Here is a 57671-nt window from a genome sequence, read left to right on the forward strand (position 1 = left end):
CTTCAAAGCCGAAACTTAATTGTTTCGGCTTTTTTTATTTGATATAACTGATGTCGGTTCCAGTTTCAAGTTCTTCAGCTGAATGATTTTGTTTGAAAAGTCTGGCAGATAACTCTCCTTTTAGTATTATTGTATCACCGTCTACTTTCAGCCAGCTTCCTTCGCGTAAACCTAAAACAGGAATAGTATTATAGGCGTGAAACTCTTTTATTCTGGTTTCGCGTGTTTCGCCCATGTGTTTTGATTGCAAGTCTGCATCTAAATAATGTGCATTTAAATCGAAGGGAATTAATCCTAAGGTTTTAAAGCTTGGAGGATACACAATAGGCATGTCATTAGTCGTTTGCATACTTAGACCGCAAATAACACTTCCTGCACTAGTTCCTAGATATGGTGTTCCTTTTTTTACCGCTTCTGCAAGAGCAATTATAATGTTGTTTTTGTATAATTGGGTCACTAATACAAAGGTATTTCCTCCTCCAGTAAAAATCCCTTCTGCCTTTTCGACGGCGGATACAGCGTCATCAAATTCATGAATTCCTTTTATCGCTATATTTATTTTGGCGAAAGCCAAAGCGGCCTTTGCCGTGTATTCTTCATGCGAAATACCACTAGGCCTTGCGTAAGGAATAAAAAGTACCGTTTTACAATGTTTAAAATGGATTTTTAACTCAGGTAAGAGGTATTCTAAGTAGTCGGTTCCGTGTACTGTGGATGTGCTTGCAATGATAATGTTTTTCATTTTTCGTATTGTTTTAGTAGCCCTAAAGGTATAAAATCGGGTTTCTTATTTCTGTATTTTTGATTTTTTATTAACTTTTATTTACCAAGTTCTTAGTAATTAATTTGGAACAGATTAGGATACATTTACAACTTGACATTAATTTGGTGATATAAATAAGTATGATGGTTGAGTTTAGGCTTCTTTTTGTAATGTTTCTAACTACGGCGGCTTTTGCACAGGGACCCGTTTCTGCTGTAGTAAAAGGAAGAGTGAATGATGATGGGTTTAACGTTGACGGAGTATATGTTATTAATTTAACCACCGAAAAAGCGGTGATAACTGATGGAGAAGGCTATTTTGAGATAGATGGAGTAGTGGGGGATACTTTGTTGTTTTCGTCAGTGCAGTATAAAAGTAGAAGAATTGTTTTAACTTTAAACAATTTTGAAAAAGGATTGGTTTTTGTAAAAATGGAACCAATCATGAATCAGTTAAATGAGGTTGTGATTCGGCGTTATAATAATATTAATGCAGTTTCTTTAGGAATTATTCCGGGAAATCAAAAATCATACACCGCTGCAGAAAGAAAATTAAAAACAGCAACGGGGTTAAATGCTTCTGCTACTGCGGGTTCAATGGCTGGTGGATCTATATCTGCAGATCCTTTGATTAATTTCCTCAGTGGTAGAACAGCGATGCTAAAAAAGGAACTTAAAGTAGAGAAGAAAGAATTATACCTGAGAGAATTAGATGCGATGTTTGATAGAAGTCATTTTGTAGATAAGTTGAAGATTCCTGCAGACTACGTTAAAGGATTTCAGTATTATGCTGTTGACAACGATAAATTCACAAAGATTTTAAATGAAAAGAATGTAACTACAACGGAGTTTTTGTTAGGAGAGCTCGCAATAAAATATAAAGAAATAATTGCCCGTGAAAATAAATAACACTTTTATTTTGTTTGTAGTTTTACTTCCTCAAGTTGTTTTGGGGCAAAGTGTAGATTCTAAAAGAATTCAGGGAAAAATAAGTTTTGATTCCGTTCTTGTCGAAGGTGTGAATGTTGTAAATCTAATGACAAAGAAGTCGACGACTTCTGATAAAGAGGGGTTGTTTTTTCTTTTTGTAAAACAAGGTGATATTTTAGTTTTTTCATCTATAAACTTGGAGACGCTTCGTAAAGTAGTTGCTGAAGAAGATTTTGGAAATTTTATTTTGGAGATTAAAATGGTTCAAAAAAACAATCAATTGAAGGAGGTAATAATAAATAAAAACTCAAATATTAACGAGGTATCTTTGGGAATTGTTTCTAAAAACAAAAAAACATATACACCCGCAGAAAGGAAGTTAAGGACAGCGGGTGATTTTAAGCCTATAATGCTGTTGGGATTAATTGGTGGATCAATGCCTTTAGATCCATTGATTAATAAAATAAATGGAAGAACTAAACGGCTTAAAAAAGAAGTGGTTTTAGAGAGGAAAGAGTTGAACTTAAAATATTTAGATGTTCTTTTTCAAGAAAACTATTTTGTGGATGATTTAAAGATCCCATCTGAGTACGTGGGAGGTTTTAAATATTATGTTGTAGAAAATGAAGAATTTGTATTGGCTTTAAAAGACAAGAAGGAACCAATTATCAAACTATTATTAGCGGAATTAGCTGTGAAATATATTGAAGTCATTGCCTGTGAAAACGAATAACACTTTTATTTTGTTTGTAATTTTACTTTCTCAAGTTGTTTTGGGGCAAAGTGTAGATTCTAAAAGAATGCAAGGAAAAGTAAGTTTTGATACGGTTCTTGTCGAAGGAGTGAATGTTGTAAATCTAATGACAAATAAGTCAACGGCTTCTGATAAAGAGGGGGTATTTTTTCTTTTTGTAAAAGAAGGGGACATTTTAGTTTTTTCTGCTGTAAATCTTGTAACTTTACGTAAAGTGGTTAATAAACAAGATTTGTTGGCTAATGTTCTTTCGATTCAAATGACTGCTCAAAGTGTTGAGCTGAAGGAGGTAGTCATCAACCAAAGTACTCAGATAACTGCAGAAAATTTAGGAATTATTCCTTTTGGACAAAAGAAATACACTGCTGCCGAAAGGAAACTATATACAGCTACTTCTGGTGGTGGGATTGATGGACTTTTAAATTCTATTTCAGGAAGAAAAGCCATGCTTAAAAAAGAAGTAGCGGTTGAGTATAAAGAACAAATGTTAGTCAGGTTAGACTATCTTTTTTTACCGGAATATTATACAGAAACATTGAATATCCCTCAAGAGTACATCCGGGGATTCCAGTATTACTGTGTCGAGGACACTGATTTAGTTGCGTCCTTGAATTCAAGAAATAAAACATTGTCTCAATTTTTGATTATTACCTTAGCCAAGAAATACAATAAAACTATAGCAAATGAAAATTAAAATTTTACTATTATCATTATTTTGTCAGCTTTGTTTTGGCCAAATAGAATCTAGAAAAGAATTGAAAGGTCAGGTTAGAAACGTCTTGGCGCCAGTTGAAAACGTAATTGTTTTTAATGTTAACTCAAAAACGGGAGCAATTGTTAATCAATATGGTTTTTTTGATATTAATGCTAAAGTTAATGACACACTAGTTTTCTCAAGTTTGACATTTAAATCTAAAAAAATTGTACTGTCAGAACGAGAATTTATAGATCCTCAATTTGTGGTGACACTAGATGTGTTTACAAATGAATTAAAGGAAGTGTTGATATTAGCAAAAAAGGAACTTAATCCAGTTTCTGGTGGCTCTCAGAAATATGTCGATTTGATGTATTTTGGTGATGAGAAGTCTGCATTAAAAAATACTGCAATGCCAAGGGATGGAAGTATCTTGTATGGAACAGACTTTGTAAGGATATACAAAGATGTTGTTAAAATATTAAGAAAAAACAACCCCGAAACAACCGATTTTTATAAAGACACGAGCTTCTCTGAGCTAGTTCTGAAAAAAGTTAATTATTCTTTTTTTGCCAATACCTTGAGTTTAAAAGATGATGAGATAAAACTGTTTCTTGTTTTTTGTGAGAACGATCCAAAGTCAAGAACGTTAATGCAGCCTAGTGATGAATTCCAACTTATGGATTTTCTAATCACAAAAAATAAAGAGTATAAAAAAATCACAACCTTTTAGTTTTTTCGATACAATTACTTATCTGGTGCTGTAAATAGAATTATTATCATTTTATTTTGAGTCAAAATGAAAATAGCAGTTTTACTGATGTGTTTGGTTTTTTAGTTGTCTTTAGGGCAAACCGCAAGTAGAACGCTGATGCATGCCCAAGTATTGAATGATTCTCTACATGTAGATAGCGGATATGTATTTAATGTAACTGCAAAAATGGAAACCTCCATAAGTGTTGAAGGCTACTTTGATATTCTGGTAGAAGAGAATGATACGCTGCTCGTTTCAAGTTTAGCCTTTAAGTCAATAAAATTAGTTCTTAAAGATGAAGATTTAAAAAAGTCTTTATTGATAGTCAAATTAGACACTTTTACAAATCAGCTAAAAGAAGTGCTTGTTCCTAAAACGAGGGTGCCTTATTTAGGGAGTAAACAAGAAATAATTGACAAGCCTTATTTTGATGACGCGCAATCTACCGCTAAAAATAGTACAACTCCATTCTACGGAATTGAGAATGGATTTAATTTTATCAAGGTAGGAAGGATGATTGGGGATCTATTTGCTAAACGGAAAGATTCAAAGGGAAAACTAAACTACTACGAAAATTTTCAAGAAGCAGCTTTCAAAACGGTTAGTCTCCCCTTTTTTACTAAATCCTTACGGCTAAAAGAAGATGAAATAGGGTTGTTTCTAATTTTTTGCGAGAACGATGTCAAAGCAAAACGATTTTTGGCTGCTGAAAATAAATTTAGCTTGATTGATTTTGTGATATCAAAAAATGAAGAGTACAAAAGAATTGCTATTTTTGCAATATGAAAAAAACAATATTATATCTCTTTTTCGGAATCTTGTTCCTGAGCTTAACTTCTTTTGAATTTCATAAATTTTATGTCGCAGTATATCAAGTTAATTATGCGCCTGACAAGGAAATGCTTCAAATTACCTCCAGAATTTTTGTGGATGACTTTAACAAAGCCTTAGAAAAAAAATACAATAAGAAGCTTTATTTAGGCACCGACAAAGAGTCTCCTGAAGATCTGGTTTTACTCAAAAAATATTTATCGGAGCACTTTACAATAAAAGTCAACGGACAATCTAGGGCCATTAATTTCTTAAGTAAAGAGTTAGAAGGTGATGTCCTTATCTGTTATTCAAGTATAAAGGACGTTTCTAAATTGAAATCCTTAGAAGTTTACAATGCTATTTTAGTTGACTGGGATTCAGAGCAGCAAAACATCGCCCACTTCACTGTTTTGGGCACAAAACAGAGTTTTCTTTTTACCGCTTCTTCGACTAAACGAATGTTAAAATTCTGATAAAATAACTGTTATTTGGTAAAAAACTGTATTTTCACGCACTTAAATAATTCGAATTCTATCCATGAAAAAAATCACATTATTTTTTATTCTTCCGGCAATGTTATTTGCTCAAGAAAAAGCAACAACGGTAACTCCAAAGCAATCAGGTAAGTACGATACTAATAAGTTCAGTCAGATGTACGATTTATTAGCAACACCTAATATGTTTCGTAACGCTGCTGGTGCTCCAGGTCCAGCATATTATCAACAACAAGCAGATTATAAAATTGACATCGAGCTAGATGATAAAAATGCTAAATTAAGCGGATCTGAAACAGTTACTTACTATAATAATTCACCAGATAATCTAGATTATTTATGGGTGCAATTAGATCAAAATCAACAGGCTCAAGATTCTGAGTCTCCTTTAGCCGAAAGTGAAAGAATAACACAAACATTCCCGGCTTCTGGTTTTACTGATAAATTTTTAAAGAAAGATTTAGAACGTGGTTTTAATATTGAATATGTTAAGGATGCTAAAGGCGCTCCTATGACTTATACTATCAATCATACCATGATGAGAATTGACTTAGCTTCCCCATTGAAGCCTGGAACTTCAGTTTCATTTTCTGTAAAATGGTGGTACAACATCAATAATTACCAAAAAGAAGGTGGTCGTTCCGGATATGAGTTATTCGAAAAAGAAGGAAATAGATTGTATGTAATTGCACAATTCTATCCTAGAATGGCAGTTTACAATGATGTTGAAGGTTGGCAAAACATGCAGTTTTGGGGAAGTGGTGAATTTGCTGTCCCATTTGGAGACTTTGATGTCAATATAACCGTTCCTGCTGACCACGTTATGGAGGCGACAGGAGAGTTGATGAATAGAAGCGAAGTGTTTACACCCGCTCAAGTAAAAAGATATGAGTTAGCTCAAAAAACATTTGATAAACCTGTAGTAATTGTTACTCAGGCAGAAGCTGAAGCAGCTGAAAAAGGGTTTTCTGACAAGAAGAAAACTTGGAAATTTAGCGCTAAAAACGTGAGAGATTTTGGAATAGCGACTTCTAGAAAATTTATTCTTGATGCCATGGCTGTTCAATTAAGTACTAAAACAACAATGGCAGTTTCTATTTATCCTAAAGAAGCAAATCCGCTTTGGGGAGAAACGTCAACAATAACAGTAGCGCATACTTTAAAAAGTTATTCTTCGCATACTTTTGATTATCCTTATCCAAAAGCAGTTTCAGTTTCTGCCGAAGATCAAGGAATGGAATACCCAATGATTTGTTGGAATTTTGGTCGTCCTGATGAAAATGGAGTGACTAGTGACCAAATTAAAAACGGGATGATGGGTGTTGTAATCCACGAAGTGGGACATAACTTTTTCCCAATGATTGTGAATTCAGATGAGCGTCAATGGACATGGATGGATGAAGGATTAAACTCTTTTATGGAATTCATGGCAGAGCAGGAATTGGGAACTAACTTTCCTTCAAGACGTGGTCCTGCAAAAAACATTGTGCCTTATATGAGTGGAGATCAAAACTTCTTGGAACCTATTATGTCAAATTCAGAAACTATAATTCAATTTGGTAATAATGCGTACGGAAAACCTGCGACAGGACTAAATATTCTTAGAGAAACGATTATGGGTAGAGAGTTGTTTGATTATGCTTTTAAAGTGTATGCAAACCGTTGGAAATTTAAACATCCTACTCCAGAAGATTTCTTTAGAACAATGGAAGATGCTTCTGCCGTTGATTTGGATTGGTTCTTTAGAGGGTGGTTTTACTCTACTGATTTTGTTGATATTGGTATCAAAGAAGTAAAGCAATATTATGTTTCTGAAACTCCTACAAAGGAATTAAAAGACGCGAAGGTAAGAAAAGGTCGTTTTGGTGTAGATAAAGGGCCGTTTGTATATTTAGTTGCAGAGAACAATGCAGAGTTAAAATCAAATCAAAAGAAAGCACTAAAAATAGAAGATGTGAAATTACTTTCAGATTATGTAAGTACTCTTACTGCTGAAGAAAAAGGAAGTCTTAAATCCCCAAAATACTTTTATGAAGTAGAGTTCAATAAACCAGGCGGAATGATTATGCCTATACTAGTTGAGATTACATACGAGGATGGTACAATTGAGAACTATAAATATCCAGCTCAAATTTGGAGAAAGAATAATGAGAGTGCTAAAAAAGTATATGCTACTGAGAAAGCAATCAAAAAAATTCAGATTGACCCTAAATTAGAAACAGCCGATATTGATGTTACTAATAACACTTGGCCAAAAGAAACAGTGAAAAGTAAATTTGACTAAGGAATAAGCATAAAAAAAAGACTCAATTTTGAGTCTTTTTTTTATGAAAAATTTAAAAGGCAGGGATTCTAAATTTGGTATCTTTGCAACAATTAAAATTAATAATTATGTTTGGTATAGGAGGAGGAGAGTTAGTTTTTATATTGTTTATCGTTCTAATGCTTTTTGGTTCAGATAAAGTGCCTGAAATGGCACGAACTATGGGTAAGGCTATGGCGCAATTAAAACATGCGACTAACGACATAAAAAGTGAAATTCAAAAAGGTGTTGAGGCTAATGGTCTTGATTCAAAATCCTTATCAGATTTGACGGGTAACTTTAATACTCAGATTGATAAAGTTAAGAATGACCTGATGGGCGATTCAATTACTCAGGCTAATAAAGTTAAGGAAGATATAGAAGAGATTACTGGACCTGTAAAACGCAGTAAATAATGCTCGATAAAATTTTGTCTTTAGATACTGAATTGCTCATTTATTTGAATGGTTTAGGTTCACAAAGTTATGATGGCCTTTGGCTAATAATTACCCAACAACTCTATTGGACTCCCTTTTTTCTTGTTCTATTATTTTTTATTTATAAAAAATTGGGGGCAAAGCAAACTTTGTATTTTATTTTGGCTATAGCCGTTTTAATTGCATTTACGGACCAGATGACAAACTTGTTTAAAAATGGATTTCAAAGGTTGCGTCCTTGTAGTAACCCAGAAATCAATACAATAATACGAGTTGTTCAAAGCCGCAGCTCCTTTAGTTTTTTCTCAGGCCACGCTGCAAATAGTATGGCGGTTTCTGTTCTTATATACAGCGTTTTGCTTCACCGTTACAAATATGGCTTTTTGTTATTCTTATGGCCTCTAATCTTCGCTTACAGTAGAATCTATTTAGGCTTGCATTATCCACTAGATATTTTATCTGGGTATTTGTTCGGGATATTTTCAGGATATTCAGTTTTTAAAATATATCAAGCAGTTCAAAAAAAGTATTTTCCACTATAGTTTTCAGTAGCAGTTCCAGCTGTTCATTTCAATCTTATGACTGAAAAATGGTTTTTTCAATAACAATAAAAGAGCTTCCGTTGGTCTCTCTTTTTTGTTTAGAAAAAATTCATTTTCATCCACAAGGATTTGTATTTCCATCTGGGCTAAAAATAAAAAGCTACAGTACTCTACTTACCGTCAAGCCATCTCTAATAGGCAATAAAACGGTTTCAACCCTTGGATCGTTTTTTAATAATGCATTATATTCTACCAGTATTTTGGTACTCACGTCGTTCGGGTGTATCTCTTCTAGCACTTTTCCACTCCATAGTACATTATCAGAAAGGATAATTCCTCCTTTGTTCATTTTTGGCAAAATGATATTGAAATAGTTAATGTAGTTTTCTTTATCGGCGTCAATGAATACTAAATCAAATTTTACATCCAGTGTAGGTATAATATCCACTGCTTCTCCTAGGTGTTGCACAATTTGTTTTCCCCAAGGCGATTTGTCAAAATGCTTTCTTTGGAAATCGACCAATTCTTCTTTGATGTCAATCGTATGAAGCGTGCCGCTTTCTTGCATTCCCTCGCACAAACACAAAGCAGAATAACCGGTATAAGTTCCTATTTCGAGAATATTCACTGGCCGAATCAATTTAGCTAACATACTCAAAACGCGTCCTTGAAAATGCCCGCTTAACATACGTGGCAATAAAATTTTCTGATAGGTTTCTTTATTTAGAGCGGCTAATAATTGAGGCTCTTTTTCAGAGTGTTGCTCGATATAATCTTCTAACTCTTGGGAAATGAAGTGCATTTGTGCTGGTTTTTTCAATTTGCTGCAAAGTTATTAAATTATCAAAACAACAAATCAAGAAATAGTCATTAAATTTGCAGCATGCAAATTGAGAAAAAAGACATACGAGCCGTATCTAAAGAATTATTACGTGAATTTTTTGTTACCCATGGGGACAAAGCTTTTCGTGGCAATCAAGTATACGAATGGCTATGGAGCAAGGGCGCTCACAGTTTTGAGGATATGACTAATATTTCTAAGGAAACACGTGCCATGTTAGAAAGTAATTTTGTCATCAATCATATTAAAGTGGATACCATTCAACGTTCTGACGACGGAACCATAAAGAATGCAGTTCGTTTGCATGATGGTTTAGTGGTGGAATCTGTTTTAATCCCTACTAATACCAGAACAACGGCCTGCGTTTCCAGTCAGGTGGGTTGTAGTTTAGATTGTAATTTTTGTGCTACGGCACGATTAAAAAGGATGAGAAATTTAGAGCCAGGAGAGATTTATGATCAGGTATTGGCGATAGATAAAGAGAGTCGTTTGTATTACAATCACCCTTTGTCAAATATTGTTTTCATGGGTATGGGCGAGCCGTTGATGAATTATAACAACATGATGAAAGCAATCGAAATGATTACTTCATCAGAAGGTTTAGGGATGTCTCCAAAACGAATCATGGTTTCGACTTCAGGAGTTCCAAAAATGATAAAAAAATTAGCGGATGATGATGTGAAAGTCAAATTAGCGGTATCACTGCATTCTGCTATTGATGAGATCCGTTCTAAAATCATGCCTTTCAGCAAAAATTTCCCTTTGGCTGATTTAAGGGAATCATTGGAATATTGGTATAGAAAAACCAAAAGCAAAATTTCATATGAATATGTAGTTTGGAAGGATATCAATGACAATAAAGAGTCTATTGATGCCTTAGTGAAATTCTGTAAGTACGTTCCTTGTAAAGTGAACCTAATAGAGTATAACCCTATTGATGATGGTGAATTCCAACAAGCCTCAGAGGAAGCTACAAATGCTTATATAAAAGCGTTAGAAGCAAGCGGAATTGTAGTGAAAGTGAGACGAAGTCGTGGTAAAGATATCGATGCGGCTTGTGGGCAACTAGCTAATAAACAAGTGTAGTTTAAATTAGAAGACATAGAAAAAGGGTTTGACAATTATTTGTCAAACCCTTTTTTCTTGTAGTCAAAAAGTTGCTATTTTACTACTCCAGTTATTTCTTGGGCAACTGGATGATTAGCTTTAAAGGTATATCCCATTATTTTTGCCATTGTTTGTGCAAATTGATTTTGGTACAACTGATTTTCGTTTTTCATTTCTCCCTTAGCTTCAATTTTTGGTCCCATAGCCGCAAACCATATCTCAGAAGAGCCTTCAAATTTATTTCCATGACTGGTCCATTCTGCTTTTACTTTGTCTCCACGACCGTGATCAGTAGTAAAAACTAAAGCCGTTTTGTCTTTATACTGTGGATCGTTTTGAACAAAATCCCAAATCTCTTTAATCCAGGCATCTACTTGATGTGCGGCATCTAAATAAGAACGATAAAATCCAGCGTGTGCCCATTCGTCCGTTTCGCCATAGGAAATATACAGTACTCTGGGTTTATTGGTTTTCAATTCTTCAAGAGCTCCATAATGTGTAAAAACATCCAGACATTCTTCTTCGTGAAACGGCTTAAATGAATCTGCCATCATAGCATTAATCAGTTTTTGTTTTTCGTTTGGGTTTGTGCCTCCCACTTTATCAAATGCTGATGTTACTGAAAAGCCTGCTCTTTTCTCGTTTAAAATATTGTCAAATACATACCAAGCACCGAAAGCAGTCACTTTTCCTTTTAGCTTTGTTTGCTGGTTTAAATATTCTAAAACGGTAGTGTTTGGATTTTCAGGATATTGATTAGAGTTGATCAAAGTATCTGCATATCCAGTCATGATTTCACTATATCCAGGATAGCTAAACCAATATGGATTGGCATTGTTAACCTTGTTTCCTAAGGTTCTGTTACCGTAAATTTGGCCTTTTTTAGCTAAGACAGACCACATAAAAGGCATTAGTTTTTCTCTACGTTCGTTCACGTTTTCAGCCCAGTATTTTTTATAGATATAGCTGCTGTCATTTTGATTAAACTTTTTATCTCTAGCTAGTGATTCATCCATTCCCTTGAAGGCCTCTTGCCATCTAAAGCCATCTGTGGTAATAATGATTATGTTTTCGGCTTGCTGAGCTTGTGCAAATACTGCAGTAAAAAGTATTAGAATTGTAACTATTTTTTTCATGTTTATTTTTTTTAAATTAAAAATTATCCCACCATACTTTTGCATTGATATCATCGCCACCCATTTTTTGTAAAGCCTCACTGTTGTTTTCGGCATTTACAGACTGTTCTAAGCTTGGATACATAATGCGTCTTGGAACTTTACCATTATTTTTTGCTCCAGGACCCGCTTTAATAAAACTAGGTTTTCCAGTCCTTTTCCAGTCAAACCATGATTCTACTCCAGTATGGTATAGAGCTAACCATTTTTGGGTATACAATACTTCGGTTGTAGCGCTGTATCGAGCCGTTGTAGTCAAATAATCTGTGGGTATAATCACATTCCATTGTTTGAACGAAGCTGCTACTGCAGTTTCATAATACGTTTTGGCCGATCCAGTTGTAATCAAATTGCGTTGGCTTGCTTCGGCTAATAGGAAGTTCAATTCACTATAAGTCATAAATATTGAAGATATTTTTGTTTTATTATAAAAATAATCTTCAGCTCTTCTAGAGTATTTTGTTGGTTCCCCAATTTGGTCTAAAGTAAGCCCTGGATGAAGTCCCAACTGATTTGTAGTTCCTACAATTGGATCAATCCATTCGTCAAGTCTTGGGTCATTATTTGCAAACAATGTGTTTACCAAATTCGTGGTAGGAATAACAATATTATAACCATATAATCTATTGATTCCATCACTCATAGGAGAAATATTAGGATAACTTCCTGAATAAAAATAAGTAGCATTATCAGCATTAGATGCAAATAGAGGATATTGAAAAGGCTTAGTAATGATTTCGTTTAGTTTGGCACTCACGTTTATTTTATTAGAAATACGCATCAAAAGTCTTAAATGAAGTGAATTGGCAAATTTTTTCCATTTTAGCATATCTCCGCCAAACAATAAGTCGCCTTCTACCTTTGTTTTAGTATCAATGATTGCATTGGCATGATCTAAATTTAATAATAATTGTGTATAAATAGCTTCTTGTGAATCGTATTTTGGCTTCAAAATCCCCTCTTCTCCTTTGGAGGCTTCAAGATAAGGTGCAGAACCATAGGAATCAGTGATAACGCTCATCGTGTACGTTTCAAGAACAAGACTAATCGCTTCGTAGTTTTTGTCGTTTAACGCGATTGCTTGTTTTTTAATATCGTAAATATCGTTAAGCCATTTGTACATTCCCCAAAAACGATTGTCAGCGCCCCAGTTGTAAACGTCTAATTCGTTATACTCGTAGTTACCGCCATATTGAGCAAGAATATCACCAAAATTGAACGAATTATTTACGTTGCTGTTCGCTAAATTAAAAATAACATTTGGTAGCAATTGCTTGGGTTGCGAAGCTGTTGGTTGATTTTTATTGGTGTTGATTTCTTCAAATCCGTCGGTACAAGAAATACTTAGACCGCTTAAGAGTAATAATAATATTAATTTTTTCATGATATTTTTTTTAGAATGAAGCATTTAATTTGATTCCGTAGTTTCTAGAAGAAGGCAGTTGTAAGACTTCAAATCCTGGTAAAAGAGTTCCTCCGCTTATGGCTTGAGTTTCTGGATCAATGTTTGGGACTTTCGTCCAAAGTGCCAGATTATTTCCCACTAGACCAATGCTTACATTTTGCATTTTTACGGATTTAGTCCATTTTTCAGAAAATCTATAATTCAAACTCACTTCTCTTAATTTTACATAAGACGCATCAAATGAATTAGCCTCTATGTTGTCTCTACGAAAGGCATTAGAGTAATACCAGTTTTCAGCGCTTATTGAAGTTGTATTTGGGCTGTAAGATCCGTCGGTATTTTTCACAACACCTTCGCCTATTATTCCTGTTTCTCTTCCTTGTAATGAAACGGCAAGTATGCCACTTTCCATTCCGATTGCGTTTGTCATCGAATATATTTTCCCGCCATGTCTAACGTCAAACAGCGCATTTAGACTGATATTTTTATATCTTAAATTAGTAGCAAGTCCTAACATCCAATCTGGATTATAGTTTCCTATTTTTTTAATTTTAGTATCTAATATTGGTGACCCTGTATTGTCATACACAATTTGCTTGTCTGGACTTCTTAAATAACCACGACCATATAAATCTCCCATTCGTTCTCCTACACGGGCTTCAATAGTACCTCCATTGGGGCCTTGGGCGATAATATAATTATCAATTCCTGGAGTTAGTTCTTTTACAGTACCTCGGTTTTGAGTAAAATTGGCGTTAAGCGACCATTCAAAATTTTTAGTTCTAACTGGAGTAAGTCCTAAACCGATTTCGATTCCTTTGTTTTGAATTTTACCTGCATTAATCACATTAGAATTAAAACCTGCAGCCTGAGAAATATCTAAACCTACAATCTGGTTTTTTGAGTTCGTGATATAATAACTCATATCTAGCGTAATCCTTTTTTTGAAAAGCTGCCCTTCAATTCCCACCTCATATGAAGTTGCAATTTCAGGTTTTAAATTACTATTTAAAATAGCACTTGGGTTAGTTAATGTTCCTGGTAAAGAACCGTTATCGTAAGTTTTTACTAATCGATACGGATCAGTATCATTCCCTACAGAGGCTGCATTTACTCTTAATTTTAAGAAGTCAATATTCTCATTCATTTCAAATAATGATGTTGGAATAAAATTTAATGAAGCAGAAGGATAAAAGTAAGAGTTGTTGTTTGCAGGTAGGGTAGATGACCAGTCATTTCTAGCTGTTAAATCTAAATACAAGTAATCTTTATATCCTATATTCGCTAAACTGTACATACTATTGATGCGCTTTTTGTAAATGTTTCGAGATTGTATAGGCATCACATTGATATTTTGTAAATTGTAGATGCCGGGAATACTAATTCCTTGTCCTTCAATTTTACTTTCAGACGTGTATTGATTCATGCTATTTGCTCCGTAAGAAATTTTAAAGGAAAAATCGCCAAAAGTATGATCATAAGAAAGTAACATATCAGCATTGTATTCTGTAAATGCAATGGTTTGCTCGCGGTACATTCCTTGTGTGTATCGTGAAGATCCAATAGGTCTGCGTGACCATCTAAAATCATTTGAATTATCCATACCTATTCTCGCCATGAATGAAAAATCATTATTAATCTCGTAAGTAGAAGAAATGTTTCCAAAAATGCGGCCTTTTTTAAAGGCGTTGATGTTTTCGTAAGCAATTTTAAAAGGGTTGTCTCCCCAGCCAAACATGCTATTTTGTTTTACATCTTTTACAATCCAATAATCTTTCAACCAGTCTAAGTCAACATTGGTATGGTTCCAAAGTAAATTATACATGATACCTTGGCTTCCGTAGCCAGTAACCGGAGTATTATCACTGGAACTTTTTGTATAGGTGGCAACAGTAGCCAGTTTCCATTTATCTGAAATGTTATAATTAAGATTCAAACTGATGTTTTCTCTTTTTAAATTAGAGTTAGGAACAATGTCTTCGCTGGTTGTTTTTCCGTAACTCAATCTGAAATTCGTTTTTTCATCAGAACCAGAAACAGAAACCGAATTTGAAATAGAACTTCCTTTTCTAAAAAAATCATTGAGGTTGTATCTAAATTCAAAGGGTAATACTTGCCCTTGTCCTACAGAATATCCTGGACTTCCGTTTTGTAATAATGAAATACCAGAGTCAAAACGAGGGCCTAAATTTGTATCTGCACCTGCGTCGTAAATTTGTTTAGAACCCGCGCCATACACACCTTGAATTTCAGGTAATCTTAATGCTTCGCTTGTCATAAAAGAAGAGGAAATTGAAACTCCTAAGCCTTTGCTTCTCTTGCCTGATTTAGTAGTAATTACAATAACACCGTTAGCAGCGCGAGAACCATATAAAGCAGATGCTGCTGCCCCTTTTAGTACATTTACACTTTCAATATTTTCTTGATTAATTTCTGACGCACCATTTCCATAATCTGTAGGTAAATCAGCTTGACTTGTTGAAGAGCCTCCCACACCATAGACGTTATTGTTAATGGGAATACCATCTACTATAAATAAGGGGCCATTGTTATTAATGTTTAATGATTTGTCCCCGCGAATCGTAATTCTTGACGAACTCGCGATTCCATTACCAGAGCCAGAAATTTGCACCCCTGATATTTTACCTGTTAGATTTGAAACAAAATTAGCCGAGTTTACTTTATTAATATCATCTGATTTTAATTCTTGCGAGGCGTAACCTAGCACACGTTTATCTCTTTTAATTCCTAATGCCGTAACTACAACTTCACCTAATGATATAGAATCATCTTGAAGAGTAATGTTTAGATTTTCAAGATTACTCACTGTAACTTCCCTAGTAGTAAATCCCATGAAAGTAAAAACTAAGGTCTTTCCTTTTTCGGTTGCAATAGTGTAATTTCCATTTGCATCTGCGATTGTGGCGTTTTTAGTTCCTTTGACTAAAATTGTTGTTCCAGTTAATGGAAAACCAGTTGAATCAGTTACTTTTCCTTTAACCGGTTTTGATTGAGCATTGATTAAATGCGTACAAAATACAAGTAAAAGCAAGAGTAGATTTTGTTTTAAAATTTTCATTTTTTTATAGTTATGTTTGTCGTGCAAACTTATAATTGTGATTTTTTCAGTAGATTAAGATAAGTTTAACAAAAAGAGATATGTAGTTAAGAATAAGTTAGCAATGTTAAGAGCAAGTTTTTCCTAAATTAGAAGACTTAAATTAGTTTTAAGTCTATTTATAATTAGTAAAAGATGTAACTTTGAAATCTTAATGAATGTCACCTCTCAAATAAAACAGCCCATCTTTAAAGAAATGGAACTTTTTGAAAAAAAGTTCTATGAATCGATGACCTCGCAAGTGGCTTTATTGAATAGAATCACGTATTACATAGTCAACCGAAAAGGGAAGCAAATGCGACCTATGTTCGTTTTCTTAACTGCTAAGATGGTTTCTGCGGGAACTGTGAACGAAAGAACCTATCGTGGTGCTTGTGTTATTGAACTAATACATACCGCAACTTTGGTTCATGATGATGTGGTAGATGACAGTAATCGTAGAAGAGGTTTTTTCTCAATCAATGCACTTTGGAAAAATAAAATTGCAGTGCTTGTGGGAGATTATTTACTCTCAAAAGGATTGTTACTTTCTATTGACAACGGTGATTTTGATTTATTGAAAATAATTTCAATAGCAGTTCGTGAAATGAGCGAAGGTGAATTACTGCAAATAGAAAAAGCGAGAAGGCTTGATATCACCGAAGAAATTTATTACGAAATCATTCGGAAAAAAACAGCGACACTTATTGCTGCTTGTTGTGCTCTTGGAGCAAAATCAGTTATTGAGGATGAGATTCAGGTGGAGAATATGAGAAAGTTTGGCGAACTCATCGGAATGGCATTCCAAATTAAAGATGACTTGTTTGATTATACTGAGGATGCGATAGGGAAACCAACTGGTATCGATATCAAGGAACAAAAAATGACTTTACCTTTAATCCATGTTCTAAATATCTGTACTTCTAAAGAAAAGTCATGGTTAATCAATTCGATTAAAAACCACAACAAAGACAAAAAACGCGTTAAAGAAGTTATTGCTTTTGTAAAAGACAATGACGGTTTGCTTTATGCTGAAAATAAAATGATTGAATTTCAGCAGGATGCACTTTTATTATTGGATAACTATCCGAATTCAGATTTTAAAGATGCCTTAATCTTGATGGTGAATTACGTAATCGAAAGAAAGAAATAATTTGGTAATCAGAAAATCAGATAATTATAAAATTATTTTAAATATTGTAAATAGTTGGTATTTAGGCATTTAAAATCACATGGCCAACTAGTTTTCACATTATCTAATTTCCCATACAACCTTTTTGCATCCATTCACGTCTATGTATATAGAAGCCTATTATCAGTGTTTCAACTGAATACTAAAAACGGAACACTAACAATGAAAGTAATCAACTTAAATCAAGAAGAAACTGAAATGATTCGGTTGGCCATCGAGAATAATCGAAAGGCACAGCAGTCTATTTATACTCGGTTTTCTCCAAAAATGTTAGGCGTTTGCAGGCAATATATCAAAGACTTACAACAAGCCGAAGATGTTATGATTGCTGCTTTTATGAAAGTTTTTACAAATTTAAAAGCGTTTCAGCATAATGGAAGCTTTGAAGGATGGATTAGACGAATAATGGTCAATGAAAGCATTTCTTATATTAGAGTTCATAAGAAGGTTAAGTTTATCGAAGATGAAATTTATGTTGAAGAAAGTTTTAATCCAATCGAAAGTGAATTTTCAATAGCTGACATTCAGTTTTTAATTGATAGTCTGCCAGATGGTTATAAAATGGTTTTTAATTTATATGCCATCGAAGGCTTTAAGCATAAGGAAATTGCCGCGATCTTAGGTATTAATGAAGGTACGTCAAAATCGCAGTTGTCGCACGCCAGAAAGATTTTGCAACAGCAGATTAATACAATAAAAAATTACGAGTATGGAACTAAATAACTTTGAAAGCCAAATAAAACAGAAGCTGGAGAATAACAGTATTCAACCTTCGAGCGCAGCTTGGGATAAATTGGAAGGGATGTTAGATGAAGCTCAAAACACAAAAAGGAGGAAGAACTTCTCTTGGATTTATATAGCAGCCAGTATAGTTGGGTTTTTACTGATTGGGACAGTTTTTAGTTATCTAACAGAAACGAAGAGTATAGAGCAAGGAAATGAAGTAGTTATACAGTATAAAGAGAATGAAAAAAGAGGTCTTGAGGAGAAAGTGATAGAGGAAGGAGAATTGATGAATACAGCTTCAAGTTCTGACGAAAAAGAAGTTGTAGTTTCAGAAAAGCGACTTGGTAAAATTATAAAGAAAGAAAGAGTAGTAACTAATAATATTAATAATAAAACGGAGCGTTCAATCATCAATCAAGTCAATACACCACATTGGCAAAACAATAAAGACAAGTCTGTATTAATTGCAGAGAAATCAACAGCGACTGTTGAAGAAATGGTTCCTCAAGTTGCAGCAAGTAACGATGTCGTTATGAAAAGTAGTAAGGTAACTGTGGATGCTTCCTATTTATTGTCGCAAGTTGATACTGAATTAGAACTTTCTTTTAGGGAGAAAGTAATTAGTAAAGTGAGTAAAAGTTACCAAACTGTAAAAGTGGCCTTTGCCAATCGTAATCTAGAATAAATCATCAATCAATTTTAAAATTAAATCATTGTGAGAAATTTCACCATTTACTTAGCAATTCTTTTATGCCTTATGGCGAGTAAAATACTAGGGCAAGAAACCTTTGAAGCACAAGCAAAAAAAATTGCTTTAAAAATCGAGAATATTACTAATGAACAAAAAGCTGCGTTGAAAGTGGAAGTAGAAGAGGTCAACCTGCAATTAGAGAAAGGAAGTATTTCACAAGAACAGGCCGATGTAAAAAAGCAGCAATTGTCACAGGCGAGAGCGACTATAATTGAAAATAAAGTTGCTGTTACTCAACAAGAACTAAAAGAATTAGTGCAAGCGCAAGTGGAGGGTAAAATTAACTCGCAAGATTTTATAAATTCTGAAAAAAGTAAAACCTTTAAGTTTTATTATGGAAAAAATGAAATTATAGATAATGTAAAAAGGAAAGATTCTATAAATGAAAATAAATTTGTAAAACGAACATCAAATCAAATAGTCCTTGCTACTGGTTTTAATAATTTAATGACTAATGGTAGCGTAGAAAACTCAGGTTTTTACTATTTGCGTTCTTCTTTCTTAGAATGGGGATTAACATTTAATACGAGATTATTTAAGGATAGCAATTTATTGCATTTAAAATATGGGTTAACCGGTGTTTATAATACTTTATATCTAACCAATAATCGCTATTTTATCACAGATAAAAGTCAAACTGTTGTTGCATATTACCCGTATAATTTAAAAAATAACAGTAGTTATTTCAAAAATGTTTTTATTACTATTCCAATATTTTTAGAATTGGATTTCACAAAAAATAGAATTGAAGATAAGGACAATTCTTTTAGAATTCAACGAGGTTTTAGAGTCGGTTTAGGAGGATTTGTTGGCTATAATACCAATTCTAAACAGTTTTTAAGTTATGAAAAGGACGGAAATCAGATAACAGAAAGACAAAAAGGGAATTGGAATGTTGATGATTGGAATTATGGACTGAGTACCTACATAGGTTACAAAGCAACAAGCCTATATCTAAAATACGACTTAAACCCACTCTTTAAAGATAATGCGATCAAGCAAAATAACGTTTCGCTAGGTGTTCGATTTGATTTTAATTAGGTTTAGGTTGAGTTAATTTATTACTTTAAAAGTGCTTCGAAAGAAGCACTTTTTATTTTAGATGTTGAATTATGAACTTTGATTTGTGTATTTTTGCATTCTTTAAATAATTTAAACGTTACTCTATTTTGATTTCAAAAGCGACTATTGATACTGTTTTCGAATCTGCTCGAGTTGAGGAGGTTATTGGTGATTTTGTCCAATTAAAGAGAGCAGGAAGTAATTTTAAAGGGCTGAGTCCATTCTCTGATGAGCGTTCTCCATCCTTTATGGTTTCACCAGCGAAAGGGATTTGGAAAGATTTTAGTTCTGGAAAAGGAGGGAACTCCGTTGCTTTTTTAATGGAGCACGAACATTTTACCTATCCTGAAGCCATCCGATACTTAGCTAGAAAGTACAATATAGAAATCGAGGAAACAGAGCAAACAAATGAAGAAAAAGCAAATACAGATATTCGAGAGAGTATGTATTTAGTTTCTGAATTTGCAAAAGACTATTTCCATAGAACACTTTTAAAAACAGAAGAGGGAAAAGCCATAGGCCTTTCTTATTTTAAAGAAAGAGGGTTTACTAATGAAACTATAGAGAAATTTAGCCTAGGTTATTCTCCAGATATTTGGGATGCTTTTACAAAAGAAGCGCTTGGGAAAGGCTATAAATTAGAGTTTCTGGAAAGTACAGGTTTGACAATTGGCAGAGAAGACAGGCCTTTTGACCGTTTCAAAAGCCGGGTTATGTTTCCAATACAAAGTATGTCAGGGAGGGTGCTTGGTTTTGGAGGAAGAATATTGACAAATGATAAAAAGGCAGCCAAATATTTAAACTCACCAGAAAGTGAAATTTACCATAAGAGTAAGGTTTTGTATGGGATTTTTCAAGCCAAACAATCAATTGCTAAACTAAATAATTGCTTTTTAGTAGAGGGTTATACTGATGTGATTCAGTTTAACCAAGCTGGAATTGAGAATGTAGTTGCGTCTTCAGGGACAGCATTGACACCTGACCAAATCCGTTTAATTAATAGACTTACAAAAAACATTACTGTTCTTTTTGATGGTGATGCAGCGGGATTGCGTGCTTCCATTCGAGGAATTGATTTAATTCTGGAAGAAGGAATGAATGTAAAGGTTTGTACATTTCCTGATGGGGAAGATCCTGACAGTTTTGCCAAGAAAACATCTCATGATGATTTGCTGGATTATCTTGAGAATAATGCAAAAGACTTTATTCAGTTTAAAGCATCGCTTTTGATGAATGAAGCAAAGAATGATCCTATAAAAAAAGCCGATCTGATTAGGGATATGGTAATTAGTATTTCTAAAATACCAGATAGAATTCAACGTGAAATATACATTCAGGAGTGTTCTCGAATTATGGATATTTCAGAGCAGGTACTAGTTAGTACTTTGGCACAGTTGGTGCAGAAAGACACTGCTGAGGTTGGTAAAAAACAAAAGCAAGAATACAAGGCATTAGAAGTTGTAAAAAATGAAAATCCTGCTGATACTGAAAAAGTAGATATACTATATCGTTTAGAAAGAAAAATTATAGAGATGTTGCTTTTATACGGTGATAAAACGGAAGAATTTGAAGATGTACTTTTAAAATCGAATGGAGAAGGTGAGATTGAACATGTGATTGAGAAAAAAGAATACAAAGTATTTCACAGAATCTATTTGAGTTTACAAGAGGATGAGGTAGAGTTAGCAAATCCTTTGTTTAGGGACATATTCAACGATCTGATTAATTATTTTCTTCAAAATGATGGTTTCAGCTTAGAGCAATATCTGATGCATTTGCAGCCTGAGTTTGCTCAAGAGGTTACTGATATTTTGATGGAAGACGAAAGAGTTATTTTACACAATTGGGAAGGTCAGAATATTTTCCCAAAATATAAAAAGGACACTATAGGTCAGAATGTCTCAGAGACTATTTTAACCCTACGCTGGTATTTAGTAGGTAAAATTATTGAAGAAATAAAAAGCTCCATAACATCTGAATCAGATAATACGGAGCCTATGACTATGATTAGAGACTATCTTGGTCTAACTTCTGCTTTTTCGAAAAAATTAGGACGGGTAATGTCTCGTTTTTAATTAAACTATTTCTAATTTTTTTGCTTTGTTTACTAAATCAACTAGGTTAGTAACATTTAGTTTAGTTAACAAACGCAATTTGTAGGTACTTATCGTTTTTTCGTTAAGGCCTAGAATTTCAGCAATTTCGTGATTTTTCTTACCTCCACTTAAATAACGCAACACTTCAACTTCACGATTGGAAAGTTTTCGATACAAACGTTCACTTTTGCTTTGTTTTGCAATTAAGGCGATATTTTTTTTCACGGTTTCGTTCATGATAATCTTTCCTTGGTTCACTTTTATAATTGATAGACCTAAGGTTTCCAATTTCTCTTTCTTGTGAACAAATCCTGAAACACCAGCTTTAATGGCATTTGGTGCGTAAATCTGTTCCGAAAGACCACTGAATATAATAATCTTTGTCTTAGGAAAGTTTTTTAAAATTGATTTGACTTCAAAAATACTGGAAAGACCTTCTAGTTCTAAGTCTAGAATTAAAACATCAATATCTTTAGTAAGGAGAATATCACGAATCATTAAAAAATTACCAACATTGGCGACTAATGATATTTCGGCATGATCTTTAAAATAAGATTTCACTCCAAAATGCACTACAGGGAAGTTATCAGCTAAACAAACTTTTATCATGATTTTTGGTTTTAGATTTTTTTTGTCACTATTCATTATTAAATATAAGAAAAATTATATTTAATTTCTAATTATTCGGATGAAATACCGTTAATCCCGATTAACTAAACAAACGGGTATTTCTTTCATTTTGTGTTGGTTAATCTTATTTAAACGTTTGTAAATATCAAATACCGTTTTTTCCCTTCCTGAGAAGTCAGTACTAGATTTTCCTTCTTCGTCCTGAGTCATAGCCCACTCTAATTCATCATAGGTTGCGCCTAATTGAGCTTCATCTGTTTTTTCATCACCAAACAGTCCATCAGATGGAGCTGCAGTTAAAATAGAATCTGGAACTTGTAAATGAGCAGCTAACATAAATACTTCTGATTTCATTAAATCAGCAATCGGACTAAGGTCTACACCGCCATCTCCATATTTTGTAAAAAAACCAACGCCAAAATCTTCCACTTTGTTTCCTGTTCCTGCCACTAATAATCCATGAACTCCAGCAAAATAATATAGGGTAGTCATTCGTAAACGAGCACGTGTGTTAGCAAGAGTCAGGTTAAGTTTGTGTTCCTCAAAGTCGGTAGGAACCTCACTTTTGAAAGTTTCAAAAACAGAAGTTAGGTCTGCTAGGGTTTCTGAAACGTTAGGGTACCTGCTTTTTAACTGCTCAATGTGCTCGCGTCCACGGCTAACATGACTTTCATGCTGATGAATAGGCATTTCAACACATAAAACTTTAAGTCCTGTTTGAGCACATAAAGTTGAAGTTACTGCTGAATCTACTCCGCCAGAAATTCCCACAACAAATCCATTTACTTTTGCGTTTTCAGCATATGTTTTTAACCAATTAACAATATGAGTATTTACTTTCTCAACTTGAAGCGTTTTTTTTTTAATCATAATAGTTTACGTTTTAACGAGCAGGAATGTATATTTGCAAAATCATTCAAGGGTACGCCTGTTTTTCTGATTTTATATCGGCAAATTTAATTAAAAAAATAATGAAAACATATCACATTCCACTTCTCTTATGTCTCTTTTTTCTATCATGTGATAAAAAAAGCAAAATAGAAAAAGCTGTTGAAGAAATTCCTGTGGAAATAAAGGTAGAGCGTTTTGATAAAGTCTTTTTTGAAACGGAGCCGAAAAACTTGGATAAAGTAAAAAAAGAGTTTCCGTTTTTTTTTCCTCCCGGAAATGAAGATGCGGTTTGGTTAGATAAAATGAAGGATCCTCTTTGGAGAGAATTATATACTGAGGTACAGAAAAAATATTCAAATTTTGAACCCGTTAAAATCAAACTGGAGGAGCTTTTTAAGCATGTGAAGTATTATTTTCCTGAAACGAAAATACCAAAAGTGATTACCGTAATTTCTGAAATGGATTACAATAATAAAGTCATATATGCAGATAGTCTGGTGATTATTTCGCTCGAAATGTATTTAGGAAAGGAACATAAGTTTTATCAGTTTCCAGAATATATCAAGCAGAACTTTGAGGAAAATCAGATTATGCCTGATGTTGTTTCTAGTTTCTACAAACGAAAAGTAGTACTAGATGCCGATAAAAAATTATTGTCTAAAATGATAAATTCAGGAAAGGAATTATATTTAAAAGATCTACTGCTGCCTGATTATAGCGATGCTGATAAAATGGGATATACAAATGAGCAGATTGAATGGTGTAATGAAAACGAGAGTTATATATGGCGTTATTTTATAGAAAAAGAAATGCTCTATAGTGATGATCAAAAACTGATTCCACGTTTTATAAGTCCAGCTCCCTTTTCTAAATTTTATTTAGAAATAGACAATGAAACACCGGGTCAAGTTGGTGGTTGGATAGGATGGCAAATTGTTCGCTCGTATATGAAAAACAATGAAGTATCTTTGCAACAGTTGTTAGATACAAATGCTAAAGAAATATTTGAAAAATCAAAATACAAACCTAAAAAGTAATGTCAGATAAAAAAAGATCGGAAATTAAATTCCTTGTAGAGTTAGATGAAAACCGCGTTCCAGAAAAACTAATGTGGACCGCAGAAGATGGCGGTGTAGAATTAGAAGAGGCAAAAGCAATTATGCTGTCTGTTTGGGATAGTAAAGCCAAAGAAAGTATGCGTATTGATTTATGGACAAAAGAGATGCCTGTAGATGAGATGAAAATTTTCTTTCATCAAACATTGGTAGCGATGTCAGATACTTTTCAACGTGCCACAGGTGATGAGAAAATGGCAGATACCATGAGGGATTTTTGTGAATATTTTGCTGAGAAATTAGAGTTGAAGAAGTAAGTTTCTGCAAGGATAGTGCTTCGTTAATACAATTAGTAAGGCATTATCTTGAAAATTCTAAAATGGTAGACTTTTATTGTTGATAATATATATCTAAAAAATCGAGGAGGTCAGATTAGTTACTTCTGTAATGCAAAACATCCCAAAGCTTAAATTTAAGCTTTGGGATGTTTTTTTATGTAGTAATCAACGTATTCTATTTTTAGAATTGACCACCGCCTTTAAAAATTTCTTGATTTACTTCGTCGATATAGCTTAGAACATCCTCTTTTCCTAAGGATTCTGTTGCAGAGGTCACGAAGTACTGTGGCATTTCGGCCCAATTGTTAGCAAACATACTTTTCTTGTATGCTGCAATATGAGAATCAATTTTTACTTTACTGATCTTGTCTGCTTTGGTGAAAATAATACAAAAAGGAATTTCACTCTCTCCCATGTAGGACATGAATTCAATATCTATTGTTTGAGCTTCATGACGAATGTCGATTAAAACAAAAGCACAAACTAATTGCTCTCTTGTTTCGAAATAATCAGTTATAAACTGCTGAAAAACTGATTTTGTTTTCTTTGATACTTTGGCATAACCGTATCCAGGTAAATCAACTAAGAACCAGTTGTTGTTGATTAGGAAATGATTTATTAGCTGCGTTTTTCCTGGTCGCCCAGATGTTTTAGCTAATTTTTTCTGGTTGGTCAACATATTGATTAATGAGGACTTCCCAACATTAGACCTGCCTATAAAAGCATATTCTGGCAAACGGTCTTTTGGACATTTGCTAACATCGGAGTTGCTAATTACAAATTCGGCGGTATTGATTTTCATATTTTTTTGTGTAAAACCTCTTCTAAGGGCGAGGTACTTATAAATTGGATTTAGTTAGCCATTCTTCAAGTAAACGATTGAACTCTTCTGGGTGTTCCATCATTGCCGCATGACCACATTTATCGATCCAATATAAGGTTGAGTTGGGTAATAATTTATTAAATTCTTCAGCAACATCCGGTGGAGTTACTTTGTCGTTTTTACCCCAAATAATACAAGTTCGTACATGCATTTTTGGTAGGTCTTTCGCCATATTATGACGAATGGCACTTTTGGCAATTGTTAATGTTTTGATTAGTTTTATTCTGTCATTAACTGTAGCATAAACTTCGTCAATCAATTCCGGTGTAGCAATTGCAGGATCGTAGAATACGTCTTCAGCTTTTTTCTTGATATATTCATAATCACCTCTTTTTGGATAGCTATCACCCATTGCACTTTCATATAGTCCAGAACTTCCTGTTATTACAAGTCCAGCAACTTTTTCAGGGTACATCTTTGTATGGTATAAAGCGATATGTCCTCCAAGGGAATTTCCTAGAAGAATTACTCTGTCAAATCCTTTGAAAGTGATAAAGTCCTTAACGTATTTAGCAAAACTTTTTACGTTTGTTTTTAAAATATTTTGAGTATATATAGGTAAATCCGGGATAACAATTTTGTATCCTTTCTCAGAAAAATGACTAGCCACGGCATCAAAATTACTTAACCCTCCCATTAGCCCATGTAATATTACAATTGGCGTTCCTTCTCCAGCTTCATAATAGCTGTATTTACCTTCCTTCTTATAGTTTTTTTCCATGTTCTTGAATACGGATTTTCAATTTTCACAAATATAGGATTTAATAAATTAAAAAGAATTTTTGAAAACAATTTTTGAGCATATTAATGCAATTTGATTGTATTTATTTTTCAGAAGCTTAATATTGTCTAAAAGCAGATCTTGTAAAGTTATTTTCCATTGTAAGTAAAAAGGCATTTTAGTTAAAATATTGAAAATAAATAGCCGGGAATTTCGATAGTTTAAGTTTTCTTTTAAATAACGTATAAAACAGCTAATAGTCTGACAATCTGTTAGTCTTGTATCTAAGGTGTTTGGGTTGTAGGTGGTGAAACTTATTAACAAAGTGGTAGATAGTGGTAGATAGTGGTGATATTTTTCATATTTTTGCTTCATATCATTATAAAACGATTCTTTTGAATACAATTGTTGGGACATATGAATGTAAGGTCGATGCTAAAGGAAGAGTGCTGTTGCCGGCGCCTTTAAAAAAGCAGTTGACACCTTCTCTTCAAAGCGGTTTCGTTTTGAAGCGTTCTGTTTTTCAGCCTTGTTTGGAGTTGTATCCCATGGAAGAATGGGATGTGATGATGGCTAAGATTAATAAATTGAATCGGTTTGTAAAGAAGAATAATGATTTTATCCGCAGGTTTACTGCGGGTGTAAAAATGGTAGAAATTGATTCTTTGGGTAGATTGTTAATCCCTAAAGATTTGGTGACTTTTGGTAGTATTACTAAGGAGGTTGTCTTTTCTTCCGCTGTTAATATAGTGGAGATATGGGATAAAGATTTATACGAGACATCGATAAATGGTGAAGACGTAGATTTTGCAGATTTAGCAGAAGAAGTAATGGGAAATATAAATGACGACGACAATGGAATATCATAATCCGGTTTTGCTTCAAGCATCAGTAGATGGTTTAAATATAAAGCCTGATGGCGTTTATGTAGATGTAACCTTCGGTGGAGGTGGGCATTCAAAAGAAATATTAAGTAGGTTGGGACCAAACGGGAAACTGTTTGCTTTCGATCAAGATGAAGATGCTTTGGCAAATGCTTTGCCAGATGAGCGATTTACGCTTATTAATGAGAACTTTAGATTTATCAAACGTTTCTTGCGTTTTTACGGGTTGAAAAGTGTAGATGGAATTTTGGCTGATTTAGGGGTTTCTTCTCATCAATTTGATGTAGCTGAAAGAGGTTTCTCTACTCGTTTTGATGCTGGGCTAGATATGAGAATGAGTCAAAAAAATGACTTAAATGCATATAAAGTAGTAAATGAGTACGATGAGGCTGATTTAAAACGAGTTTTTTTAGATTATGGAGAGTTGAAAAATGCTCCAGTTTTAGCAAGAACCATTGTTGAGGCAAGAGAAGTACAGCTTATTAAGACTACCGATGAATTAAAAGAGGTTTTAGCAAAATTTTTACCAGAGCGAGTAAGGAATAAAATATTAGCTCAAATCTATCAAGCCATTCGAATTGAAGTAAATCAAGAAATGGATGTTTTAAAGGAATTTCTAGAGCAGTCCTTAGAAGTGTTAAGACCAGGTGGGCGATTAAGTGTTATTTCATATCATTCATTAGAAGATAGATTGGTGAAGCGATATATGAAAAACGGGATGTTTGAAGGGGAGCCTGAGCGTGATTTTTTTGGTAATTTCTCCGTTCCGTTTAAGACTGTTGGAAAACTAATAGTGCCGGACAAAGAAGAAATAAAGTTAAATAATAGAGCTCGAAGCGCTAAATTAAGAATAGCAGAAAAGATATAATTCAGAATGAAAAACGGTGTTTATAACATATTAAAAGCGAGATTTCTTATCGATGATGATGCGATGAAAAATTGGCGTTTTATCGTTTTTCTTATTCTTTTGGCTATTGTTATGATTGCTAATACGCAACGTTATGAACAGAAAGTTTTTAAAATTGCCAAACTAACAAATGAAGTAAAAGAACTACGTTCGGAATTTGTTGACAGACGCTCTCAATTGATGAAATTGAAAATGGAATCTACTGTTTCTGAGAAAATGGTAGAAAAGCAAATTTTCCCATCGACTGTTCCTCCAATTAAAATAAAAGTAAAAAAAGAAGAAGAGAAAACTTTTCTTAAAAAAATATGGCAGTAGAAGATAAACACATATCATATAGAATCTATCTCGTTGCGTTTGCTATCTTTTTGGTAGCGATTGCGATTGCCGTTAAGTTAACTAATATTCAGTGGGTTGAAGGTGATTATTATAGAAAATTAGCTAAGGAAAGAACGGTTAAGAATTTTGTTATTCCTGCAAATAAAGGGAATATCTATTCGGCAGACGGAAGTTTATTGGCTACTTCAATACCTAATTATACGATAAGGTTTGATGCTCTTGCTCCAAAAGTAGAGAATTTCGAAAAAAATGTGCAAGCATTGTCTGATTCTCTGGCTACGATTTTGGGTAAGTCAAGTGGGTTTTATCAAAACGAACTTAGAAGAGCGCGAGCAAATAACAATCGCTATTATTTAATCGCTCGCGGTCTGAGTTATACTGACTATATAAAAATCAAGGGATTTCCTTTGTTTAAATTAGGAGCTTACAAGGGAGGAATTATTGTAGAGCAAAAAACGGTTAGAGAACATCCAATCGGTAAAATCGCGGAGCGAACTATTGGTTATGAAAGAGAAATAGCTGAAGACAAGTTTGACGGTAAGGGAATTGAATGGGCGTATAGAGAATACCTGAATGGAAAGGACGGTAAGATTCTAAAGCAAAAAATTGCAAAAGGACAGTGGAAGCCTATTCGTGATGTCAATGAAGTTGACCCTCAGGATGGTTATGATGTTATTTCTACAATTGATGTTTATATACAAGATATTGCGCATCATGCTTTGTTAAAACAATTGCAAGAGTACGACGCGGATCATGGCTGTGTAGTTGTCATGGAGACTGAAACAGGTCAGGTAAAGGCTATCGCAAACTTAGGAAGAGCTAGTGACGGAACGTATTATGAAACTACAAATTATGCTGTAGCTGAGTCTCATGAACCTGGATCTACATTTAAATTAGTTGACATGATGGCTATTTTAGAAGATAAAGTAGCTGACACAAGTACGGTTTATGATACGCAGGGAGGAGAGATAAGATATTCAGGAAAGGCAGTAAGGGATTCACATAAAGGTGGCTACGGAAAAATATCATTAGCCAGAGGATTCGAATTATCTTCAAACACGGTGATGGTGCAGGCGGTTTATGATAATTATAAAGACAATCCATCTCGATTTGTTAACCATGTTAATTCTTGGGGATTGAATAAGAAATTAAAAATGGATTTTGAAGGTGAAGGTCGCCCTTTTATTCCTCAACCTACAGACAAGCGTTGGAGTAATATCTCTCTTCCTTGGATGGCTTTTGGTTATGGAGTATCTGTTACACCAATGCAAACTTTAACATTTTATAATGCTGTGGCAAATAATGGTGTGATGGTGAAACCTCAATTTATTTCAGAAATTAAAGAATGGAATAAAACGATTGTAAAGGTTGAAAAAGAAGTAATCAACCCGAGAGTTTGTTCGCCTGAAACAATAAAAAAGTTAAAAGCAGTTCTAGCTAACGTAGTTAAAAAAGGAACTGCGTCTAAATTGTATTCTAAAGATTTCTCGATGGCAGGTAAAACAGGTACAGCTCAAGTAAATTATGGAAAAAGAGACGGCACAGCAATGTATTACGCGTCTTCTTTCGTAGGTTATTTTCCAGCAGATCATCCTAAATATTCTTGTATAGTAGTGGTTCATAAACCAAGCACTGCTAAGGGAGATTTTTATGGAGCCGGCGTTGCAGGACCAGTTTTTAAAAGAATTGCACAAAAGATTTTTACAGATGTTCCTTCGACAAATGAAATAAAAAATATAAATAGGAAAGTCCCTAAACAGGAAGATAACTACAACAACTACTTTGCTAAGTTGCAAAAGCAGCAAAGGTCAATTCCAAATGTTAAAGGCATGCCGGGAATGGATGCTATTGCTTTATTGGAAAATTTAGGAATAAAAGTGAAAGCAGTGGGTATGGGAAAAGTTAAGACACAATCGCTTCAAGCGGGACAGGATCTAATAAAAAACACAACTATAACATTAGAATTATTGTGATTATACTAAAAGACATATTATATAAAGTTGCAATCGAAGCCGTACATGGTTCGACTGAAGTTGCTGTAGGTAAAATCGAATTTGATTCAAGAAAAATTGAAAAGAATGACGTTTTTGTAGCTATTCGTGGATCTGTTTCAGACGGGCATGACTATATTCAAAAAGCAATCGAACTAGGGGTTATAGCAATTGTTTGTGATGCGTTTCCTGAAAGTTTTGAAAAAGGAATCACTTACATACAGGTAAAAGATACCAATAAAGCATTGGCTTTCATGGCTGCTAATTATTTTGGGAATCCATCTGAAAAATTAAAGTTGGTTGGTATTACTGGAACAAACGGAAAGACTACCATTGCTTCTTTATTATATCAATTATTTAAAAAAGCAGGTTTTAAGGTAGGATTGATTTCTACAGTTAAAATTTTAGTAGACGATATAGAATACAAAGCAACACATACAACGCCAGATTCAATTACTATTAATCATTACTTAGCTGAAATGAGAGATGCAGGTGTTGAATATTGTTTTATGGAAGTGAGTTCTCACGGGATTCATCAAAAACGAACAGAAGCATTACATTTTGTTGGTGGCGTTTTCACCAATTTGTCTCATGACCATTTGGATTACCATCCCACTTTTGCAGAATATAGAGATGTGAAAAAATCTTTTTTTGACAACCTTCCTAAAAATGCTTTTGTACTGACTAATGTTGATGATAAGAATGGTGCTGTAATGTTGCAAAATACAGTGGCTATTAAACGCACCTATGCTTTAAAGTCATATGCTGATTATAAAGCGCAAATTCTCGAAAATCAATTATCGGGATTGTTGTTGAAGATTGAAGGGAATGAAGTTTGGGTGAAATTAATTGGAACTTTCAATGCTTATAATGTTTTAGCAATATATGGTACTGCGGTTGAATTAGGAATGGATAGTTTAGAAACACTTCGCTTGTTGTCTGAGTTGGAAAGTGTTTCGGGAAGATTTCAATATATCGTTTCAGCTACAAATATCACGGCAATTGTTGATTATGCTCATACTCCCGATGCGCTGGAAAATGTGTTGAAAACAACCAATGACATTCGAACTAAAAATGAACAGTTGATTACTGTTGTAGGCTGCGGTGGAAATAGGGACAAAACTAAACGACCAATTATGGCGCGTATCGCCTCTGAATTGAGCGACAAAGTAGTTCTAACTTCTGATAACCCTAGAAATGAAGATCCTGATACTATTATCCAGGAGATGGAAGTAGGTGTGGCGGCAGAAAATTATAAAAAAGTACTTGCGATAACTGACAGAAAGCAAGCTATAAAAACAGCGTGTCAATTGGCTCAGCCAAACGATATTATTTTGATTGCAGGAAAAGGACACGAAACCTACCAGGAAGTTAACGGAGTGCGTCATGATTTTGATGACATGGAAATAGTGAAAGAGATATTAGAACAACTTCATAAATAGTAAAAATATGCTGTATTATTTATTTGAATACTTAAACAAGACATTAAACATTTCGGGAACGGGAGTGTTTCAATATATAACATTTAGATCGGCGTTAGCCTTTATACTTTCGTTATTGTTATCTACAATTTATGGAAAAAGAATCATCCGTTTTTTGCAAAATCAACAAGTGGGTGAAACGGTTCGTGAACTTGGATTAGCAGGTCAAAATGAAAAAGCGGGAACGCCTACCATGGGAGGTTTGATTATCATATTTGCTACCCTAGTGCCTGTTATGTTGTTTGCAAAACTGCAAAATATTTATGTAGTGTTGTTGATTGTGACGACTTTGTGGATGGGGACAATTGGGTTTATAGATGATTATATCAAAATATTTAAAAAAGATAAGGAAGGATTAAAAGGTATTTTTAAAGTATTTGGGCAAGTAGGATTAGGTCTTATTGTTGGGACGGTTCTTTATTTTAGTCCAGCTGTAACTGTAAGAACGGATACTGGAAAAGGAGATGTTTTTAAAACCACTACAGAAACGGTTATTACCGCGAGTCCAATTGAGGAAAAATCGACTGCTACTACGATTCCTTTTTTTAAAAATAACGAATTCGATTATTCTGAATTGTTGGCGTGGACGGGTGAAGGATATGAAAAATGGGCTTGGGTAATTTTTATTCCGGTTGTTATTTTTATTATCACAGCAGTTTCTAACGGAGCAAACTTAACAGACGGAATTGACGGACTCGCAGCGGGTACCTCGGCGATATCTGTTCTGGCATTGGGGATCTTTACCTTCGTTTCTGGGAATATTATTTTCTCTAATTATTTAAATATAATGTATATCCCTAATTCAGGAGAAATGACGGTTTTTATAGCTGCATTTGTTGGTTCCTTAATTGGATTTCTTTGGTACAATTCCTATCCCGCATCTGTTTTTATGGGAGATACTGGAAGTTTGACAATCGGTGGAATCATTGCGGTGCTGGCAATTGCAGTTCGTAAGGAATTACTAATTCCGCTATTGTGTGGTGTCTTTTTAGTCGAAAATTTATCTGTGGTCTTACAGGTGAGTTATTTTAAATATACCAAAAAACGCTTTGGCGCAGGCAAAAGAGTTTTCCTGATGGCGCCGTTGCATCATCACTATCAAAAGAAAGGATATCATGAAAGTAAGATTGTAACCCGATTCTGGATTGTAGCTATTATGTTAGCGATACTTTCGATTATCACTCTAAAATTAAGATAGTATGAGACTAGTAGTTTTAGGAGGAGGAGAAAGTGGAGCAGGTACTGCGATTTTAGGGAAGAAAAAAGGATATGACGTTTTTGTATCTGATTTTGGAAAAATAAAAAATAAATACAAACAAGTTCTTATAGATAACGGCATCGATTGGGAAGAAGAAAGACATACAGAGGATTTAATTCTCAATGCCGATGTAGTCATGAAGAGCCCAGGGATTCCAGAGAAATCGCCAATTGTAAAAAAACTGATTGAGAAAGGAATTCCAGTGATTTCTGAAATAGAGTTTGCAGCTCCTTTCACAAAAGCAATTACAATAGGAATTACGGGAAGTAACGGAAAGACAACGACAACGATGTTAACTTATCACTTGCTTAAATCAGCAGGATTGAATGTAGGATTGGGCGGAAACATAGGGAAAAGTTTTGCAGAGCAAGTTGCAGATGATAAATACGATTCTTACGTGCTTGAATTAAGCAGTTTCCAGTTGGACGGAATCGTAGATTACAAACCGCATATCGCTATCATAACGAATATAAGTCCGGATCATTTAGATCGATACGAATATAATTATCAAAATTATATTAATTCTAAAATGAGAATTACAATGAATCAAACTGAGGATGATTACCTCATTTATGACGCAGATGACGAGGCTATTACAACATGGTTAGAAAATAATAAAACAAACGCTAAATTAATCCCTTTTTCCTTGACAAAAACATTCAACGAAGGAGCCTTTATACAAAACAACAAAATGGAAGTAAAAATCAATCAAGATGAATTTTTAATGGAAACAGAATCTATTGCATTAGAAGGGAAACATAATATGAAAAATGCAATGGCAGCAACCTCTGTAGCAAAATTGATGCAAATAAGAAAAGCAACAATCCGTGAAAGTTTATCTAATTTTCAAGGTGTGGAGCACCGCCTTGAGAAAGTATTGAAAATTCAGAATGTACAATATATCAATGACTCAAAAGCGACGAACGTAAACGCTACTTTTTTTGCATTGGATAGTATGAATATGCCCACAGTATGGATTGTTGGAGGTGTTGATAAAGGAAATGATTACAATGAATTGATGTCATTGGTACGTGAAAAAGTGAAAGCTATCATTTGCTTGGGCGTTGATAACAAAAAAATAATTGATGCCTTTGGTAACGTAGTGGATATGATGGTAGAAGTTACGAATATGAATGACGCCGTTAGAATGGCACAACGATTAACAGAAAAAGGAGATGCAGTTTTATTATCACCTGCATGTGCCAGTTTTGATTTGTTTGAAAACTATGAAGATAGAGGAAATCAATTTAAACAAGCGGTTCATAACCTTTAAGCAGAAAATTATATTTTTTTAAAATTAAATAATACAAATGAAGGAACTAATAAGCAAATTAAAAGGAGATAAAGTAATATGGTCATTCGTGGCTTTATTAGCACTGTTTTCGTTTATGCCTGTTTTTAGCGCCAGTAGTAATTTGGCTTATTTGGGTCACGGAACCGGAAATACTTTGGGTTATTTGGTAAAACATTTAGCACATATTTGTATTGGGTTTCTAATTATTTATGGTGTGCATAGAGTGCCGTATCATTATTTTAGAGCAATATCTAAAGTCGCGTTACCAGTAGTTTGGATATTGTTGCTTTATACATTAGTTAAAGGGACTGTAATTGCCGGAGCAAATGCGAGTAGATGGATTCAGGTTCCTTTTATTGGGATATCATTCCAGACGTCAACATTGGCATCTGTAGTGTTATTCATATTTGTTGCCCGATATTTATCTAAAACCAGAGAAGAGCCACTTACTTTTAAGTCCTCGTTATGGGAGCTGTGGTTGCCTGTTTTTATTACTCTTATTCTAATTTTACCTGCCAATTTCTCTACTACAGCATTAATTTTTGCAATGATATTGATGTTGGTATTTATTGGGAAATACCCATTAAAATATATTGGAGCTATTGTAGGTTCTGGAATTCTGTTTCTTGTTTTTTTTGTTCTTATTGCCAAAGCTTTTCCTGATTCTCGATTTTTCAGTAGAGTATCCACTTGGGAAAGTAGAATAGAAAATTTCAGTACGGATAAACCAGATGAAGATGATTACCAAATTGAAAAAGCTAAAATTGCTATTGCATCTGGTAAAATTTATGGATTAGGACCTGGGAAAAGTGTTCAGAAGAATTTTTTACCACAATCCTCCTCGGATTTTATTTATGCAATTATTGTTGAAGAATATGGTCTTATAGGTGGTTTTGGAGTTCTGATTTTATATTTATTGCTGCTGTTTCGATTTGTGATCGCTTCACATAAGGCCAATACCCTCTTTGGGAAGTTAGTTGTCGTCGGGCTTGGTTTTCCAATGATATTTCAAGCGATGGTCAATATGGCAGTAGCAGTAGAATTATTACCGGTAACGGGGCAGACATTACCACTAATAAGTAGTGGAGGTAGTTCAATTTGGATGACTTGTTTTTCGCTAGGAATTATTATTAGTGTGACTAAAAAAGACGAAGAAATTGAGGAAGAGCTTAAGAACTCCGCTAAACGTGAGGAAGCGCTTCAAAAACTAATCGACGCTGAATTAGATTCAGAGAAGGAGGTCGATGAGGATTATTCGATTACAGACAAGGCGACAAACCCAATGAACGCAGTTTTGAATAAATAATATTTTTGAGGGTTAAATTAATTTTAAAACTAAAAAATTTCAATATAATGAGGCAATACAAATTCATATTAAGTGGTGGTGGAACAGGTGGTCATATCTATCCTGCGATTGCTATTGCAAATGAATTAAAATCACGTTTTCCTGATGCTGAATTTCTTTTTGTAGGTGCCAAAGATAAAATGGAAATGCAAAAAGTACCTCAAGCTGGTTTCCAGATTAAGGGTTTGTGGATTGCGGGTTTACAAAGGAAAATAACTTTGCAAAATATGATGTTTCCATTAAAATTAGCAGATAGTTTATGGAAAGCAAAACAAATTATAAAAGAGTTTAAACCGGATGTGGTGATAGGAACTGGTGGTTTTGCCAGTGGTCCGTTATTGAAAATGGCAAGTATGATGGAGGTTCCCACTGTAATTCAAGAGCAAAATTCCTTTCCGGGGATTACGAATAAATTATTGAGTAAAAAAGCAGATGTAATCTGTGTAGCATATGAAAATTTAGAACGATTTTTTACAAAAGAAAAAATGGTTTTAACTGGGAATCCAGTTCGTCAGGACTTAATTGACATTGATGGTAAAAGAGCAGCAGCTGTTGCGTATTTTAATTTAGATGTCAATAAAAAAACACTATTAGTTCTTGGCGGAAGTCTTGGAGCGAGAAGAGTGAATCAGTTGATTGAAAAGGAATTGGAAAACATTCAAAATCAAGGGGTACAGCTAATCTGGCAATGCGGGAAATTATATTTTGACGATTATAAAAAATACGATTCTAATACAGTTCATGTTGTCGATTTTATAGAAAGAATGGATTTTGTGTATGCAGCTGCAGATGTCATTATTTCTAGAGCGGGAGCATCATCAGTATCGGAATTATCTATTGTAGGGAAGCCGGTAATTTTTATTCCTTCGCCTAATGTAGCTGAAGATCATCAAACAAAGAATGCAAAAGCTATAGTTGATAAAAAAGGAGCGATTTTATTGAAAGAATCTGAACTTGATTCAGAGTTTAGCTTGGTTTTTGAGGCGCTATTACAAGACCAAGCAAAGCAAAGTCAACTAAGTAAAAACATCAAGGATCTAGCGATGCCGGAAGCGACAAAAGAAATAGCTGACGAAATCGTGAAATTAATTAGAAATAAATAAAACATATTTAAATCAATATGAATTTAAACCAAATACATAACGTCTACTTCATCGGTATCGGTGGCATCGGAATGAGTGCTTTGGCTCGCTATTTTAAAAATATAGGGAAACAAGTTGCTGGTTATGATAAAACTCCTACGACTCTAACAAAAGAGCTAATAGAAAGTGGTATAGCAATTCATTTTGAAGATAGTATTGATTTGGTTCCCAAAGATTATTTCGTCGAAAACACTTTGGTCATTATTACGCCTGCTGTTCCAGGAACACATTCAGAATGGAACTATTTTGTAGAGCGGGAATATCATATTAAGAAAAGAGCCGAAGTTTTAGGGATAATTACAAAAGATACATTTTGTTTTGCAGTTGCGGGAACGCATGGAAAAACAACAACGTCGAGTATTTTAGGTCATATTCTATATGATAGTGGTGCAGATGTTACTTCTTTTATTGGGGGAATAGTCGAAAATTATAATTCGAATTTAATCGGTGACGGTAAAACAGTTACTGTCGTAGAAGCTGATGAATTTGATCGTTCTTTTTTGCATTTACATCCTAATATTGCTTGTATTACATCAATGGATGCAGACCATTTAGATATTTATGGGACTAGTGATGCGATTGAAGAGTCATTTGTAGAATTTGCTAATAAAGTAGAAGACAAAAGTAGGTTGTTTATAACGAAGGAACTGCCGTTAGAAGGTGTTACTGTAGCGGTGAATGAAGATGCAGTTTACAGTGCGGTAAATGTAAGAATTGACAACGGGAGTTATATTTTTGATGTGAAAACGCCAACTGAAACTTTAAAAGATTTCCGTTTTGGTTTGCCTGGAAAACATAATTTGATGAATGCATTGATGGCTATCGCAATGGCAATAAATTTTGGTACGCCAACTGAAGCCATTTCGAAAGCTTTGGCTTCATTCAAAGGGATACGAAGACGATTTTCTTATCAGATAAAAACAGATGATTTAGTATATATAGATGATTATGCACATCATCCCACGGAGATTAATGCGGTATATCAAGCAGTGAGAGAATTGTATTCTACTAAGAAAGTTCTTGCGATTTTTCAGCCTCATTTGTTTAGTAGAACAAAGGATTTTGCTGATGATTTTGCTAAAAGTTTGTCTCAGTTTGACGAGCTTTTGTTGATGGATATTTATCCGGCTCGTGAATTACCAATGGAAGGAATAACATCGGAATGGTTATTGAGTAAGGTGGATAGTCATAAGAAGAAATTAGTTACAAAAGAGAATATGATCGAAGCTATTCTGGAAAGTGATGCTGAGGTAATCGTGACTATAGGAGCAGGTGATATTGGTGAATTAGTAGGGTCAATTAAAAAAGCGCTAAATGAAAATATTTAACTGGACAAATACGAGACTAGTGCTCATGATTGGGGTTGTAATTTTCCTTTTTTCATTTACAGCAAATCGAAATGAGAATAGAAAACTTACTAAATCTGTCGTTGTTTTTGTTGGAGATAATGCTCTTTTTGTAAAAAGAGAAACGGTTAATAAATTGTTAATAGAAAATAAAGAGAATGCTTCAAGCATTGGAAAAGATAAATTAGATTTGAATAAGCTAGAGAGAAGACTGAATTCAAATGAGATGATTGAGAAATCAGATGTATTTGTGAGTATTGATGGTGTTCTAAAAGCAGTAGTAAAACAAAAGACTCCGGTGGCGCGGGTTTTGGATGGGAATGGCTCTTTTTACATTGATTACGAGGGTGGTGTAATGCCATTGTCAACTAATTTTACGGCCAGAGTTCCACTTGTTTCGGGGGAGATTAATAGAAAAAATAGCGAAAAATATGCCCAGTTATTTCGGTTAATTTATGACGATGATTTTTTGAAAAAAAACATCATTGCTGTTCAAATTATGCCTGGCGGGAGGTTGAAAATGTTGAATAGGAATTATAATTATGAAATTGACTTTGGAAATTCCTCAGATATGGAGCAAAAATTTAATGATTATAAAGCATTTTTTCAAAAAGCAGTTTTAGACAGTTCGTTGTATAAGTATAAAAAAATTGACCTGAGATTTACAAAACAAGTAGTTTGCACTAAATAAATAGATAATGGAAAAAGAGAATGTTGCAGTGGGTCTAGATATTGGGACTACAAAAATCGTTGCCATGATAGGCAAGAAAAATGAATATGGTAAATTGGAGATTCTAGGAGTTGGTAAATCTAAAAGTTTAGGTGTTGCCAGAGGAGTGGTAAATAATATTACACAAACCATTCAATCAATCCAACAAGCAATTCAAGAAGCTGAGAATAATTCAGGTTATAAAATTAAGGATGTTGTAGTAGGTATTGCAGGTCAACACATACGCAGTATTCAGCATACGGATTATATCAGTAGAAATAATCCTGAAGAAGTGATAGGAGGAGCTGATATTCAACTTCTAATTGATCAAGTGAATAAATTGGCCATGTTGCCAGGGGAAGAAATAATTCATGTATTACCTCAAGAATTTAAAATTGATGGTCAATCTGAAATCAAAGAGCCTATAGGAATGTACGGCGGAAGATTAGAATCTAGTTTTCACGTTGTAGTAGGACAAGCATCATCAATTAGAAATGTGGGGCGTTGTATCCAAAGTTCAGGAATTGAATTGTCCGGATTGACATTGGAACCATTAGCATCTTCTGACGCTGTATTGAGTCAAGAAGAAAAAGAAGCTGGAGTTGCCTTAATCGATATTGGTGGAGGAACAACAGATTTAGCTATTTTTAAAGACGGAATTATACGCCACACGGCAGTAATCCCTTTTGGAGGAAATGTGATTTCTGATGATATAAAAGAAGGATGTTCAATCATCGAAAAACAAGCAGAATTATTAAAAGTAAAATTTGGTTCAGCTTGGCCAGGTGAAAATAGAGATAACGAAATTGTTTCTATTCCTGGATTAAGAGGAAGAGAGCCAAAAGAAATTTCTTTAAAAAACTTGTCAAAAATAATTCACGCACGTGTTGTGGAGATTGTGGAGCAAGTTTTTACGGAAATCAAAGCGTATGGACATGAAGACCCTCGCAAGAAATTAATTGCAGGAATCGTTCTTACAGGTGGTGGTGCGCAGTTGAAACATATTAAACAGTTAGTAGAATACATCACAGGGATGGATACCAGAATAGGATATCCAAACGAGCATTTAGCTGGTGACTCTGACGAAGAATTCTCTAGCCCATTATATGCGACAGCAGTAGGACTAGTAATGAACAGCATTGAGAATAAAACACAAAGTGCGGTGAGAATGGATGAGATAGCTCCACCAAAAGCAGCGGTTTATCGCGCTCCTGTTGTTGAAAGTTATGATAGAAGAGAAGAAGAGGAAGAGGAAGAGGTTCAAACAAGAACTAAAGCGAATAAAGAAGAATCTACTGGAGACAAAATAAAAAGATCATTTTTTGATCGTTATGTTGACAAGATTAAAGATTTTTTAGATAACGCAGAATAAGGGCATCGACCCAAAGAAAAAATACAACAATTAATAATTAATATCAAAAACCAAATAAAATGATGAGCAACTCAGAATTTGGAAGTATTTCATTTGATTTACCAAAAAACCAATCAAATGTAATCAAAGTAATTGGTGTAGGTGGAGGCGGAAGCAATGCTATAAACCACATGTTTAAACAAGGAATTAAAGGAGTAGACTTTATTGTTTGTAATACTGATTCTCAGGCATTACAAAGCAGTTCAGTTCCTAATAAAATTCAGCTAGGTGTGAACTTAACTGAAGGACTGGGTGCAGGAGCAAATCCTGACGTGGGTCAACAATCAGCTATAGAAAGTATCGCTGAAATCGAAAAGATGTTGGACCGCAATACTAAGATGGTTTTTATCACTGCAGGAATGGGTGGTGGTACCGGTACAGGGGCTGCGCCAGTAATTGCACAATTAGCTAAAGAAAGAGAAATTCTTACTGTAGGTATTGTAACACTTCCATTCTTATTTGAAGGTAAAGTTCGTCAAGAGCAAGCTAAAATAGGAATCGAGAAATTACGCAAACAGGTAGATTCCTTAATTGTTATCAACAACAATAAATTAAGAGAAGTATACGGAAATCTGGGTTTCAAAGCTGGGTTTTCAAAAGCGGATGAGGTTTTGGCTACTGCGTCCAGAGGAATTGCAGAAGTTATAACACATCACTATACTCAAAATATCGATTTACGTGATGCTAAGACAGTTTTGTCTAATAGCGGAACTGCGATAATGGGATCGGCTGTTTCCGAAGGTGAAAACAGAGCTAAAGAGGCGATTGTGTCTGCTTTAGATTCTCCTTTACTAAATGATAATAAAATCACAGGTGCCAAAAACGTATTGTTGCTCATCGTTTCAGGTTCTAATGAAATCACTTTAGATGAAATAGGGGAAATTAATGACCATATTCAAAATGAAGCGGGTCACAATGCCAATATTATTATGGGTGTTGGTGAAGACGAAACATTAGGTGATGCCATTGCAGTTACTATTATTGCAACGGGATTTGATATTGAACAACAAAACGGAATTGTAAATACAGAGCCAAAAAAAATAATTCATACATTAGAGGATGAGCAAAGAAGTGTTCATAATCTATCACAGAATACAGTAGCGGCATTTGATTTAAATGCTGAGAAAACGGTTTCAAATTCTGATGATAGAGTTGTTTTTGATTTAGTAGAAGACGATGAAACTCCAGAAGCTATTGTTCCTGTTGCAGGAAACGAAGACGTGATGGCAATGTCTGAGTTTATTAAGAACTTAGATGTTACATTCGAAATCGTTTCTCCTATTAAGGATATTGATTTCACTTTTACTTCTCCAAAAGCGGCAGAAGTAAAAGAAGTACAACAGCCTAAAGCGGTAGAAAGACAAGAACAAACTACTTTCTCTTTTGATTTGCCAATACACAAACCTGAACCAGTACAAAAAGTGGAAGAGGATAAAGTATTGTTTGAAGTGACTAACGAAACACGTGAGATTAAGGTAAATCAACCAGTTCAATTTGTGCCTGTGACTGAAGTAACAGACAAAGGAATTATCAAATATTCTCTTGAAGAGTATATGGACGCTGAGGATAATTTTTCGACATCTAAACCAGTAGCAAAAGTAGTGGAAGAAGTCATTCCTGCAGAGTTAAATATTACAATGAAGCAAGTTGATAAGACTACAGAGGCGCCTTCTAGATTCGAGGAAATTTCTCCTATGGAAATGACAATTGAAGAAACTTTGAAGCTTAGAGCTGATGAGAGAAGAAAGAAACTAAAAGAATTCAATTATAAGTTTCATAACAATGTTTCTAAAATTGATGAGTACGAAAAAGAACCTGCCTATAAAAGATTAGGGATAGATATTTCAAATACACAGTCAAACAATACAAATTCGAGAATCTCAGTTGGGACTGATAGCAACAACGATTTACAGTTGCGTTCTAACAACTCTTTTTTACATGACAATGTAGATTAACATTCACATAAACCAATATGATTTAACCCGAAAATTGAATTTAATTTTCGGGTTATTTTTTTTATCTTCGCACACACAATGTGGGGTTTTATTTTATGAGCCTAAATCCTGCTGTCGTTTCAAGCTTTTTCTCAAAAATGCTTTTTTCAAAGTCCTTAAAAGAGCTTCCTTTGGTCGCTTTTTAAGTTCAAGAAAAAACGCAATTTCTCATAAAAGGCTTTTCACTACCATCAGGGGCAAATAAAAAGAGCTTTTTGCACAAATGACTAATAAGTAAACTAAGCAGCATTGCTTAATCAAATAAAAACAAAAATGAGTTTATCATTACAAATCATGGACGATATTAAAACTGCCATGAGAGCTAAAGACACAGTAGCTTTAGAAGCTTTAAGAGCGATTAAATCTGAAATTCTTTTAGCCCAGACAGCTTCAGGTTCAAAAGAAGAAATCTCTTCAGCAGACGAGATTAAATTACTTCAAAGATTAGTAAAAACCCGTAAGGACAGTGCTAAAATTTTCACGGAGCAAAACCGTATGGATTTAGCTGAACCAGAATTGGCACAAATCGCAGTAATTGAAAAATTCTTGCCCGCGCAATTGAGCGAAGCAGAAGTAGAAGTGGTGATTGCAAAAATCATTGCAGAAACAGGTGCTTCAGGCATTGCTTCTATGGGAAAAGTGATGGGATTAGCATCAGCTCAACTTGGAGGAACTGCCGAGGGAAAAACAATCTCTGCAATTGTAAAGAAACTTTTAGTTTAAGATATAGTTGCTGAATTTGGAAAATAGGTTAAAAGGTTTTAGTTCAAAAATCAACAATCGTTAATCCAAAATCAGCAATTGATTAGGCTGCGTAGTTCAACTGGATAGAATATCAGATTTCGACTCTGAGGGTTGCAGGTTCGAACCCTGTCGCGGCCACTAACCCCTATTATTAAAGTCGCTTGGATTATACTGAAAATGTATTGCCTAGCGCCTTCGGTACTTCGTGAAGTATTGAAATAAATCTCAAATGTATTACTATAGTAAAAAAAGAGTGTTTACTTCCCACAAAACTACCTAATGAATTTTAGTGGGAAGTTAACATTGAAAACATTAAGCAAAGACGATTACATTCGCGCCGATGGCACTTGTGTCTTATTCATGCAAATCTTTCTAAGCGGATATATTTTTAGTATCTTTATTATGTATTGGTTGCTAGTTAGTCAAATGTAGTATTTTGTTTATTTAAATTAAATTTTAGCACACTAAAGTTTACTTTAGTAGTATTATTTATATTAATTACAAATACTATGTATAACGAAAAACTAAGATTATTTTTTAAAAAAGAAGGGATTTCACAGAAAGAAGCATCGGATAGACTGGGCCATGCTCCAGCCATGATGAGTAGATTCTTAAGTGGAGTAAGTGTATTTGATGTAAAATTTATAGTAGCTTTAGTTCGCGAGTTTCCACACATTGACTTAAACTATATTTTTAGTGATCAGGAAAATGATACAGCAAAAGAGTCAGCTTCAAACATTACTACTGATTTAAACGAAACAGATCTAGTAAAAGAATTAGGAATAATACAGGAGAAACTATCACATATCAAAAACATTTTGTCAGACAAAGGGCCAATTACAAAATAGATTTTATTTTGTTTACTTCCCATAAACTACCCAACACATTTTAACAATGCTTATATCTATGGACTTCACAAGCTTTAAAGAAACCCTGTCGCGGCCACATTTAATAACGCAAACTCTTTATTAGTAAGGGTTTGTGTTTTTTGTTTTTTAAATCTAGTCAGTATTTAGTCAGTAATTGTGATAAACCTTAAAAAAACCTTTTTTTCAATATAAATCAGTCAATTAATTTAATCTGTAAATAGATTAATCTTTATTTGAATTATGCGTAAAAAGAAATTGCCTTATATCGTTAGATACATTCGATACAATTTGAATTGTATTTTAATTTATTGTTTCGTATTGTGATTGAAGAGGATAATTTTACAAAACAGTTTAAAAACCGTAATAATTGAAACTCTACACCTTTTAAGTCTTTCAGAAGTGGAGCAGTACAATGCGGCTTGGTCTATGGGTGTTCAAGTAGTTAGCAATATCAAAGACGATATAGCCATTAATCTTTATGTAATTAATGACTCTTACTGTAAGATGTATTATGATATGAAGACAAATAAAATCCTCTACAAACAGAGTTTTAGAAAAGGGGCTCGGTTAGATAAATACCTTGACAAGATTAAAATAAAAAAGGCGTTCCGTTATGGTTCGCCTTTCTTGTTTAAACAGGTAATATTATTTGTGTTGGTAGCAATACGTATCTCCCTCTTCAGAAACGCAATGTAAACATCGTGTTCCAGTACTCTTAGCAGTTGCAGAACATTGTGCCCACTTACACTCAACGGTTTCGGTATTTTTTTTGGTGATTTGTACTTCAGGATTTATTATGTTATTGGAAGTAAAGCCTAGAAGACCAAAAGATAATACTAACGTAAATAATATTTTTTTCATTTTTTTTGTTTAGATTATTAATATTTCAAACGTAACCTTTTATAACTACCCCTACAATACCCACTTTTAGTGGTATTTAGATTAAAATAATCATTCTGTATTCGAAGTATGTGTAAAAAGAAACTACCTTATTTTATGAGGTACATTAGATAATCTCTGAACTGTGTCTTTAATTTATTTTTTTGCTATTTCAGTGGAGTTCTTTAAGATGTGTGTTAAGTGTTTAAGGGTGCGGGTTTAAATCCTTTCGTGGCCAATAAAATGAAAGTAACAAATGAAAGATAAGTTTTGCCATTTTGTTGCTGATTTGTTTTTAAAATGTAATAGTTTTGAAGATGCAACACCACAAAGAAAGTAAAGATGATTAGTGTTATTCAATTTTTTCTAATTGCTCTGCTTGGCATTATTGTCGTCATATTAATTGTCGAACCAGTATATGTGCTAATTTTTAATAAACCACTCTATATTCATTGGTATCCGTTTAAGCGAAAACTTAGTCCTAAACAACGAGCTGTGTTAAGCAAGGAAAGTGTTTTTTACCAAAATTTGTCAGCTAAGAAGAAGCTTTTTTTTGAACATCGTACGGCTACTTTTATCGCTAAATATGAATTTTTTGGAAAAGGTGATTTTATTGTAACAGAGTATAGCAAAGTTGTAATCGCTGCTACATATGTAATGTTGACTTTTGGGATGCGGCATTATTTGATTGCCGTTTTTAATAAAATAATCATTTATCCTGAACCTTATTTATCTACAATACGTAATGAGTACCACAAGGGCGAATTTAATCCACGATTTAAAGCTGTGGTTTTCTCATGGAAAGACTTTCAGGAAGGATATTATTGCGATAATGACAATCTAAACTTAGGGATACATGAGTTTGCTCATGCTCTGTATTTTCATGGATTGAAGAGCAGGGATCAAAGCGGTATTGTTTTTTCGAGTACTTATGTTAAAATACAAGAATACTTAGTACAACCTAAGATACTGGAGCAGGTTATTTCCTCTAATTACTTCAGGATTTATGCTTATACAAACCAAGTGGAATTTTTGGCCGTGATTTTAGAACATTTCTTCGAAACACCTCATGTTTTCAAGAAAGAGTTCCCGGAGCTTTATAATTATGTTAGAGAGATGATTAATTTCGACGAAAAAGATTCTAATTCCTAAAATTCAGGTTTTTAGAAAGATATCTACACCCTTACTAATTGTGAAATTATTGATCGCTATCGATTTTTGATTGTGGCAGTTTGTTGTGATTTGCGTTTTTAGTTGTAAATTTAAGTTTAATTAAAAACGATGATGTCATGAAACAGAATGTACCAGTGTCCGTAATTATGACTAAAAATATAATCAAGCTGAATCTTTCGGATGATTTAACCAAAGCCGAGGCCTTATTTAAAAAGCATAACATTAGGCATATTCCAGTTGTCAATGAATACAAAATAGTAGGGTTACTCAGTTATACTGATTTGCTTCGAGTGTCTTATGCTGATGCGGTCGATAGCGAGGAACAGCATGTGGAGTCTATTGTATTTAATATGTTTTCTGTGGGACAGGTAATGGCCAAAGATATAATTGTGATTTCTCCAGAAACCACTATAAAAGAAGCTGCTGAAATCTTATCTAAAAATGAATTTCATGCATTGCCCGTGTCTGATAATGAGGCATTGGTTGGTATCGTTACGACTACAGATTTAATAAAATATTTAGTGGAGCAATACAAAGAAGAAATATAAAAGAAATTCCCGTACTGAACTTCTAGCACGGGAATTCTTTTTGTTTTATAAAAAACCATTGTTTTAAATGGTTGTCAACTTTTTCAAATTGGCAATAGTTTCGGTAGGGTTTTCAGCCTTAAACACATAACTTCCGGCTACTAGAACATCTGCTCCAGCTTCTACAAGTTGTTTTGCATTTTTATTGGTAACACCACCGTCAATTTCAATAATAGTATTGGCTCCTTTTCGCTTGATAAGTTCTTTTAATTTTCTTACTTTATCATAAGTGTTTTCTATGAATGATTGTCCGCCAAATCCAGGATTCACACTCATGATACAAACTAAGTCAATGTCATTAATAACATCTTCTAATAAGTCAACACTAGTATGCGGATTTAAAGCAACTCCAGCTTTCATTCCTTCGGCTTTAATCGCTTGCAATGTTCTATGTAAATGGGTACATGCTTCATAGTGTACACATAAGATATTTGCTCCTAGGTCGGCAAAAGTTTTAATGTAGCGATCTGGGTCGATAATCATTAAATGGGCATCTATTGTTTTTTTTGCATGTCGTGAAATAGCTTCAAGTACTGGCATTCCAAAAGAGATGTTAGGTACAAAAACTCCATCCATGATATCAATGTGGAACCAATCTGCTTCACTATTATTAATCATTTCTATATCCCGTTGCAGGTTAGCAAAATCGGCAGCCAAAACTGAAGGTGCAATAAGTGTATTTTTCATAGTAGTTGTAATAGGTGTTGTTTTTGCAAAGATAGTTTTTAAAAATAAAATCACTTTAAGATAAATAGGATTTTAAAATAATAAAATTTTGAAAAGGTATTAAAAGCAGTAAGGGTATTCAAAACAAATTTATGTTCTAAATACCCTTGCTGCTTTTTTATAAATTACAACTTATGTCTTATGGCAATTTGGATAAATTAAGTTTTTGTATATAAGTTTTTAATTCTTCTAATTGCATTTTATTGCCTTCGAGGCTCACCTGATATCTATCATTATAAATGAAAGTTATCGAAGAGCTCTTATCTGAATCAGGATTAGTGTCGTTTTCTGTTATGGATCTAACACCATTGATTACCTCTGTTTTTTTGGTTTTAGTACCCTCAATTGATTCTGTGTCCATGGCAATTGACATATGAGTCATTGCTATTAAAGCACTTCCTGATTCACCTGCTCCATCAAAAATAGAGATTTTTACATTCTTAGCATTACTGTCTCCATATGTTGCGTCAGAGGAGCTTAACCCAACCATTGAGGCATTACCTGCGTTAAAACTGCTTCTTTTCAGATTTCCTAATTCGTCAGTAAGCACTTGCTTAAATACTTCGTTAGAAACTGGTTTAATTTTTTTTAATTTTTCAGTTTGCTTTTCATACTCTTTCATCGAGTCAGCAGCTTTATTCAGTTTGTTAACATTTCGTACTGCTTCTATTAAACTAGGCTCTTCTTTTTTTACTTCATTATCTTTACAAGCAATTATACTTAGCAAAGTAAGAGCTACAATAAGTTTTTTCATGTCAAATTTTTTGGTTTTAAAATTTAAAGATATAAATTAATGTGTTTGATAGTAGTGTTATCTGTTAATTTATTTTTATCTAATTGTTGTGTTTGTATATGGAATTACTGTACTCTGTCTTTGTTTTGGAAGGATTTCAATCAGCTTAATTCTCAAAATTCGAGATTAAAAAAATGGAGGCAGTGCACTTGTAATGTTGAATAGGGGGGTGAGAGTCTAAAAAAATAGTTTAAAATAAAAAACTCCAGACTCGATACTGAAAGTAGAATAGAGCGAAGCTAAACCCGAGCGATAGCGAACTGACCGCGAGTTTTATTTCCCTAAAAAATAAAACTCCGGATACCCGAGAGTTTAGCTCTAACAGACCGAGAGTTTTACTCATAAAAAGTAAAATTCCGGTAATCAGTCGGAGTTTCAATCATCACACGAGGAGCGAAAGCGACGAACTGGCGAAGCAATCAAAAAAGGTGATTTTTTGATTGATGAAAATAAAAAACTCCGGTAATCAGCCGGAGTTTCAATCATCAATCAAAAAACGAACAGTCAATCAAACTGTTGTTCATTTTGAATTAAAATGTTTAATAGTTTAAAGATTTTAATTGGGGAATATTTTTAACCTAGGTAGGTTTTTAGTATTTTACTTCTAGAAGTATGTTTCAGTCTACGGATTGCTTTTTCCTTGATTTGACGCACACGCTCACGTGTTAGGTCGAAAGTCTCTCCAATTTCTTCAAGAGTCATTGGGTGTTGGTCACCAAGTCCAAAGTACAAACGAACTACATCAGCCTCTCTTGGAGTCAATGTTTCTAATGAACGTTCGATTTCAGTACGTAAAGATTCGTGGATTAATTCTCTATCTGGATTTGGAGATTCACCTGAACGTAATACATCGTAAAGGTTAGAATCTTCTCCTTCAACAAGAGGTGCATCCATTGATAAGTGACGACCAGAGTTTTTCATAGACTCTTTTACGTCATTTACTGTCATGTCAAGTTCTTTTGCAATTTCCTCAGCAGAAGGTGGACGCTCGTTAGATTGCTCTAATAAGGCATACATTTTGTTGATTTTATTGATAGAACCAATTTTATTTAAAGGCAAACGAACGATACGAGATTGTTCTGCCAAAGCTTGTAATATTGATTGACGAATCCACCATACAGCGTAAGAGATGAATTTAAAACCACGAGTTTCATCAAAACGTTGAGCCGCTTTGATAAGACCTAGATTTCCTTCGTTAATTAAATCAGGAAGTGTTAATCCTTGATTTTGGTATTGTTTTGCTACCGAAACAACGAAACGTAAATTTGCTTTTGTTAATTTTTCAAGGGCTTTTTGATCCCCAGCTTTAATCTTTTGTGCTAATTCTACTTCTTCGTCAGCGGTAATAAGGTCAACTTTTCCAATTTCTTGTAAATATTTGTCTAATGAAGCAGTTTCACGATTAGTTACCTGCTTGGTGATTTTAAGTTGTCTCATGATTTTTGTGTCCTCAGTTTTTAAGTGTACAAGTAGTTATACGTATGAAGTTGCAAAAAAGTTACAAAAGAGTGAATTTATTTTACATTAAATGTTTCTTTAAGTGAAATTGCCTTTCCAGTTTCTGTAAAACCTTCAATGGTAACTTCAAATGTGCCTGTAACATCTGATGTGTAGAATGAAATCTCTTTGTTGAGATCAGCTGCAGGTATCCATGAAAGCTGATTTCTATAATCGGGAATTCTTTTATTTTTTTTGATATCTGAATAATCAATTTTATTGTACTGTTTTTTAATTGAAGGCCTTTGGGTTGATGGTTTCAAAATATAGTTTTCTTTTATATCACTTGTAAATTGATTGTTGGTCGTGGTAAAGCTGATTAACCCATTAAAAAAACGAGGGCCTATATAATATGTTCCCGCAATAACACTAATCTTATAGATATTTTTCATGTTGTAATTAAAGAGTTCGTTTACATTTTGCAAAAGCAGACCATCAATTAATACTAAGGCTGGCTCAGGTAATTGCGGATATATAGTATAATCATTTACATGTAAAGAGTAATTGTTGTTCTTATTCTTATAATATAGTTCTTTAGTGATCTCTGTGAGGTTTTCTTTTAATGTTGGAAATCGGGTGAAATCATCAAGGATATACTCTTTTGCAAGGGGGTAGTAAAATGGATTTGAATCATTTAGTGTGCTGATACTATCTTTACTTCTTTGATAATATGCGTTTTCAATCTGGTTTGTTATAGAGCGGTCTAATAATGTTTGTTTCAGGTTAGCTGATAAGGTAAAATCAGACTGAATACTTAATTTAGAATAGTCAGGGTTATTGGGTTTGTCAAGCTCAATGGTATAATTATCTGTATGTTCGTTTATTACCTGCATAACTATATTAGGATTATAGTAGGCCTTGTTTAGGTTAAAAATAAAATGCCCCGTTTGATCTGTTTCTACAATTTTAAAAGCAGCTGATTTTCCAGGCAGAGACAATGCAATAGTTATGTTTTGAAGATTGTCAGATTCTTTTACTGATACTACTCTTCCAGAAATCATTTCTCCGCGAAGTTCAGGTAGTATTATCTTTTTTTGAGCGTCTAGCTTATCTGGGTTTGTGGTAGCGGAGACTTTAGTAAATTCATTTGCAGTAGTCTGATTTACTGTAGGTAGTTCATCTACTTTTCTAACAGAAAGCGAATAACTTCCACTTTCGTTATTTATAATTGAAGGGGTGATTTTTACAGTAACTCGTTCTCTATTAGTATAAGTTTTTTTGTTTAGTTCTATTCCTCTTTTTTGACTTGCTGATGATTCTTGATAAATTGTATTTTTTGCAATTGTTAAGCTATCTGAATTTTTCTGACTTAGCTTATTTGTTGAAAAGCCAGTTTCATTTGTTTGATATGGATTTATAATTTTTATGTCTATTTGGAACATTTTTGAAACGGGTAAATTTAGCATCCAACTTGTATAGCCAATTAGTTTGTAATTCCCGGTCTGTAGAGTTGTAGGTATAAAGTAATCTCCTTCGCCCGTTGCGTCTTCTAGGAATATTTTGTCCTTAAATACAGAGTTATTATTGTTGTCTATAAGTTCAACATAGGCTAATTTGCTAACTAGGCTAGGCGTTTTATCTGTGGTTTTTATACAATAGAGCTTATAAAACAGGGTTTCACCAGAAACGAGTGTAGTTGTATTTATATGTATAAATAGTGTCTCATCTACGGTGATTACTTCTTGCGCTATAGTTAATTGTGTATTAATTAATACAAACAATAGGATTAGGTGCTTTAATTTGTCCAAAATGATGGTATTTTATTAGATGAAAATGATGTGCAATCTCCGCATTCTACAGGGGTTAAAATATAATTCGAGCTTTCATTAGAAATATAACTCATTAAGTTATTTTGGATGTTATAGATCATGCTAGGTCCTGAACAGTCAATTCCTCTAAAGCAGAAGAAAAATGGTATGTTATCACATTCAACAATGTAAGGAGGTTTTGGTTGGCTAGGGAATAAGTCATTGTAATTGAAAAAGATTCTTTTAGAAGAAGTAGATGCAACATCAAAATAGCCAATAACTTTGGTGTTAGAATCACTAATACATCTTATATTACCGGTTATTACACCTGGTTGTTTTGGAGATAAAACGCTTGAAGAGCTCGATATATCTCTCATCACTTTATGGAAATTATAAGCTTCTAAATTTTCTACGTATTGTTTAACTAAGATGCTATATCTTTCTCCTATGATATAATTATTTTGATTTATGAATCTAATTGGGAGGTTTACTCTGTCTTCTGTTTGGTCATTTGTATTTAGTAATATAATATCTGTTGAGTTTTTAGTTAAATAACAAATCCTTGTATTTATTGAGTTGGGGATCAGTTGTATAGATTCGGGTCCAGTTGCTGTTAGTTTCAATGAGGACCATCTTGGCGCTACAATTTTATATGTTTCTTCATATTCATAGCGGTAATATTTTGAAGTGTTTGTAGGGTCGTAACTGTTAACATTAATTTGGACACCAATTTCATTGTCTTTATTTGTAGTAATGGTTGGGATAATGCTTCCTATGGGAGTGACCGTTGTTAGAGTTTCTGGAGTCGATTGATATACTTTACCGTCAGTAGTTTTAATTTCTAAGGTATATTCTCTATTGGGCAAAATTTGAAAAACAGATTGGGATATGTAAATGCCAGATTTTTCATTAAATTTATATTGGTTATCGAGATTGTCTTTAAGGATGACTATGGCATCTTTTTCGGTTTGCACTCCATCATCTTCAAATCGAGCAGTTTTAGAAATTTTTATTTCTTGATTTTTAAGTTCATTTGTTAAAGTAGCCTCGACGACAATTGCTTCTTCGTATGTATTAGTTAGTAAGGGGTATGTTTCAGTACAGCTACTAATAATGGTTACTAATAGAAGTAACAATAATATAGGTTTAAGGTTGTATATTTTCATTTCTTTAAAATCGTTTGATGATTAAAATTTAAAATTATAAGTAATACTTGGTACAGGTATTGAAAAAATAGATGTTTTATATCCTTTTATCTCCCCGTTTTTGTCAGTATTAAAATAAATTGAATACGGATTACTTCTTCCTAAAACATTATAGACGGATATATTCCAAAAACTATGCGCTAGCTTTTTTATTTTATGATTCCCTTCGATATTTATACCTATATCTAGACGGATGTAATCAGGGATTCGGTATTGATTTCTGTCACTGTATAAAGTGTAGTCTGAGTTGCCATAATGGAAGGTTCCTATGGGATAGGTTATTGGTCTTCCGGTTTGGTATAAAAAGTTAGTCGATAAGCTATAACGTTTTGTGAATTTATAATTTAAAACGGCACTTAAATCATGAGGCTTGTCAAAATTGGCAGAAAAGTAGTTGCCATTGTTTACTGTTTCAGAGCTAAACTCACTGTCAAGTTGGATAAAAGTTCGAGAGTAGGTATATCCAATCCACCCATTTAAACGGCCTAATTGTTTTTTTAATAAAAACTCAACTCCATAGGCTCTTCCTTTACCCTGCAACAACTCTGTTTCAACATTTTGGTTTAATAATAATTGAGCACCCACTTTATAATCAAGAATGTTTTCAGACGTTTTATAATAGCCTTCTAAGCTAAGTTCAATATCGGCAGTATTTATGTTTTTATAAAGTCCTAGCGAAAATTGTTTTGCGCTTTGTGGTTTGACATTGGTGTCAGATAATTTCCAAGTATCGGTTGGTGATTGAGTAGTATTGCTTGATAGAAGATGGATGTATTGTCTGGTCATGTCATAACCTGCTTTAATCGAAAAGTCATCAGTGATAAAGTAGCGTGCTGCTAAACGGGGCTCTATTCCGCCATAGGTTTTTATAAACTCATTATTATTGTAATGTTTAGTTCCTATTGCTGTTTCATCACTCAAAGGTAGACCTTGCTGATATATATTTACATCTGCTTCTCCCATGGAGGCATAAAAAGAATATCTTAATCCTAAATCGATTAGTAATTTTTTACTTATTTTATAACTGTCAGATAAATAAATGGCAGATTCTAATGCCTTTTCTTTTGCAATGTCTGTCGAAATCAAAGTCGCATCTGGATTTGTGGGATGTTGATAACCTGGAGAGATATTATATAATTTAATTGATATTCCGTAAGAAATTGTGTGTTGTTTGTTAAGGGAATAATTGAGTTTTAACATCAATTGTGATTCATTTACTTTGTATCCAAAATCAAAATCGTTGGTGTTGTTTGAGTTGTAGTCAATATTAAACTTGTATTCACTATTTGTAAAAATTAATGCAGCTTTGTTTCTCTTGTTAAAATCATGGTCCCATTTTACAGATGCAAGTCGATTACTGTATTTATAAACAGAATCAGAACTAATGCTAAAACGGTCATGACTATAGTAAAGAGTTGTCTCAAGGGAATTGTTTTCATTGAGAGTATTGTTGTACTTAAGAATTCCGTCATAAAAACCAGCTTGACTGTTTTTTAAATCTTCATCGTCTAAAGATTTTAATATCCAATCAGAGTAGGTGGCCCTTGCTCCAAGAAGAATACTAGACTTCCCTTTTGTTATAGGAGTACCAATAGTTAGATTTGATGTTATAGGACCTATGGCTCCTTCACCAGAGAATTTATCTGGATCGCCATTTTTTGTTGTAATATCGAATACTGAAGATAATCTACCTCCAAACTCTGCTGGAATACTTCCTTTATAGATTTCAGCTTTTCGAGCTGTATAGGGATTTATAGCAGAGAAAAATCCTAAAAAATGTTGCGGATTATACATTACTGCATCATCTAATAGAATTAAGTTTTGGTCTTCTTTTCCTCCTCTTACATTAAATCCAGCAGAACCTTCTCCAGTAGTTTTTATTCCAGGGAAAGTAGTTGCTATTTTTAAAATATCTCGTTCTCCCAGTATTAGTGGAACATTTTTCATAGCTACTAAATCGATGGAAACCAGTCCTGAAATAACAGTTTCTGTAGTTTTTGCCCTTCCGTTTTTTACTATTACTTCATCTAATAAGTTGGTGTCTTCTTGAACTTCTATGTCAAGCAATCCATCATTATAAACCATTACTGTTTGCGTAATTTTTTTGTAGTTTATTGATTTTATCTCTATAATATTAATACCTATCGGGACTTGTAATGTATAATAGCCTTGATTGTCACTTGTAGCACTTATATTTTTCCCTTTTATGTTTATGTAGACATTTGGCTCAGGTTTATTAGTAGCTCCATTTTTTATATATCCAGATATGTTGCAAGATGTCTTGTCTGTTATGTCAGATTCTTTACCGATAAATTTAATAGATGCGTTTCTTTTTGAACCAAAATTCTTAATTGAATCATATTGCTTATAAAATATTGGGTTTTGGAACCCTTTGTCACTCGCTTTGTCTGAGCTACTTGAATTTGAAGTAGCAAAATAGTTTGACGGTAGACTATCGTGAATTCGGTTATTGTTTGTTAATATTATTTTCTGGTCAAGAATCAGAAAATTAATATTTGTAGTGCTAAATGTTTTATCCAGTAACTCTTCGATAGAAATGTTAGTATAGCTGGCAGTTACTAATTCCTTATTTGCTTGGATCCATTCTGGTTTAAAGTAAAATTTGTAAGAGGACGAATTTTCAATAGTTTGAATGATGGTTGTCGAGTCAGAATTTTTAAATTCAAATGAGAATTTATCTTTTGTTTCCTGAGCAAGGACTATTTGATTGGAAATCAGAATGAATATTATTAACAGCAGTTTTCTCATTGGTTTATTTGGTTGTATTGGTTTGAGAAATATTAATATATTTCATTAGATTTATCATAAATTGACTGTAGTCAGCTATTTTTAAATTTCTATGCGTTGAGTAAAAATCATTAATTCCTTTTTTTTGGTGTGAAAAGATTTTTATGATATCGTTTTTGCTGTCTGTGTTGTAAAAAACATTTTCAAAGGAGATGAAAAATTGATTGTCTTCTGGAAAATTATAATACACTCCATCATCATTTATTCTTTTAGCAAGTTTTTTTTGATGTTTTATATAAAAGTTGAAATTGTCATTAATCCTTTCTAGTTGATAATAGCCGGTCGTTAATTGAGCTAAGGAAGATTCATTTTGATTGATTTTAACGAAGTTTTTATTATTGAGATAAAAAGAGTCTATTTTATCTTGTATGAGGGTTATACCAATATGTTCAGACTCTCCGTAGGGATTTAATATTAGTTCATCTTTGTAAATATTATATTTAATATTTACGTTGTAGTAATTTTGTCCCTCATAATTGATGTTACCAATAGTGTATTTATTAGTAACAAGGTACATGTTATTTGTTCCAATTGTTTTATAATTATCGGTATAGAACGGTCCATTATTTATATCTAAATTTTCCCGGCCTACTATGTTGTCAAACCAATTGTGTAGCGATTCTTCTTGGTTTGTCTGACTATTTGCTATAAAAGTATTACAAATTAGAGATAATAAGAAAACAGAACGTAATCGATTTAGGAATTTTAAAATTGCCATACGTATTTTTAATTTGTTGAAAAGAAAGGTTTTTAACAAATATATAAGTATTTTCGGAATTTTGTGATATTTTTTATTTCTTTTTTTTAAAACAAAAACCCCATTTCAAATGAATGAAATGGGGTTTTTTATAAATAAACCTTTAGTAAACTAAGATCTGATTACTCTTTTCTTTCCTCACGTGGAGGTCTTGGCAAAAGTGCTTTTCTTGACACTTTTTCTTTTCTTGTTTTTGGATCCATACCTAAGTATTTCACTTGAAAAACATCGCCCATGTTGACAACGTCAGAAACATTTTCTGTACGTTCCCATGCTAGCTCAGATACGTGAAGCAATACTTCATTTCCTGGAGCTTCTAGGTATTCTACTACTGCACCAAAATCAAGCATTTTGATTACTTTCACATCATATGCTTCATTCATTTGTGGTTTGAAAGTGATCGACTTAATTTTAGCCAATACTGCTTCAATTCCAGCAGGATCTGTTCCTAGAATTTCAATAACTCCTTCTTCAGTAGTTGGATCTTCATTGATAACAATTGTTGTTCCAGTTGTTTTTTGTAATTCTTGAATCACTTTTCCACCAGGTCCAATTAATGCTCCAATAAAAGCATTAGGAATTCTTCTAGTAATAATTTTTGGAGCGTAAGCTTTAACATCGTCTTTTGGAGTTGCCAAAGTTTCGATTAGTTTTCCAAGGATATGTAAACGACCATCACGAGCTTGCGCTAATGCTGCTTCCATAATCTCGTATTTCAAACCGTCAATTTTGATGTCCATTTGACAAGCTGTAATTCCTACAGAAGTACCAGTTACTTTAAAGTCCATATCTCCTAAGTGATCTTCATCACCAAGAATATCAGACAATACAGCATAACGATCTCCGTCAGTAATTAATCCCATAGCGATTCCAGAAACTGGACGAATCATTTGAATACCAGCATCCATCAAAGATAGAGTTCCAGCACAAACTGTTGCCATAGAAGAAGAACCGTTAGATTCTAAGATTTCAGAAACCACACGGATTGTATAAGGACAATCAGCAGGAATCATATTTTTTAACGCTCTTTGCGCTAAGTTTCCGTGACCTACTTCTCTTCTTGAAGTTCCTCTTAAAGGACGAGCTTCACCAGTTGAGAAAGGAGGGAAATTATAGTGCAAGTAGAATTTTTCTTCACCTTGTTGAGATGGAGAGTCAATTTGGTTAGCTTCTCTAGATGTTCCTAAAGTTGCTGTAGCCAATGCTTGAGTTTCTCCACGTGTAAACAATGCAGATCCGTGTACAGATGGTAAGTAATCTACTTCACACCAGATATCTCTGATCTCTGTAGTTTTTCTTCCGTCTAAACGTGTTCCTAAATCTAAGGTTACGTTA

52 protein-coding genes and 1 tRNA gene (1 of these 53 cut by a window edge) are annotated in these 57671 nt (G+C 33.7%); 36 read left to right on the plus strand and 17 right to left on the minus strand.

The annotated features are described in order from the left end of the window. Positions 1-34: 34 nt before the first annotated feature. Positions 35-742, minus strand: coding sequence for a dipeptidase PepE (pepE, locus tag QO200_RS02325; protein ID WP_371535838.1), 708 nt, complete (start codon positions 740-742; stop codon positions 35-37). 161 nt (positions 743-903) lie between these two features. Here pepE and QO200_RS02330 point away from each other — a divergent pair, with 161 nt between their 5' ends. From QO200_RS02330 to QO200_RS02370, 9 genes are all read left to right on the plus strand, one after another. Next, positions 904-1671, plus strand: coding sequence for a carboxypeptidase-like regulatory domain-containing protein (locus QO200_RS02330; RefSeq protein ID WP_371535841.1), 768 nt, complete (start codon positions 904-906; stop codon positions 1669-1671). Then, entirely contained in the window at positions 1658-2425 is a 768-nt protein-coding gene (locus QO200_RS02335) for a hypothetical protein (RefSeq protein ID WP_371535843.1), read from the plus strand. Before QO200_RS02330 ends, QO200_RS02335 begins: the two co-directional genes overlap by 14 nt. Next, on the plus strand, positions 2412-3140 hold the full coding sequence (locus QO200_RS02340; RefSeq protein ID WP_371535846.1) for a hypothetical protein: 729 nt from the start codon (positions 2412-2414) through the stop codon (positions 3138-3140). Before QO200_RS02335 ends, QO200_RS02340 begins: the two co-directional genes overlap by 14 nt. After that, complete coding sequence (locus tag QO200_RS02345; protein ID WP_371535849.1) at positions 3130-3873, plus strand: hypothetical protein; 744 nt, start codon at positions 3130-3132, stop codon at positions 3871-3873. The genes QO200_RS02340 and QO200_RS02345 overlap by 11 nt, the downstream gene beginning before the upstream one ends. 138 nt (positions 3874-4011) lie before the next feature. Then, positions 4012-4680: a hypothetical protein gene (locus tag QO200_RS02350; protein WP_371535852.1), complete on the plus strand. Its 669-nt coding sequence runs from the start codon at positions 4012-4014 to the stop codon at positions 4678-4680. After that, complete coding sequence (locus QO200_RS02355) at positions 4677-5180, plus strand: DUF6702 family protein (protein WP_371535855.1); 504 nt, start codon at positions 4677-4679, stop codon at positions 5178-5180. The genes QO200_RS02350 and QO200_RS02355 overlap by 4 nt, the downstream gene beginning before the upstream one ends. A 64-nt stretch (positions 5181-5244) precedes the next feature. Next, positions 5245-7485, plus strand: coding sequence for a M1 family metallopeptidase (locus QO200_RS02360; protein ID WP_371535858.1), 2241 nt, complete (start codon positions 5245-5247; stop codon positions 7483-7485). A gap of 107 nt (positions 7486-7592) precedes the next feature. After that, positions 7593-7919 (plus strand): twin-arginine translocase TatA/TatE family subunit, encoded by a 327-nt coding sequence (locus QO200_RS02365; RefSeq protein ID WP_371535860.1) that lies wholly within the window; start codon positions 7593-7595, stop codon positions 7917-7919. Beyond that, on the plus strand, positions 7919-8482 hold the full coding sequence (locus QO200_RS02370) for a phosphatase PAP2 family protein (RefSeq protein ID WP_371535861.1): 564 nt from the start codon (positions 7919-7921) through the stop codon (positions 8480-8482). Before QO200_RS02365 ends, QO200_RS02370 begins: the two co-directional genes overlap by 1 nt. Before the next feature lie 160 nt (positions 8483-8642). Here the strand turns inward: QO200_RS02370 and QO200_RS02375 are convergent, their stop codons facing one another. After that, a complete protein-coding gene (locus tag QO200_RS02375; protein ID WP_371535863.1) occupies positions 8643-9284 on the minus strand; it encodes an O-methyltransferase in 642 nt (213 codons plus the stop codon). Positions 9285-9365: 81 nt separating this feature from the next. Here QO200_RS02375 and rlmN point away from each other — a divergent pair, with 81 nt between their 5' ends. Beyond that, complete coding sequence (gene rlmN, locus QO200_RS02380) at positions 9366-10409, plus strand: 23S rRNA (adenine(2503)-C(2))-methyltransferase RlmN (RefSeq protein ID WP_371535864.1); 1044 nt, start codon at positions 9366-9368, stop codon at positions 10407-10409. A gap of 74 nt (positions 10410-10483) precedes the next feature. On the opposite strand, the gene QO200_RS02385 is transcribed toward rlmN, so the two are convergent. Genes QO200_RS02385 through QO200_RS02395 form a run of 3 tightly spaced genes read right to left on the minus strand, consistent with a single transcriptional unit; the run spans position 10484 to position 16089 of the window. Continuing rightward, entirely contained in the window at positions 10484-11566 is a 1083-nt protein-coding gene (locus tag QO200_RS02385; RefSeq protein ID WP_371535866.1) for a sulfatase-like hydrolase/transferase, read from the minus strand. Between the two features lie 16 nt (positions 11567-11582). Continuing rightward, entirely contained in the window at positions 11583-12989 is a 1407-nt protein-coding gene (locus tag QO200_RS02390; protein WP_371535868.1) for a SusD/RagB family nutrient-binding outer membrane lipoprotein, read from the minus strand. 10 nt (positions 12990-12999) lie between these two features. Then, complete coding sequence (locus tag QO200_RS02395) at positions 13000-16089, minus strand: SusC/RagA family TonB-linked outer membrane protein (protein ID WP_371535870.1); 3090 nt, start codon at positions 16087-16089, stop codon at positions 13000-13002. A gap of 193 nt (positions 16090-16282) precedes the next feature. On the opposite strand from QO200_RS02395, the gene QO200_RS02400 reads away from it, so the two are divergent. The 5 genes from QO200_RS02400 (at position 16283) to dnaG (ending at position 21913) form a co-directional block, all read left to right on the plus strand. After that, positions 16283-17260, plus strand: a complete 978-nt coding sequence (locus QO200_RS02400; RefSeq protein WP_371535872.1) for a polyprenyl synthetase family protein — start codon at positions 16283-16285, stop codon at positions 17258-17260. 201 nt (positions 17261-17461) lie between these two features. Beyond that, the gene (locus QO200_RS02405; RefSeq protein WP_371535874.1) at positions 17462-18022 is read left to right on the plus strand and encodes an RNA polymerase sigma factor; all 561 of its coding nucleotides are present in this window, start codon (positions 17462-17464) and stop codon (positions 18020-18022) included. Further along, entirely contained in the window at positions 18009-18710 is a 702-nt protein-coding gene (locus QO200_RS02410) for a hypothetical protein (RefSeq protein WP_371535876.1), read from the plus strand. Before QO200_RS02405 ends, QO200_RS02410 begins: the two co-directional genes overlap by 14 nt. A 30-nt stretch (positions 18711-18740) precedes the next feature. Continuing rightward, complete coding sequence (locus QO200_RS02415; protein WP_371535878.1) at positions 18741-19817, plus strand: hypothetical protein; 1077 nt, start codon at positions 18741-18743, stop codon at positions 19815-19817. 128 nt (positions 19818-19945) lie between these two features. Next, positions 19946-21913, plus strand: coding sequence for a DNA primase (dnaG, locus tag QO200_RS02420; RefSeq protein WP_371535881.1), 1968 nt, complete (start codon positions 19946-19948; stop codon positions 21911-21913). Here dnaG and QO200_RS02425 read toward each other — a convergent pair whose 3' ends face one another. Both QO200_RS02425 and nadE read right to left on the minus strand, forming a co-directional pair. Then, positions 21914-22543, minus strand: a complete 630-nt coding sequence (locus QO200_RS02425; protein WP_371535884.1) for a LuxR C-terminal-related transcriptional regulator — start codon at positions 22541-22543, stop codon at positions 21914-21916. A 90-nt stretch (positions 22544-22633) separates the two neighbouring features. Further along, entirely contained in the window at positions 22634-23434 is an 801-nt protein-coding gene (gene nadE / locus QO200_RS02430; protein WP_371535887.1) for an NAD(+) synthase, read from the minus strand. Between the two features lie 101 nt (positions 23435-23535). Here nadE and gldB point away from each other — a divergent pair, with 101 nt between their 5' ends. Together gldB and gldC are read left to right on the plus strand one after the other, a co-directional pair. Continuing rightward, on the plus strand, positions 23536-24492 hold the full coding sequence (gldB, locus tag QO200_RS02435) for a gliding motility lipoprotein GldB (protein WP_371535890.1): 957 nt from the start codon (positions 23536-23538) through the stop codon (positions 24490-24492). Further along, entirely contained in the window at positions 24492-24827 is a 336-nt protein-coding gene (gene gldC, locus QO200_RS02440) for a gliding motility protein GldC (RefSeq protein WP_371535893.1), read from the plus strand. Before gldB ends, gldC begins: the two co-directional genes overlap by 1 nt. A gap of 202 nt (positions 24828-25029) precedes the next feature. Here the strand turns inward: gldC and yihA are convergent, their stop codons facing one another. Together yihA and QO200_RS02450 are read right to left on the minus strand one after the other, a co-directional pair. Next, entirely contained in the window at positions 25030-25650 is a 621-nt protein-coding gene (gene yihA / locus QO200_RS02445; RefSeq protein WP_371535895.1) for a ribosome biogenesis GTP-binding protein YihA/YsxC, read from the minus strand. Between the two features lie 37 nt (positions 25651-25687). After that, on the minus strand, positions 25688-26452 hold the full coding sequence (locus tag QO200_RS02450; RefSeq protein ID WP_091083845.1) for an alpha/beta fold hydrolase: 765 nt from the start codon (positions 26450-26452) through the stop codon (positions 25688-25690). Between the two features lie 395 nt (positions 26453-26847). Here QO200_RS02450 and QO200_RS02455 point away from each other — a divergent pair, with 395 nt between their 5' ends. The 19 genes from QO200_RS02455 to QO200_RS02545 all read left to right on the plus strand — a co-directional run bounded on the left by QO200_RS02455 (position 26848) and on the right by QO200_RS02545 (position 46763). Next, positions 26848-27321, plus strand: a complete 474-nt coding sequence (locus tag QO200_RS02455; protein ID WP_371535898.1) for a division/cell wall cluster transcriptional repressor MraZ — start codon at positions 26848-26850, stop codon at positions 27319-27321. Continuing rightward, on the plus strand, positions 27296-28204 hold the full coding sequence (gene rsmH, locus QO200_RS02460) for a 16S rRNA (cytosine(1402)-N(4))-methyltransferase RsmH (protein ID WP_371535900.1): 909 nt from the start codon (positions 27296-27298) through the stop codon (positions 28202-28204). The genes QO200_RS02455 and rsmH overlap by 26 nt, the downstream gene beginning before the upstream one ends. Positions 28205-28210: 6 nt before the next feature. Beyond that, positions 28211-28558 carry an FtsL-like putative cell division protein gene (locus QO200_RS02465; RefSeq protein ID WP_371535903.1) on the plus strand — a complete coding sequence of 116 codons (348 nt, stop codon included), beginning with the start codon at positions 28211-28213 and terminating at the stop codon, positions 28556-28558. Beyond that, on the plus strand, positions 28549-30552 hold the full coding sequence (locus QO200_RS02470) for a penicillin-binding protein (RefSeq protein WP_371535906.1): 2004 nt from the start codon (positions 28549-28551) through the stop codon (positions 30550-30552). Before QO200_RS02465 ends, QO200_RS02470 begins: the two co-directional genes overlap by 10 nt. Next, positions 30549-32012, plus strand: coding sequence for a UDP-N-acetylmuramoyl-L-alanyl-D-glutamate--2,6-diaminopimelate ligase (locus QO200_RS02475; protein ID WP_371535908.1), 1464 nt, complete (start codon positions 30549-30551; stop codon positions 32010-32012). The genes QO200_RS02470 and QO200_RS02475 overlap by 4 nt, the downstream gene beginning before the upstream one ends. 7 nt (positions 32013-32019) lie before the next feature. Then, the gene (gene mraY / locus QO200_RS02480) at positions 32020-33249 is read left to right on the plus strand and encodes a phospho-N-acetylmuramoyl-pentapeptide-transferase (RefSeq protein WP_371535910.1); all 1230 of its coding nucleotides are present in this window, start codon (positions 32020-32022) and stop codon (positions 33247-33249) included. Between the two features lies 1 nt (position 33250). Continuing rightward, entirely contained in the window at positions 33251-34582 is a 1332-nt protein-coding gene (murD, locus tag QO200_RS02485) for a UDP-N-acetylmuramoyl-L-alanine--D-glutamate ligase (protein ID WP_371535913.1), read from the plus strand. 37 nt (positions 34583-34619) lie between these two features. After that, on the plus strand, positions 34620-35909 hold the full coding sequence (locus tag QO200_RS02490) for an FtsW/RodA/SpoVE family cell cycle protein (RefSeq protein WP_371535915.1): 1290 nt from the start codon (positions 34620-34622) through the stop codon (positions 35907-35909). A gap of 47 nt (positions 35910-35956) precedes the next feature. Further along, positions 35957-37051: an undecaprenyldiphospho-muramoylpentapeptide beta-N-acetylglucosaminyltransferase gene (gene murG, locus QO200_RS02495; RefSeq protein WP_371535918.1), complete on the plus strand. Its 1095-nt coding sequence runs from the start codon at positions 35957-35959 to the stop codon at positions 37049-37051. Positions 37052-37068: 17 nt separating this feature from the next. Then, a complete protein-coding gene (murC, locus tag QO200_RS02500) occupies positions 37069-38418 on the plus strand; it encodes a UDP-N-acetylmuramate--L-alanine ligase (RefSeq protein WP_371535920.1) in 1350 nt (449 codons plus the stop codon). Next, positions 38405-39127: a cell division protein FtsQ/DivIB gene (locus QO200_RS02505; RefSeq protein ID WP_371535923.1), complete on the plus strand. Its 723-nt coding sequence runs from the start codon at positions 38405-38407 to the stop codon at positions 39125-39127. Before murC ends, QO200_RS02505 begins: the two co-directional genes overlap by 14 nt. A 7-nt stretch (positions 39128-39134) precedes the next feature. After that, complete coding sequence (ftsA, locus tag QO200_RS02510; RefSeq protein WP_371535925.1) at positions 39135-40517, plus strand: cell division protein FtsA; 1383 nt, start codon at positions 39135-39137, stop codon at positions 40515-40517. A gap of 59 nt (positions 40518-40576) precedes the next feature. Next, entirely contained in the window at positions 40577-42511 is a 1935-nt protein-coding gene (gene ftsZ / locus QO200_RS02515; RefSeq protein ID WP_371535927.1) for a cell division protein FtsZ, read from the plus strand. A gap of 312 nt (positions 42512-42823) precedes the next feature. Beyond that, entirely contained in the window at positions 42824-43273 is a 450-nt protein-coding gene (locus QO200_RS02520; RefSeq protein WP_371535930.1) for a GatB/YqeY domain-containing protein, read from the plus strand. Positions 43274-43358: 85 nt separating this feature from the next. Beyond that, positions 43359-43432: transfer RNA gene (locus tag QO200_RS02525), tRNA-Arg, on the plus strand. A 371-nt stretch (positions 43433-43803) separates the two neighbouring features. Then, a complete protein-coding gene (locus tag QO200_RS02530) occupies positions 43804-44142 on the plus strand; it encodes a helix-turn-helix domain-containing protein (protein WP_371535932.1) in 339 nt (112 codons plus the stop codon). Positions 44143-44487: 345 nt separating this feature from the next. Continuing rightward, positions 44488-44859 (plus strand): hypothetical protein, encoded by a 372-nt coding sequence (locus QO200_RS02535; RefSeq protein WP_371535935.1) that lies wholly within the window; start codon positions 44488-44490, stop codon positions 44857-44859. 525 nt (positions 44860-45384) lie between these two features. Beyond that, on the plus strand, positions 45385-46194 hold the full coding sequence (locus QO200_RS02540; protein ID WP_371535938.1) for a zinc-dependent peptidase: 810 nt from the start codon (positions 45385-45387) through the stop codon (positions 46192-46194). Between the two features lie 137 nt (positions 46195-46331). Further along, entirely contained in the window at positions 46332-46763 is a 432-nt protein-coding gene (locus QO200_RS02545; RefSeq protein ID WP_371535941.1) for a CBS domain-containing protein, read from the plus strand. 63 nt (positions 46764-46826) lie between these two features. Here QO200_RS02545 and rpe read toward each other — a convergent pair whose 3' ends face one another. The 8 genes from rpe to QO200_RS02585 form a co-directional block, all read right to left on the minus strand. After that, complete coding sequence (gene rpe / locus QO200_RS02550; protein WP_371535944.1) at positions 46827-47489, minus strand: ribulose-phosphate 3-epimerase; 663 nt, start codon at positions 47487-47489, stop codon at positions 46827-46829. A 178-nt stretch (positions 47490-47667) separates the two neighbouring features. Next, entirely contained in the window at positions 47668-48282 is a 615-nt protein-coding gene (locus QO200_RS02555) for a hypothetical protein (RefSeq protein WP_371535946.1), read from the minus strand. Between the two features lie 612 nt (positions 48283-48894). Beyond that, a complete protein-coding gene (locus QO200_RS02560; protein WP_007137700.1) occupies positions 48895-49758 on the minus strand; it encodes an RNA polymerase sigma factor RpoD/SigA in 864 nt (287 codons plus the stop codon). Positions 49759-49835: 77 nt separating this feature from the next. Next, positions 49836-51566, minus strand: coding sequence for a hypothetical protein (locus QO200_RS02565; protein ID WP_371535950.1), 1731 nt, complete (start codon positions 51564-51566; stop codon positions 49836-49838). Then, positions 51554-52732, minus strand: coding sequence for a DUF4249 domain-containing protein (locus tag QO200_RS02570; RefSeq protein WP_371535953.1), 1179 nt, complete (start codon positions 52730-52732; stop codon positions 51554-51556). Before QO200_RS02570 ends, QO200_RS02565 begins: the two co-directional genes overlap by 13 nt. Before the next feature lie 21 nt (positions 52733-52753). After that, a complete protein-coding gene (locus QO200_RS02575; RefSeq protein WP_371535955.1) occupies positions 52754-55540 on the minus strand; it encodes a TonB-dependent receptor domain-containing protein in 2787 nt (928 codons plus the stop codon). Positions 55541-55544: 4 nt separating this feature from the next. After that, positions 55545-56297, minus strand: coding sequence for a hypothetical protein (locus QO200_RS02580; protein ID WP_371535957.1), 753 nt, complete (start codon positions 56295-56297; stop codon positions 55545-55547). A gap of 161 nt (positions 56298-56458) precedes the next feature. Then, a protein-coding gene (locus tag QO200_RS02585; RefSeq protein WP_371535958.1) for a polyribonucleotide nucleotidyltransferase crosses the window boundary here: on the minus strand, positions 56459-57671 show its 3' portion. 929 nt of this gene lie beyond the right edge of the window; 1213 of the gene's 2142 nt are visible here — the last part of the coding sequence; its start codon lies off the right edge, out of view — the gene reads right to left on this strand; its stop codon occupies positions 56459-56461.

Origin of the sequence: Flavobacterium sp. Arc3 (genome assembly GCF_041431375.1) — a bacterium.
Taxonomy (GTDB): domain Bacteria; phylum Bacteroidota; class Bacteroidia; order Flavobacteriales; family Flavobacteriaceae; genus Flavobacterium.

What these genes read in the sequence shown, in the direction of transcription:
- QO200_RS02530 (WP_371535932.1), top strand. Translation starts at nt 43,804, where the DNA reads ATGTATAACGAAAAACTAAGATTATTTTTTAAAAAAGAAGGGATTTCA.
- QO200_RS02520 (WP_371535930.1), top strand. Translation starts at nt 42,824, where the DNA reads ATGAGTTTATCATTACAAATCATGGACGATATTAAAACTGCCATGAGA.
- rpe (WP_371535944.1), bottom strand. Translation starts at nt 47,489, where the DNA reads ATGAAAAATACACTTATTGCACCTTCAGTTTTGGCTGCCGATTTTGCT.
- QO200_RS02370 (WP_371535861.1), top strand. Translation starts at nt 7,919, where the DNA reads ATGCTCGATAAAATTTTGTCTTTAGATACTGAATTGCTCATTTATTTG.
- yihA (WP_371535895.1), bottom strand. Translation starts at nt 25,650, where the DNA reads ATGAAAATCAATACCGCCGAATTTGTAATTAGCAACTCCGATGTTAGC.
- QO200_RS02470 (WP_371535906.1), top strand. Translation starts at nt 28,549, where the DNA reads ATGGCAGTAGAAGATAAACACATATCATATAGAATCTATCTCGTTGCG.
- QO200_RS02330 (WP_371535841.1), top strand. Translation starts at nt 904, where the DNA reads ATGATGGTTGAGTTTAGGCTTCTTTTTGTAATGTTTCTAACTACGGCG.
- QO200_RS02410 (WP_371535876.1), top strand. Translation starts at nt 18,009, where the DNA reads ATGGAACTAAATAACTTTGAAAGCCAAATAAAACAGAAGCTGGAGAAT.
- QO200_RS02545 (WP_371535941.1), top strand. Translation starts at nt 46,332, where the DNA reads ATGAAACAGAATGTACCAGTGTCCGTAATTATGACTAAAAATATAATC.
- QO200_RS02560 (WP_007137700.1), bottom strand. Translation starts at nt 49,758, where the DNA reads ATGAGACAACTTAAAATCACCAAGCAGGTAACTAATCGTGAAACTGCT.
- QO200_RS02580 (WP_371535957.1), bottom strand. Translation starts at nt 56,297, where the DNA reads ATGGCAATTTTAAAATTCCTAAATCGATTACGTTCTGTTTTCTTATTA.
- rsmH (WP_371535900.1), top strand. Translation starts at nt 27,296, where the DNA reads ATGACGACGACAATGGAATATCATAATCCGGTTTTGCTTCAAGCATCA.
- QO200_RS02570 (WP_371535953.1), bottom strand. Translation starts at nt 52,732, where the DNA reads ATGAAAATATACAACCTTAAACCTATATTATTGTTACTTCTATTAGTA.
- QO200_RS02540 (WP_371535938.1), top strand. Translation starts at nt 45,385, where the DNA reads ATGATTAGTGTTATTCAATTTTTTCTAATTGCTCTGCTTGGCATTATT.
- QO200_RS02390 (WP_371535868.1), bottom strand. Translation starts at nt 12,989, where the DNA reads ATGAAAAAATTAATATTATTATTACTCTTAAGCGGTCTAAGTATTTCT.
- QO200_RS02465 (WP_371535903.1), top strand. Translation starts at nt 28,211, where the DNA reads ATGAAAAACGGTGTTTATAACATATTAAAAGCGAGATTTCTTATCGAT.
- QO200_RS02385 (WP_371535866.1), bottom strand. Translation starts at nt 11,566, where the DNA reads ATGAAAAAAATAGTTACAATTCTAATACTTTTTACTGCAGTATTTGCA.
- QO200_RS02505 (WP_371535923.1), top strand. Translation starts at nt 38,405, where the DNA reads ATGAAAATATTTAACTGGACAAATACGAGACTAGTGCTCATGATTGGG.
- QO200_RS02395 (WP_371535870.1), bottom strand. Translation starts at nt 16,089, where the DNA reads ATGAAAATTTTAAAACAAAATCTACTCTTGCTTTTACTTGTATTTTGT.
- QO200_RS02355 (WP_371535855.1), top strand. Translation starts at nt 4,677, where the DNA reads ATGAAAAAAACAATATTATATCTCTTTTTCGGAATCTTGTTCCTGAGC.
- ftsZ (WP_371535927.1), top strand. Translation starts at nt 40,577, where the DNA reads ATGATGAGCAACTCAGAATTTGGAAGTATTTCATTTGATTTACCAAAA.
- nadE (WP_371535887.1), bottom strand. Translation starts at nt 23,434, where the DNA reads ATGATTAAAAAAAAAACGCTTCAAGTTGAGAAAGTAAATACTCATATT.
- QO200_RS02375 (WP_371535863.1), bottom strand. Translation starts at nt 9,284, where the DNA reads ATGCACTTCATTTCCCAAGAGTTAGAAGATTATATCGAGCAACACTCT.
- QO200_RS02345 (WP_371535849.1), top strand. Translation starts at nt 3,130, where the DNA reads ATGAAAATTAAAATTTTACTATTATCATTATTTTGTCAGCTTTGTTTT.
- QO200_RS02555 (WP_371535946.1), bottom strand. Translation starts at nt 48,282, where the DNA reads ATGAAAAAACTTATTGTAGCTCTTACTTTGCTAAGTATAATTGCTTGT.
- rlmN (WP_371535864.1), top strand. Translation starts at nt 9,366, where the DNA reads ATGCAAATTGAGAAAAAAGACATACGAGCCGTATCTAAAGAATTATTA.
- QO200_RS02350 (WP_371535852.1), top strand. Translation starts at nt 4,012, where the DNA reads ATGCATGCCCAAGTATTGAATGATTCTCTACATGTAGATAGCGGATAT.
- QO200_RS02575 (WP_371535955.1), bottom strand. Translation starts at nt 55,540, where the DNA reads ATGAGAAAACTGCTGTTAATAATATTCATTCTGATTTCCAATCAAATA.
- ftsA (WP_371535925.1), top strand. Translation starts at nt 39,135, where the DNA reads ATGGAAAAAGAGAATGTTGCAGTGGGTCTAGATATTGGGACTACAAAA.
- murD (WP_371535913.1), top strand. Translation starts at nt 33,251, where the DNA reads ATGAGACTAGTAGTTTTAGGAGGAGGAGAAAGTGGAGCAGGTACTGCG.
- QO200_RS02405 (WP_371535874.1), top strand. Translation starts at nt 17,462, where the DNA reads ATGAAAGTAATCAACTTAAATCAAGAAGAAACTGAAATGATTCGGTTG.
- gldB (WP_371535890.1), top strand. Translation starts at nt 23,536, where the DNA reads ATGAAAACATATCACATTCCACTTCTCTTATGTCTCTTTTTTCTATCA.
- mraY (WP_371535910.1), top strand. Translation starts at nt 32,020, where the DNA reads ATGCTGTATTATTTATTTGAATACTTAAACAAGACATTAAACATTTCG.
- gldC (WP_371535893.1), top strand. Translation starts at nt 24,492, where the DNA reads ATGTCAGATAAAAAAAGATCGGAAATTAAATTCCTTGTAGAGTTAGAT.
- QO200_RS02400 (WP_371535872.1), top strand. Translation starts at nt 16,283, where the DNA reads ATGAATGTCACCTCTCAAATAAAACAGCCCATCTTTAAAGAAATGGAA.
- QO200_RS02365 (WP_371535860.1), top strand. Translation starts at nt 7,593, where the DNA reads ATGTTTGGTATAGGAGGAGGAGAGTTAGTTTTTATATTGTTTATCGTT.
- murC (WP_371535920.1), top strand. Translation starts at nt 37,069, where the DNA reads ATGAATTTAAACCAAATACATAACGTCTACTTCATCGGTATCGGTGGC.
- QO200_RS02425 (WP_371535884.1), bottom strand. Translation starts at nt 22,543, where the DNA reads ATGATAAAAGTTTGTTTAGCTGATAACTTCCCTGTAGTGCATTTTGGA.
- pepE (WP_371535838.1), bottom strand. Translation starts at nt 742, where the DNA reads ATGAAAAACATTATCATTGCAAGCACATCCACAGTACACGGAACCGAC.
- QO200_RS02450 (WP_091083845.1), bottom strand. Translation starts at nt 26,452, where the DNA reads ATGGAAAAAAACTATAAGAAGGAAGGTAAATACAGCTATTATGAAGCT.
- QO200_RS02360 (WP_371535858.1), top strand. Translation starts at nt 5,245, where the DNA reads ATGAAAAAAATCACATTATTTTTTATTCTTCCGGCAATGTTATTTGCT.
- QO200_RS02490 (WP_371535915.1), top strand. Translation starts at nt 34,620, where the DNA reads ATGAAGGAACTAATAAGCAAATTAAAAGGAGATAAAGTAATATGGTCA.
- murG (WP_371535918.1), top strand. Translation starts at nt 35,957, where the DNA reads ATGAGGCAATACAAATTCATATTAAGTGGTGGTGGAACAGGTGGTCAT.